58 protein-coding genes and 1 other RNA gene (2 of these 59 running past the window's edge) are annotated in these 55,136 nt (G+C 64.9%); 39 read left to right on the top strand and 20 right to left on the bottom strand.

Annotation, left to right across the window (positions count from 1 at the left end; translation table 11 throughout):
- Positions 1-883 carry the 5' portion of an Asp-tRNA(Asn)/Glu-tRNA(Gln) amidotransferase subunit GatA gene (gene gatA, locus KPL81_RS10655; protein WP_219791954.1) on the bottom strand. The gene continues 578 nt to the left of window position 1, outside the view, so only the first 883 of its 1,461 coding nucleotides appear in the window; its start codon is at positions 881-883; the stop codon falls past the left edge of the window.
- A 72-nt stretch (positions 884-955) separates the two neighbouring features.
- Positions 956-1,243, bottom strand: a complete 288-nt coding sequence (gatC, locus tag KPL81_RS10650) for an Asp-tRNA(Asn)/Glu-tRNA(Gln) amidotransferase subunit GatC (protein ID WP_219791953.1) — start codon at positions 1,241-1,243, stop codon at positions 956-958.
- 180 nt (positions 1,244-1,423) lie between these two features.
- On the opposite strand from gatC, the gene KPL81_RS10645 reads away from it, so the two are divergent.
- From KPL81_RS10645 to tldD, 7 genes are all read left to right on the top strand, one after another.
- Complete coding sequence (locus KPL81_RS10645; protein WP_104201758.1) at positions 1,424-2,461, top strand: rod shape-determining protein; 1,038 nt, start codon at positions 1,424-1,426, stop codon at positions 2,459-2,461.
- A 131-nt stretch (positions 2,462-2,592) separates the two neighbouring features.
- On the top strand, positions 2,593-3,468 hold the full coding sequence (gene mreC / locus KPL81_RS10640) for a rod shape-determining protein MreC (protein ID WP_209473050.1): 876 nt from the start codon (positions 2,593-2,595) through the stop codon (positions 3,466-3,468).
- Complete coding sequence (gene mreD, locus KPL81_RS10635; protein WP_219791952.1) at positions 3,468-3,959, top strand: rod shape-determining protein MreD; 492 nt, start codon at positions 3,468-3,470, stop codon at positions 3,957-3,959. The genes mreC and mreD overlap by 1 nt, the downstream gene beginning before the upstream one ends.
- A 12-nt stretch (positions 3,960-3,971) precedes the next feature.
- The gene (locus KPL81_RS10630) at positions 3,972-4,568 is read left to right on the top strand and encodes a Maf family protein (protein ID WP_219791951.1); all 597 of its coding nucleotides are present in this window, start codon (positions 3,972-3,974) and stop codon (positions 4,566-4,568) included.
- Between the two features lie 53 nt (positions 4,569-4,621).
- On the top strand, positions 4,622-6,085 hold the full coding sequence (rng, locus tag KPL81_RS10625) for a ribonuclease G (RefSeq protein ID WP_209473044.1): 1,464 nt from the start codon (positions 4,622-4,624) through the stop codon (positions 6,083-6,085).
- 7 nt (positions 6,086-6,092) lie between these two features.
- Positions 6,093-9,926, top strand: a complete 3,834-nt coding sequence (locus KPL81_RS10620; protein WP_219791949.1) for a YhdP family phospholipid transporter — start codon at positions 6,093-6,095, stop codon at positions 9,924-9,926.
- Positions 9,923-11,377 carry a metalloprotease TldD gene (tldD, locus tag KPL81_RS10615; protein WP_219791947.1) on the top strand — a complete coding sequence of 485 codons (1,455 nt, stop codon included), beginning with the start codon at positions 9,923-9,925 and terminating at the stop codon, positions 11,375-11,377. Before KPL81_RS10620 ends, tldD begins: the two co-directional genes overlap by 4 nt.
- Here tldD and yjgA read toward each other — a convergent pair whose 3' ends face one another.
- Complete coding sequence (gene yjgA, locus KPL81_RS10610) at positions 11,378-11,884, bottom strand: ribosome biogenesis factor YjgA (RefSeq protein ID WP_219791945.1); 507 nt, start codon at positions 11,882-11,884, stop codon at positions 11,378-11,380.
- Positions 11,885-12,028: 144 nt separating this feature from the next.
- Between yjgA and pmbA the strand changes: the two genes are divergently transcribed.
- A complete protein-coding gene (gene pmbA / locus KPL81_RS10605) occupies positions 12,029-13,369 on the top strand; it encodes a metalloprotease PmbA (protein ID WP_219791943.1) in 1,341 nt (446 codons plus the stop codon).
- Between the two features lie 67 nt (positions 13,370-13,436).
- On the opposite strand, the gene KPL81_RS10600 is transcribed toward pmbA, so the two are convergent.
- The 11 genes from KPL81_RS10600 to KPL81_RS10550 all read right to left on the bottom strand — a co-directional run bounded on the left by KPL81_RS10600 (position 13,437) and on the right by KPL81_RS10550 (position 21,621).
- Entirely contained in the window at positions 13,437-13,706 is a 270-nt protein-coding gene (locus KPL81_RS10600) for an HPr family phosphocarrier protein (RefSeq protein WP_219791942.1), read from the bottom strand.
- A gap of 2 nt (positions 13,707-13,708) precedes the next feature.
- The gene (gene rapZ, locus KPL81_RS10595) at positions 13,709-14,629 is read right to left on the bottom strand and encodes an RNase adapter RapZ (protein WP_209473032.1); all 921 of its coding nucleotides are present in this window, start codon (positions 14,627-14,629) and stop codon (positions 13,709-13,711) included.
- Between the two features lie 46 nt (positions 14,630-14,675).
- The gene (ptsN, locus tag KPL81_RS10590) at positions 14,676-15,146 is read right to left on the bottom strand and encodes a PTS IIA-like nitrogen regulatory protein PtsN (protein ID WP_209473030.1); all 471 of its coding nucleotides are present in this window, start codon (positions 15,144-15,146) and stop codon (positions 14,676-14,678) included.
- Positions 15,147-15,152: 6 nt separating this feature from the next.
- The gene (hpf, locus tag KPL81_RS10585) at positions 15,153-15,461 is read right to left on the bottom strand and encodes a ribosome hibernation-promoting factor, HPF/YfiA family (protein ID WP_167111169.1); all 309 of its coding nucleotides are present in this window, start codon (positions 15,459-15,461) and stop codon (positions 15,153-15,155) included.
- A 108-nt stretch (positions 15,462-15,569) separates the two neighbouring features.
- Entirely contained in the window at positions 15,570-16,991 is a 1,422-nt protein-coding gene (locus tag KPL81_RS10580) for an RNA polymerase factor sigma-54 (protein WP_219791940.1), read from the bottom strand.
- Between the two features lie 156 nt (positions 16,992-17,147).
- Positions 17,148-17,873 (bottom strand): LPS export ABC transporter ATP-binding protein, encoded by a 726-nt coding sequence (gene lptB / locus KPL81_RS10575; protein ID WP_209478649.1) that lies wholly within the window; start codon positions 17,871-17,873, stop codon positions 17,148-17,150.
- A gap of 7 nt (positions 17,874-17,880) precedes the next feature.
- Complete coding sequence (lptA, locus tag KPL81_RS10570; protein ID WP_419974881.1) at positions 17,881-18,420, bottom strand: lipopolysaccharide transport periplasmic protein LptA; 540 nt, start codon at positions 18,418-18,420, stop codon at positions 17,881-17,883.
- Positions 18,417-19,037: an LPS export ABC transporter periplasmic protein LptC gene (gene lptC / locus KPL81_RS10565; RefSeq protein WP_209473026.1), complete on the bottom strand. Its 621-nt coding sequence runs from the start codon at positions 19,035-19,037 to the stop codon at positions 18,417-18,419. The genes lptA and lptC overlap by 4 nt, the downstream gene beginning before the upstream one ends.
- Before the next feature lie 11 nt (positions 19,038-19,048).
- Positions 19,049-19,606: a KdsC family phosphatase gene (locus KPL81_RS10560; protein WP_219791938.1), complete on the bottom strand. Its 558-nt coding sequence runs from the start codon at positions 19,604-19,606 to the stop codon at positions 19,049-19,051.
- A 24-nt stretch (positions 19,607-19,630) separates the two neighbouring features.
- Positions 19,631-20,644, bottom strand: a complete 1,014-nt coding sequence (locus tag KPL81_RS10555) for a KpsF/GutQ family sugar-phosphate isomerase (RefSeq protein WP_240549166.1) — start codon at positions 20,642-20,644, stop codon at positions 19,631-19,633.
- A 32-nt stretch (positions 20,645-20,676) separates the two neighbouring features.
- A complete protein-coding gene (locus KPL81_RS10550) occupies positions 20,677-21,621 on the bottom strand; it encodes a calcium/sodium antiporter (protein ID WP_219791936.1) in 945 nt (314 codons plus the stop codon).
- 140 nt (positions 21,622-21,761) lie between these two features.
- On the opposite strand from KPL81_RS10550, the gene KPL81_RS10545 reads away from it, so the two are divergent.
- From KPL81_RS10545 to hisD, 9 genes are all read left to right on the top strand, one after another.
- The gene (locus tag KPL81_RS10545) at positions 21,762-22,574 is read left to right on the top strand and encodes an ABC transporter ATP-binding protein (RefSeq protein WP_219791934.1); all 813 of its coding nucleotides are present in this window, start codon (positions 21,762-21,764) and stop codon (positions 22,572-22,574) included.
- On the top strand, positions 22,571-23,353 hold the full coding sequence (gene mlaE / locus KPL81_RS10540) for a lipid asymmetry maintenance ABC transporter permease subunit MlaE (protein ID WP_219791932.1): 783 nt from the start codon (positions 22,571-22,573) through the stop codon (positions 23,351-23,353). The genes KPL81_RS10545 and mlaE overlap by 4 nt, the downstream gene beginning before the upstream one ends.
- A gap of 37 nt (positions 23,354-23,390) precedes the next feature.
- Complete coding sequence (mlaD, locus tag KPL81_RS10535; protein WP_209473015.1) at positions 23,391-23,855, top strand: outer membrane lipid asymmetry maintenance protein MlaD; 465 nt, start codon at positions 23,391-23,393, stop codon at positions 23,853-23,855.
- A 26-nt stretch (positions 23,856-23,881) separates the two neighbouring features.
- On the top strand, positions 23,882-24,544 hold the full coding sequence (locus KPL81_RS10530; protein WP_209473013.1) for an MlaC/ttg2D family ABC transporter substrate-binding protein: 663 nt from the start codon (positions 23,882-23,884) through the stop codon (positions 24,542-24,544).
- A complete protein-coding gene (locus tag KPL81_RS10525) occupies positions 24,541-24,873 on the top strand; it encodes an STAS domain-containing protein (protein ID WP_209473011.1) in 333 nt (110 codons plus the stop codon). The genes KPL81_RS10530 and KPL81_RS10525 overlap by 4 nt, the downstream gene beginning before the upstream one ends.
- 137 nt (positions 24,874-25,010) lie before the next feature.
- Positions 25,011-25,280 carry a BolA family protein gene (locus tag KPL81_RS10520; protein WP_209473008.1) on the top strand — a complete coding sequence of 90 codons (270 nt, stop codon included), beginning with the start codon at positions 25,011-25,013 and terminating at the stop codon, positions 25,278-25,280.
- 13 nt (positions 25,281-25,293) lie between these two features.
- Complete coding sequence (murA, locus tag KPL81_RS10515) at positions 25,294-26,556, top strand: UDP-N-acetylglucosamine 1-carboxyvinyltransferase (protein WP_219791931.1); 1,263 nt, start codon at positions 25,294-25,296, stop codon at positions 26,554-26,556.
- Between the two features lie 41 nt (positions 26,557-26,597).
- Positions 26,598-27,260 (top strand): ATP phosphoribosyltransferase, encoded by a 663-nt coding sequence (hisG, locus tag KPL81_RS10510; protein ID WP_219791929.1) that lies wholly within the window; start codon positions 26,598-26,600, stop codon positions 27,258-27,260.
- Positions 27,261-27,315: 55 nt separating this feature from the next.
- Positions 27,316-28,638 carry a histidinol dehydrogenase gene (hisD, locus tag KPL81_RS10505; protein ID WP_219791927.1) on the top strand — a complete coding sequence of 441 codons (1,323 nt, stop codon included), beginning with the start codon at positions 27,316-27,318 and terminating at the stop codon, positions 28,636-28,638.
- A gap of 11 nt (positions 28,639-28,649) precedes the next feature.
- On the opposite strand, the gene KPL81_RS10500 is transcribed toward hisD, so the two are convergent.
- A complete protein-coding gene (locus tag KPL81_RS10500) occupies positions 28,650-29,858 on the bottom strand; it encodes a Do family serine endopeptidase (protein WP_219791925.1) in 1,209 nt (402 codons plus the stop codon).
- A 100-nt stretch (positions 29,859-29,958) separates the two neighbouring features.
- On the opposite strand from KPL81_RS10500, the gene KPL81_RS10495 reads away from it, so the two are divergent.
- Positions 29,959-30,720, top strand: a complete 762-nt coding sequence (locus KPL81_RS10495; protein ID WP_219791923.1) for a Nif3-like dinuclear metal center hexameric protein — start codon at positions 29,959-29,961, stop codon at positions 30,718-30,720.
- Positions 30,721-30,742: 22 nt separating this feature from the next.
- Here KPL81_RS10495 and KPL81_RS10490 read toward each other — a convergent pair whose 3' ends face one another.
- Positions 30,743-31,192, bottom strand: a complete 450-nt coding sequence (locus KPL81_RS10490) for a Z-ring associated ZapG family protein (RefSeq protein WP_219791921.1) — start codon at positions 31,190-31,192, stop codon at positions 30,743-30,745.
- Positions 31,193-31,399: 207 nt separating this feature from the next.
- On the opposite strand from KPL81_RS10490, the gene zapE reads away from it, so the two are divergent.
- The 8 genes from zapE to KPL81_RS10450 all read left to right on the top strand — a co-directional run bounded on the left by zapE (position 31,400) and on the right by KPL81_RS10450 (position 37,729).
- Positions 31,400-32,578: a cell division protein ZapE gene (gene zapE / locus KPL81_RS10485; RefSeq protein ID WP_219791919.1), complete on the top strand. Its 1,179-nt coding sequence runs from the start codon at positions 31,400-31,402 to the stop codon at positions 32,576-32,578.
- Positions 32,579-32,748: 170 nt separating this feature from the next.
- A complete protein-coding gene (rplM, locus tag KPL81_RS10480; RefSeq protein ID WP_209472992.1) occupies positions 32,749-33,177 on the top strand; it encodes a 50S ribosomal protein L13 in 429 nt (142 codons plus the stop codon).
- A gap of 13 nt (positions 33,178-33,190) precedes the next feature.
- Complete coding sequence (rpsI, locus tag KPL81_RS10475; RefSeq protein WP_149326461.1) at positions 33,191-33,580, top strand: 30S ribosomal protein S9; 390 nt, start codon at positions 33,191-33,193, stop codon at positions 33,578-33,580.
- Between the two features lie 210 nt (positions 33,581-33,790).
- Complete coding sequence (gene petA, locus KPL81_RS10470) at positions 33,791-34,390, top strand: ubiquinol-cytochrome c reductase iron-sulfur subunit (protein WP_209472990.1); 600 nt, start codon at positions 33,791-33,793, stop codon at positions 34,388-34,390.
- Positions 34,390-35,649, top strand: a complete 1,260-nt coding sequence (locus KPL81_RS10465; protein ID WP_209472988.1) for a cytochrome b — start codon at positions 34,390-34,392, stop codon at positions 35,647-35,649. Before petA ends, KPL81_RS10465 begins: the two co-directional genes overlap by 1 nt.
- Positions 35,649-36,416, top strand: a complete 768-nt coding sequence (locus KPL81_RS10460) for a cytochrome c1 (RefSeq protein WP_219791917.1) — start codon at positions 35,649-35,651, stop codon at positions 36,414-36,416. The genes KPL81_RS10465 and KPL81_RS10460 overlap by 1 nt, the downstream gene beginning before the upstream one ends.
- Before the next feature lie 148 nt (positions 36,417-36,564).
- The gene (gene sspA, locus KPL81_RS10455; RefSeq protein WP_209472984.1) at positions 36,565-37,191 is read left to right on the top strand and encodes a stringent starvation protein SspA; all 627 of its coding nucleotides are present in this window, start codon (positions 36,565-36,567) and stop codon (positions 37,189-37,191) included.
- A 49-nt stretch (positions 37,192-37,240) separates the two neighbouring features.
- Positions 37,241-37,729 (top strand): ClpXP protease specificity-enhancing factor, encoded by a 489-nt coding sequence (locus KPL81_RS10450; protein WP_219791915.1) that lies wholly within the window; start codon positions 37,241-37,243, stop codon positions 37,727-37,729.
- A gap of 76 nt (positions 37,730-37,805) precedes the next feature.
- Here the strand turns inward: KPL81_RS10450 and KPL81_RS10445 are convergent, their stop codons facing one another.
- Genes KPL81_RS10445 through KPL81_RS10430 form a run of 4 tightly spaced genes read right to left on the bottom strand, consistent with a single transcriptional unit; the run spans position 37,806 to position 41,128 of the window.
- Complete coding sequence (locus tag KPL81_RS10445) at positions 37,806-38,384, bottom strand: BON domain-containing protein (protein ID WP_219791913.1); 579 nt, start codon at positions 38,382-38,384, stop codon at positions 37,806-37,808.
- Positions 38,385-38,389: 5 nt separating this feature from the next.
- On the bottom strand, positions 38,390-38,983 hold the full coding sequence (locus KPL81_RS10440) for a phosphoheptose isomerase (protein ID WP_159553038.1): 594 nt from the start codon (positions 38,981-38,983) through the stop codon (positions 38,390-38,392).
- Between the two features lie 38 nt (positions 38,984-39,021).
- Positions 39,022-39,390 (bottom strand): YraN family protein, encoded by a 369-nt coding sequence (locus tag KPL81_RS10435; RefSeq protein ID WP_209472977.1) that lies wholly within the window; start codon positions 39,388-39,390, stop codon positions 39,022-39,024.
- Positions 39,374-41,128: a penicillin-binding protein activator gene (locus KPL81_RS10430; RefSeq protein ID WP_219791911.1), complete on the bottom strand. Its 1,755-nt coding sequence runs from the start codon at positions 41,126-41,128 to the stop codon at positions 39,374-39,376. Before KPL81_RS10430 ends, KPL81_RS10435 begins: the two co-directional genes overlap by 17 nt.
- Before the next feature lie 103 nt (positions 41,129-41,231).
- On the opposite strand from KPL81_RS10430, the gene rsmI reads away from it, so the two are divergent.
- The 13 genes from rsmI to KPL81_RS10365 form a co-directional block, all read left to right on the top strand.
- On the top strand, positions 41,232-42,089 hold the full coding sequence (gene rsmI / locus KPL81_RS10425) for a 16S rRNA (cytidine(1402)-2'-O)-methyltransferase (RefSeq protein WP_219791909.1): 858 nt from the start codon (positions 41,232-41,234) through the stop codon (positions 42,087-42,089).
- 52 nt (positions 42,090-42,141) lie between these two features.
- Positions 42,142-42,506: RNase P RNA component class A (gene rnpB, locus KPL81_RS10420), an RNA gene on the top strand.
- Between the two features lie 65 nt (positions 42,507-42,571).
- On the top strand, positions 42,572-43,528 hold the full coding sequence (gene rsmH, locus KPL81_RS10415; protein ID WP_219791907.1) for a 16S rRNA (cytosine(1402)-N(4))-methyltransferase RsmH: 957 nt from the start codon (positions 42,572-42,574) through the stop codon (positions 43,526-43,528).
- Positions 43,529-43,536: 8 nt separating this feature from the next.
- Positions 43,537-43,866: a cell division protein FtsL gene (gene ftsL / locus KPL81_RS10410; protein WP_209472968.1), complete on the top strand. Its 330-nt coding sequence runs from the start codon at positions 43,537-43,539 to the stop codon at positions 43,864-43,866.
- Positions 43,863-45,572: a peptidoglycan D,D-transpeptidase FtsI family protein gene (locus tag KPL81_RS10405; protein ID WP_209472966.1), complete on the top strand. Its 1,710-nt coding sequence runs from the start codon at positions 43,863-43,865 to the stop codon at positions 45,570-45,572. The genes ftsL and KPL81_RS10405 overlap by 4 nt, the downstream gene beginning before the upstream one ends.
- A gap of 31 nt (positions 45,573-45,603) precedes the next feature.
- Positions 45,604-47,112, top strand: coding sequence for a UDP-N-acetylmuramoyl-L-alanyl-D-glutamate--2,6-diaminopimelate ligase (locus KPL81_RS10400; RefSeq protein ID WP_219791905.1), 1,509 nt, complete (start codon positions 45,604-45,606; stop codon positions 47,110-47,112).
- The gene (locus KPL81_RS10395; RefSeq protein WP_219791903.1) at positions 47,109-48,476 is read left to right on the top strand and encodes a UDP-N-acetylmuramoyl-tripeptide--D-alanyl-D-alanine ligase; all 1,368 of its coding nucleotides are present in this window, start codon (positions 47,109-47,111) and stop codon (positions 48,474-48,476) included. Before KPL81_RS10400 ends, KPL81_RS10395 begins: the two co-directional genes overlap by 4 nt.
- Positions 48,477-48,485: 9 nt before the next feature.
- Complete coding sequence (mraY, locus tag KPL81_RS10390; RefSeq protein WP_219791901.1) at positions 48,486-49,568, top strand: phospho-N-acetylmuramoyl-pentapeptide-transferase; 1,083 nt, start codon at positions 48,486-48,488, stop codon at positions 49,566-49,568.
- Positions 49,569-49,606: 38 nt separating this feature from the next.
- A complete protein-coding gene (gene murD / locus KPL81_RS10385) occupies positions 49,607-50,986 on the top strand; it encodes a UDP-N-acetylmuramoyl-L-alanine--D-glutamate ligase (protein WP_219791899.1) in 1,380 nt (459 codons plus the stop codon).
- A complete protein-coding gene (gene ftsW / locus KPL81_RS10380) occupies positions 50,979-52,235 on the top strand; it encodes a putative lipid II flippase FtsW (RefSeq protein ID WP_219791897.1) in 1,257 nt (418 codons plus the stop codon). Before murD ends, ftsW begins: the two co-directional genes overlap by 8 nt.
- Positions 52,232-53,320, top strand: a complete 1,089-nt coding sequence (gene murG, locus KPL81_RS10375; RefSeq protein ID WP_219791895.1) for an undecaprenyldiphospho-muramoylpentapeptide beta-N-acetylglucosaminyltransferase — start codon at positions 52,232-52,234, stop codon at positions 53,318-53,320. The genes ftsW and murG overlap by 4 nt, the downstream gene beginning before the upstream one ends.
- A gap of 58 nt (positions 53,321-53,378) precedes the next feature.
- Entirely contained in the window at positions 53,379-54,791 is a 1,413-nt protein-coding gene (gene murC / locus KPL81_RS10370; RefSeq protein ID WP_219792204.1) for a UDP-N-acetylmuramate--L-alanine ligase, read from the top strand.
- On the top strand, positions 54,788-55,136 hold the 5' end (the start) of the coding sequence (locus KPL81_RS10365) for a D-alanine--D-alanine ligase (RefSeq protein ID WP_219791894.1). It continues 581 nt past the right edge of the window; 349 of the gene's 930 nt are visible here — the first part of the coding sequence; its start codon is at positions 54,788-54,790; its stop codon lies off the right edge, out of view. The genes murC and KPL81_RS10365 overlap by 4 nt, the downstream gene beginning before the upstream one ends.

Raw genomic sequence — 55,136 nt, 5'->3', positions numbered from 1 at the left:
TCACCTCGCGCACGCTGGCGCCGAGCGACTCGAAGACCTTGATTGCCTCGCGGATCGCTGCTTCCACCTGGGGGTCGAGGCCGTCGCCGAAGTACTCTCGCGGCAGGCCGATCTTGAGACCGGCGAGAGGCGTGTCGAGCTCCTCGGTATAATCCGGCACACCGCGTGCCACGCAAGTGGAGTCGCGCAGGTCGTGGCCGGCCATCGCCCCCAGCAACAGGGCGCAGTCCTCGGCGGAGCGGGCCATGGGGCCGGCCTGGTCGAGGCTCGAGGCGTAGGCGATCATGCCGTAGCGCGACACCCGCCCATAGGTGGGCTTGAGTCCGGTGATGCCGCAGAAGGCGGCGGGCTGGCGGATCGAGCCGCCGGTGTCGGTGCCGATGGCGGCCGGCACCAGGCCGGAGGCCACCGCCGCCGCGCTGCCGCCGGAGGAGCCGCCGGGCACGGCATCGAGATCCCAGGGGTTCTTCACCGCACCGTAGTGGCTGTTTTCGTTGGAGGAGCCCATGGCGAACTCGTCCATGTTGGTCTTGCCCAGGCTGACGGTACCGGCGGCCTCCAGCTTCTCGACAATGGTGGCGTCGTAGGGCGAGATGAAGTTGTCGAGCATTCGCGAACCGGCGGTGGTCTTGACGCCCTGGGTGCAGAAGATGTCCTTCAGCGCCAGGGGCAGGCCGGTCAGCGGCCCTGCCTCGCCCGCGGCACGCGCCTTGTCGGCGGCTTCGGCGGCGGCCAGGGCCTGATCGTAGGTGACGGTAATGAAGCTGTTGAGCTTGCCGTCGAGGCGGTCGATGCGGCCCAGCAGGTGTTGTGTCAGTTCGCGGCTGGAGAACTCGCCGGCTTCGAGCGAACGGGTCAGTTCGGCAAGGGTCTTGTCATGCATGCGGCATGGCTCCATGAAGGCGTGCCGTGATAGAGAAAGCGGATCCTGCGATGACCGGCGGCCGGTCAAGGCTCATTCGACGACTCGAGGAACGAGGTAGAGCCCGTTTTCCACGGCCGGAGCGCAGCGCTGGAAGCGAGCGCGCTGGTCGCTCTCGGTGACTTCGTCGGCGCGCAGGCGCTGGGTGACGTCGAGCGGGTGCGCCAGTGGCGCGACGCCTTCGGTGTCGAGTCCCTGGAGCAGGTCGACCATCTCGAGAATGCGGCCTAGGTCGTCCACGTAGCGGGCGGCTTCGTTGTCGGTCAGGCCGAGGCGGGCCAGGTGGGCGGCCCGCTGCACGTCTGCGTGTTCAAGCGCCATGAGCTGAGTGTCCTCGCACGGATAGGAGTGTTATACACAGCAGGAAAAGGTACCATATCCGACGCGTGGCGGGCACTCTTACTCGCACCTGCGGCGGCGCCATGTCGCTTGCTGCACGGGGGCCGCGATGATACCGTTTGCCTCCGCACTGGTCCCGGTCTGCACTAGGTAACGACGTCCATGTTCAAACGTTTGAGGGGGCTGTTCTCCAGCGATCTTTCCATCGATCTGGGTACGGCCAATACGCTGATTTATGTCCGCGGTCGCGGTATCGTGCTCGACGAGCCGTCGGTAGTGGCCATTCGCCAGTCCGGCAACATGCGCAGCGTGGCCGCGGTTGGCGCCGATGCCAAGCGCATGCTGGGCCGTACGCCGGGCAATATCACCGCCATTCGGCCGATGAAGGACGGCGTGATCGCCGACTTCACCGTGACCGAACAGATGCTGCAGCACTTCATCCGCAAGGTGCACCAAAGCACCTTTCTGACACCCAGTCCGCGGGTATTGGTCTGCGTACCCTGCATGTCGACCCAGGTCGAGCGTCGGGCGATCAAGGAGTCTGCCGAGGGGGCCGGTGCCCGCGAAGTGTTCCTGATCGAGGAGCCCATGGCCGCCGCCATCGGCGCCGGCCTGCCGGTGGACGACGCCCAGGGCTCGATGGTAGTGGACATCGGTGGCGGAACCACCGAGATCGCCATCATCTCGCTCAACGGGGTGGTCTACTCCGAGTCGATCCGGGTCGGTGGCGACCGCTTCGATGAGGCCATCTCCGCCTATGTGCGGCGTCACTATGGCAGCCTGATCGGCGAAGCCACTGCCGAGCGCATCAAGGAGGAGATCGGCTGTGCCTATCCCGGCGGCGAGCTGCGTGAGATCGACGTACGCGGCCGCAACCTGGCCGAGGGCATTCCGCGCAGCTTTACCCTGAACTCCCACGAAATCCTCGACGCGCTGCAGGAGACGCTCTCCTCGATCGTCGCCGCGGTCAAGAGCGCGCTGGAGCAGTCGCCGCCGGAGCTCGCTTCGGACATTGCCGAGCGTGGACTGGTGCTGACCGGCGGTGGCGCTCTGTTGCGCGATCTCGACAAGCTGATCGCCGAGGAGACCGGGCTTCCGGTCATCGTCGCCGAAGATCCGTTGACCTGCGTGGCGCGTGGTGGGGGCAAGGCGCTCGAAATGATCGACCGCCACACTTTCGAGCTGCTCTCGAGCGACTGACGCCGGCGCAAGACCGATTGACAGTGCGAATCGACGTATGAACAGGCGCGGCCAGCCGATATGCCGCGCCCGGTGCGGGGGGGACGTCTATTAAACCGCTGTTCTCGCACGGTTCTGTGCCTGGCTACCGCATGCTGGCGTGTGCGGTGGCCGCTTCTGTGTTGATGTTCGTCGATCATCGTTTTACCCGTATGGAAGAGGTCCGTGCGCAGCTCACCACCGTCGTGGCGCCGATCCAGTGGCTGGTGGCCGTACCCAGTGACATCCTGGCCTGGGGGTCGCTGGCGCTATCTGATCAGCGTGGACTGGTAGAAGAGAACCGCCGTCTGCGTGAACAGATCCTGCACCTGTCGCATCGGGTGCAGCACATGTCGAGCCTGACGGCGGAGAACGTTCGCCTGCGCGAGCTGTTGGGGGCCGCGGCGCGTACGGAGGCGGAGTACATTACTGCTGAGCTGCTCTCCCTGGACGCCGATCCGTTCACCCACCAGATGGTCATCGACCGCGGTCGCCGCAACGGGGTCTACGTGGGGCAGCCGGTGCTGGACGCCTCGGGGTTGGTGGGACAGGTAACGGCCGTTTCGGCGTACTCCAGCCGGGTGCTGATGGTCGCCGATGCCAGCCATGCGCTGCCGATCCAGGTCAATCGCAACGGGCTGCGCTTCGTGCTCCAGGGTAGCGGTCAGTACGATGCCCTGCGGGTGGTGCACGTACCCGATACGGCCGACATTCGCCAAGGGGACCTGCTGGTGACATCCGGTCTTGCGGGTCGCTTTCCATCGGGCTATCCAGTGGCAAGAGTCACCGAGGTGGTACATGACCCCGGGCAGCCCTTTGCCCGGGTAACGGCCGAGCCCGTGGCGCGTCTGCAACGCTCGCGCCACTTTCTGTTGATTTTCCCGCCAGCGCCTCCTCCGGTCCCGGAGGATGAGATGTGGGACCGCGAACTGCCCGAGGAGGCCGAGGTGGATGCTTCGCTCGGTCCCGCCACGGAGGAGCAGGAGTGATGCCAAGCGGACCCCGTACCCCTCTGGCCTGGGTGTGGTTCACCCTGCTGCTGGCGCTTTGCCTGCAGGTGATGCCGCTGGCCGAGGGGTGGCAGATCTGGCGCCCTGACTGGCTCGGCCTTATGCTGATCTATTGGTGCATGGCTACGCCCGACCGGGTCGGCGTCTTTCATGGTTTCGTGCTCGGCATCCTGCTCGATCTCATCGAGGGGGCGCCGCTGGGCCAGAACGCCTTGACCCTTTCCCTGCTGGCGTTCCTCTCGGCGCTGGTCTACCCGCGTTTTCGAACCTACTCCCTGGTACAGCAGGCACTGTTGATCCTGGTGCTGCTGGGGCTGGTACAGCTGGTAGAACAGTGGCTGCGCACCCTGTTCGGTCCTTTTTCGATGCATCTTGCCTTCCTGTTGCCATCCTTGATCGGCGCAGCGCTGTGGCCCTGGCTGGTCACCATGTTCCAGGCACTGGAGCGTCGCCTGCTGAGTCACGATTGAAGGAACGACCCTATGACCGAGACGTCGAGTCCTGCCGTGCTGTGTCTGGCGTCGGCTTCGCCGCGGCGGCGCGAGCTGCTCGCCAGCATCGGGGTGGTGGCGGAGGTGAAGCCCGTCGATATTGACGAGACGCCTCTAGCCGAAGAGAGCCCCGAGGCGTACGTCGTACGACTGGCGCGCGAGAAGGCCTCGGCCGGAGGACGGCTCACGAGGCTGCCGACACTGGGCTCGGACACCGCGGTGGTGTGTGAAGGCCGGATTCTCGGTAAGCCTACCGATCGGACTGAGGCCGCGGAGATGTTGCACCTGCTGTCGGGGCGCGCACACCAAGTCCTCACTGCCGTGGCCGTGACGGGGCCTGCCGGATTGCTCGACGTCTGCGTGACGACGCGGGTCCAGATGCGCCGGATCGAAGAGAGGGAGGTGGCGGCCTACTGGGCCACCGGCGAGCCGGTCGACAAGGCGGGCGGCTATGCCATCCAGGGGTTGGCGGCGATCTTCATCGAACGCATCGAGGGCAGCCACTCTGCCGTGGTGGGGTTGCCGCTGTACGAGACGGCGCAACTGCTGGGTCGGCAGGGCGTCCGGTTATGGAATGGTGCTGTCTAGTCGCATCACTATGTCATAATGCGGCGAAGACTGAACTGGACAAGGATTTCCGCATGAGCGGCGAAGTACTGATCAACCTGACGCCGATGGAAACCCGCGTGGCGGTAGTGGAAAACGGCGTGCTGCAGGAGGCGCTGATCGAGCGAACGCGCCGGCGCGGCATCGTCGGCAATATCTACAAAGGCCGCGTGGTACGGGTGCTTCCCGGCATGCAGGCGGCCTTCGTCGATATCGGCCTCGACCGGGCGGCGTTCATCCATGCCCACGAGGTGATGCCTCCGGGTACCCCGCCCGAGGAGCAGGCCTCCATCGGCCAGCTGCTGCACGAAGGCCAGGCCCTGGTCGTGCAGGTCACCAAGGACCCCATCGGTACCAAGGGGGCGCGTCTCACCACTCATCTGTCGGTGCCGTCGCGTTATCTGGTCTACATGCCCGACTCTCCCCATCATGGTGTCTCCCAGCGCATCGAGGACGAGCGTGAGCGCGAGCGCCTGCGTGAACTGCTCGAGCTCTGCCAGGCCGAGCAGGAGATCGAGATCACCGGTGGCTTCATCGTGCGCACGGCGGCAGAGAACGTGGGCAAGGACGAGCTCTTTGCCGACATGCACTTTCTGCTTCGACTGTGGCGCAAGGTCAGCGAACGCAAGGTGACGGCGCCGGCACCCAGCGTGATCTACGACGACCTGCCGCTGTTCATCCGTACGTTGCGCGACCTGATGCGCGACGAGATCGAGAAGGTGCGTATCGACTCGCGGGAGAACTACGTCAAGCTGCTCGAGTTTGCCGAAGAGTTCATGCCGGATTCCTCGGCACGCATCGAGTACTACCCCGGCGAGAGACCCATCTTCGATCTCTACAGCGTCGAGGACGAGATCCAGAAAGCGCTGGGGCGCAAGGTGCAGCTCAAGTCCGGTGGTTACCTGGTGATCGATCCCACCGAGGCGATGACCACCATCGACGTCAACACCGGCGGCTATGTGGGGCATCGCAACCTCGAGGAGACCATCTTCAAGACCAACCTCGAGGCGGCCAACGCCATTGCTCGCCAGCTACGACTGCGCAACCTGGGCGGCATCATCATCATCGACTTCATCGACATGGAGGACCCCGAGCACCAGCGCCAAGTGCTGCGAGTGCTCGAGAAGGCGCTGGAGCGCGACCATGCCAAGACCAAGTGCACCGGCGTCACCGAACTGGGGCTGGTGCAGCTGACCCGTAAGCGTACCCGCGAAAGCCTGGAACAGACGCTGTGCGAATCGTGCCCCACCTGCAGCGGGCGCGGCACCCTGAAGACCGCCGAGACGGTGTGCTACGAAATCTTTCGCGAGATCCTGCGCGAGGAACGCGCCTATAACGCCGAGACCTACATGGTGCTGGCCTCCCAGCCGGTAGTGGATCGGCTGCTCGACGAGGAGTCTGCGGCGGTCGCCGATCTGGAAGCCTTCATCGGCAAGACCATCCGCTTCCAGGTCGAGACCCACTACTCCCAGGAGCAGTACGACATCGTGCTGATGTGAGCGTCCGATGCCACCTTCTCGCCGGATAGGACGCTGGACCCTTACCCTTCTGGCCGTGCTGCTGTCGCTGGTTGCGCTGCTGTTGCTGGTGCTGCGACTGGCGCTGTCCCAGGTCGATCAAATGGCACCACGCGTCGAGCGCCTGCTCGAGGCGCGCACGGGCGCGGCGGTCCAACTGCGTGACTTCAATGCCAGGCTGGCACGGCTCGATCCGGTGATCGAGGGGGGAGGCTTGTCGCTCAGCACCCAGGAGGGGAGCGCCGGTCTGCCTCTGCTCGAAATCGAGTACGCCCGGCTGTGGCTCGACAGCTCTGCCAGCCTGCGTACCGGCGTGCCGGTGATCGCCGATGCTCGCATGCGCGGGATGACCCTGCATCTCTATCAGGATGAGCAGGGCGGCTGGCACTGGCCGGATCCGGCGCAAATCCCACCTGAACTGCTCGAAGGCGAATTCGACCTCGAACAGCTCGATTTCTGGGTCGGGCTGTTGCTGCGCCAGCGCGCCTGGGTGGAAGACGTACGGCTGGTGCTGCATGGTCGCGAGCGCCGGGTCGACATGCTGGCGCCACGCTTGCTGCTCACCGGCGATGAGCGGCGTGCCCATCTCGAGGGTGAAGTGCACCTGGAGGGGCAGGAGGAGGCTACGCTGCAGGGCGCGCTGGAGGTTTTCCCCGGACCTACCGGCTTTCGTGATTTCAGCGCTGCCCTTCAGGCCACGATGAAGCTCGGCACGCTGGTCGATCTGGTCGAGGTTTTCACTCCCGAAGACCCCCTGCGTCTCGAGGACGCCAGCGGTGACGTCACCCTGTGGGGACGCTGGCACCTCGGGGAGCTTGCCGATGCGCGAATCGACGTCGACGTGCCGCGACTGGCACTGCGTCGCGATAACGAACCCATCGTGCTGGAACCGTTCAAGGCGCGCGGCCAGTGGCTGCGCAACGAGGAAGGCTGGGAGGCGTGGCTGCAGGGCGATGCCGCAGCAGCCGACTGGGCCGAGCCGCGTGAGCTCGAGCGCGAGCGGGAACCGGCACTGCCGCATTTCTGGCATGTACGTAGCGACGCCGAAGGCTGGTGGCTGACCACCAGCCGCTTCGAACTGGCATCGCTGGCCGCGTGGCGCGAGCGCATCCTGCTGCCCGAAGCGCTGGTGCGCACCATCGATGCCCTGGACCCTCGTGGCCTGGTGTCGGGGCTCGGCGTCGGGCGACGCAACGGGCGTTGGGTAGCCCAGGCGGCGGTGCACCAGGTCGAGGTGGAGCCATGGAACGATGCGCCGGGGGGCGGTCCGCTCGATGCCTGGGTCGAGGCGCGTGACCTCTCGGGAAGTGTCGAGTTCGTCGGCGTCGGTGAGCCGACGTTCAAGGTGCCGCGGCTCTATGAAGCGCCGATGGAGCTCTCTCATGCCAGCGGTGAGGTGCGGTGGACTTACGAGGGACCACGTACTTTCGTCAGCGGTCGCAACCTCAAGGCAGGGTGGCAGGGGGCCGAGGTGGAGGGCAGTTTTGGCTTGGCGCTCGGTGGCGGCGTGCAGGGGGGGCTGGGTCTCGATCTACGATTTCGCGATGCGGATGCGCTGGAGCGACCACTGGAGAACTGGTTACCCGGCGACGTGTTAGACGATGAGCTGTATGCATGGTTGTCCGCGGGCGTGGCTGGACGCGTGCCGTCGGGCGAACTCAAGCTGCACCTGCCGCTGCACCAAGGTGGAAGCGACGTTGAGCCCCGCTTGCAACTCGACCTGGAGATCGAGGAAGGGCGGCTGTCGTTCGATCCGCAATGGCCGGCGATCGAATCGCTCGACGGGCGGCTGCGGGCTGGCATCGGCACCCTCGAGGCTGAGGTGCGGCATGCCGAAAGTCTGGGGGTCCAGGGCCGCGATGGAAGTGTCACCATCGAGGACGAGGTGCTGCGCGTCACAGGAGCGTTGGCAGCCGATGGCCAAGCGTTGCACCGCTACCTGTTGGCGTTGCCCGTCGACGGTATGGAGCAGGTCGAGAATTGGCGCGCTGAAGGGAGTGTCAGCGGCGAGATCGAATTGGCCACGCAGCTCGGTGAGGAGGACGACTTCCAGCTCGATCTCGACACTCAGGTGGATATGGAGCGGCTTGTCTACCTGCCACTGGGCATTCCTGTCGAGAACGTACAGGGCCCGTTGGCGTGGCGCCAGCGCAATGACGAAGGGGGGCTTGAGGGGCAGTTGGAAGCACGCCTCTTCGGTGGGCCGCTCAATGCCGACCTCGACACTCTCGCCGGCCATGTGGATTTCGACGGTTCCGCTGAGATCGAAAGCGTGCTGCAGCGTTTCGATGTCGGCCATCTTGGTGCCAGCGTGTCGGGCCGTCTGCCCTGGCGTGGTCGGTTTTCGCTGGGGGAGGTGGGCAACACCTTTCGCTTCGACAGCAGCCTGGAAGGAGTCGCCATCGACCTGCCCGAGCCGCTGGGCAAGGCAGCGGGCGAGGCGCGCCCGCTGTGGGCCTCGGCTGACCTCGACCAGCAGCGGGTCGAGGCCGAGATGGGGGGCGAGGCTCGCCTGCGCTGGCGAGGCTTGCCGTGGTCCAGTCACGGGCAGGGGCAGTTCTGGCTGGGACGATTGCCGGATGCCCCGGCGTGGCCCGAGCAGGAGGGCTGGTCGGGTACGCTCTATCTCCCCCGGCTCGATCTTGTAGCTTGGGGCGAGGCATTGTCGCCGCTGTTGGTGGAGGAAGCTTCTGGAGACAGCACCCCCCCTGCGTACCTGCAGAGTCTGCGGGTGGAAACCGCCTGTCTCGTCGGCCCCGAGGCCTGCCTGGGAGCCATCTACGCCGAAGCGCGCCCACACGTCGGCGGCGGCTGGCGTGTCGGCTTGCGCGGCGACCTGCTCGAAGGGAGTCTCGATTACCGACCGAGCCTAGCCGATCCGCTGGATATCGCGCTCGAAAGGCTGACCCTGGATGGCCTGCTTACGGCGGCCGGTGGGCAGGGCGCCGGAACATTGCTCGAAGAGCTCGATGTGCCGCCTGACCCGGCTCCGCTGCCCGGCTGGCTCACCGAACTGCCCGATGGACGTCTACGAATCGCCGACATCCTTTACCAGGGACGGCAGCTCGGCCCGCTGACCGCTCACTGGGAGGGCGGGCCGCAGCGGTTGCGGGTGGCCCCGCTGGGACTGACCCTGGGGCAGATATCGGCGCGGGGGGAGGTCGTCTGGGAGTCGGCCGGAGCCGGCGACAGCCTGACCCGTTCGCGGGTCGATCTCGATGGGCGTGACCTGGGCACGGCCCTGGAACGGCTCGGCCAGCCGATCTCGATTCACAGCAACGAGACCCGAGTGCGTAGCCAGCTGGCCTGGCCGGGAGCTCCCTGGAAATTCGCCCTGGCACGCTCACGCGGCAGCATCGAAGTCGAGTTGCGCGATGGCCGTTTTGCCAACCTCGAGTCACCCACGGCACGGCTGGTGGGCTTGCTCAACATCGACAACCTGGTGCGCCGGCTGCGCATGGATTTTTCCGACGTGACCGGCCAAGGCACGGCTTTCGATCGTGTGAATGGGGCTGCTACCCTGTATGAGGGCGTGCTGGAAACCAACGGCCCGGTCACGATAGACGGCCCGGCGACCTCCTTCACCCTGGATGGCACCGTCGACCTCGTCCAGCGGGAACTGGATCAGCGCCTGGGGGTGACGGTACCCGTCAGCAGTAGCCTGCCGCTGGCCGCGGTGATCGCCGGTGCGCCAGTGGTGGGTGGGGCGCTGTTCCTGGCCGATCGCCTGTTCGGGCGCGCCATCGATCGAGTCACCCGAATTCACTATCGCGTGCGGGGTCCGTGGATCTCGCCGGAAATCACTCTGGAAACCGCCGAATGACCACCTCTTCCTCTCTCTTACTCGATACCGCTGCCGAGATCCTGCTGCATCCCGGCGGGCTGGACATCGATGCGCTCGATGCCGGCCTAGGGCACGTGTTGACCTCCGGCGTGGACTATGCCGACCTCTATTTCCAGAGGAGCTGGCATGAGAGCTGGGTCCTCGAGGACGGTGAGGTCAAGGAGGCCGGCTACAACATCGACGGCGGCGTCGGCGTGCGCGCCATGGCCGGTGAAAAAACCGGATTCGCCTACTCCAACCAGATCACCGTCGATGCCTTGGCCGAGACCGGACGCACGGCATCGGGCATCGTGCGTAGCGGTGCCACACTGCCGGTCGGTACGCGCGTGGTGAGCCAGGCAGCATCGCGCTATGCCGCGATCGATCCCTTGTCGGGCCTGTCGGCCGAGGACAAGATTGCTCTGCTCAAGCAGGCCGACCGTGTGGCGCGAGCCGCCGATCCGGCAGTCAGTCAGGTCAGTGCCTCCCTGACCGGCGTGCACGAGGTCGTGCTGGTGCGCGCCAGCGATGGCACCCTGGCGGCCGATGTGCGCCCGCTGGTACGGTTCAACGTCAGCGTGATCGCAGTCAAGAACGGTAGGCGCGAGCGTGGCAGCGCCGGCGGTGGCGGCCGCTATGCCATGTCACGGCTACGTGACGACAACGTCGCCGAACGTTTCGCCAAGGAGGCAGTGCGTCAGGCCTTGGTCAATCTGGAGGCCGTCGATGCGCCGGCAGGCCAGATGCCGGTGGTGCTCGGGCCCGGCTGGCCCGGCATCCTGCTTCACGAGGCCGTGGGCCACGGGTTGGAGGGCGACTTCAATCGCAAGGGCAGTTCGGCGTTTGCCGGATGCATGGGCCAACGCGTGGCGGCTCCCGGAGTTACCGTGGTGGACGATGCCACCCTGGCCGATCGTCGCGGTTCCATGAGCGTGGACGACGAAGGTACGCCGGGGCAGTACACTCCGCTGATCGAGGACGGCATTCTCACCGGCTACATGCAAGACAAGCTCAATGCCAGGCTGATGGGCATGCAGCCCACCGGCAACGCCCGACGCGAGTCGTTCGCCCACATGCCGATGCCGCGCATGACCAATACCTACATGCTGGCTGGCCAGGACGATCCGGCCGATATCCTCGCCAGCGTCAAGCGTGGTATCTACGCGGTCAGCTTCGGCGGTGGCCAGGTGGACATCACCTCGGGCAAGTTCGTGTTCTCGGCCAGCGAGGCCTACCTGATAGAGGATGGACGGATCACCACGCCAGTGAAGGGGGCCACCCTAATCGGCAACGGGCCCGAGGCGATGGGCCGGGTGTCAATGATCGGTCACGACCTGGAGCTTGATACCGGCATCGGCGTCTGCGGCAAGGAGGGACAGGGCGTTCCGGTAGGAGTTGGCCAGCCGACGCTCAAGCTGGATGAGCTCACCGTCGGCGGCACTGCCTCTTGATCAAATGCCGGCCGTATCCCGGATCAGCTTGAACAGCTTGCGGGCGTTGGCCGGGGGCTTGCCGCGTTCGCGCTCGCTCCTGGCGTTGCGAATCAGCTGGCGAAGAGCCTGGCGATCGACATCGGGGTAATCGGCGATGAAGGCTTCAACGGCTTCGTCGCCGTCATCGATCAGCCGGTCGCGCCACTTCTCGAGGCGGTGGAAGGCGAGATCGCGACGACGATTTTCCTGCTCGATTTCGTCGAATACGGCCTGGATTGCCTCGAGGTCTTCGCGCCGCATCAGCTTGCCGACGTACTGCATGTGGCGCCGCCGCCCTTCGTGGGAGCGGATGCGGGACGTTTCTTCGACGGCCGCCAGCATGTCTTCCGAGAGCGGAAAGCGGGCGCGCTCGGCGGGTGTCATGGCGATGATCTGTTCGCCCAGGGCCTGCAGTGCATGCATTTCGCGCTTGAGCTGGGACTTGCTCGGACGTTCGTCGAAGGAGGAGGGAGTATCCTGGGTCATGCCGCGTCCAACTAGTGAGAGTTCGGGAATAGCCTGGCCAGTTAAGCGACCAAGCTCGAATGATGGCAGTATATCAGTCCGTCGCCGGGCGGCGGGAAATGACACGTGGGAAGCCGGCGCGTCCGGTCAGCGAAGGAGAGACACATGAGCAAGGCTTTCGATGCCTCCGTCCAGCAGGCGCTGCTGGAATCCCGGGCCGAGCAGGCTCTGCGGCTGGCGAAGCACCTGGGGGCGGATGCCTGCGAAGTGGGAGCCAGCGTCGATCAGGGAATCGGCATCAGCGTGCGTGAAGGAGAGGTGGAGTCCGTCGAACTCTCACGCGACCAGGGAATCGCCGTGACGGTCTACCTGCGTGGGCACAAGGGCAGCGCCTCCTCCACCGACGCCGGTGATGCTTCGATACGCGAGGTCGTCGAGAAGGCCGTGGCCATCGCCCTCTACACCGGGGAGGATCCCGCGGCCGGGCTGGCTGATCCCGAGTTGATGGCCACCGAGCTGCCGGATCTCGACGTGCACCATCCCTGGCCGCTTTCCACCGAGCAGGCCATCGATCTGGCGCTGGCCTGCGAGGCGGCCGGGCGCGGCGAACCCGGTATCCGTCAGTCGGAAGGGGCTTCGCTCTCCAGCGGCGAAGGGGTGAGGGTCTATGCCAATAGTCACGGCTTCATGGGCAGTCAGCGCGGCAGCCGCCATTCGCTCTCCTGCATGCTGATCGCCGAAGACGAACACGGCATGCAGCGTGACTACGACTACACCAGCGCACGTGATCCCAAGGAACTGCTGTCTGCCGAGGTGGTGGGCAGGCGGGCAGCCGAGCGCACCCTGAGCCGGCTTGGTGCGCAGCGCCCCGCTACCGGGCGCCTGCCGGTACTGTTCGATGCCACCGTGGCCAGTGGCCTCGTCGGGCACCTGATGAGCGCCATCGCCGGCGGTTCGCTCTATCGCCAGGCCTCCTTCCTGTGCGACCGGCTGGGCGAGCCGCTGTTTCTCGACTGGTTCACCCTGGGCGAGCATCCCATGGAGCGTGGTGCCATGGCCAGTTCGGCCTTCGACAACGACGGTGTGCAGACGCGCAACAATGTCTTCATCGAGCAGGGCCGCCTTGCCAGCTACATGCTGTCGGCCTACAGCGCACGGCGCCTCGGCATGCAGACCACGGGCAATGCCGGTGGCGCTCGCAACCTGCGCATCTCGGCACCGCTCGAGACGCGCCAGGCGCTGCTCGCGCGCATGGGGCGCGGGGTGCTGGTCACCGAGCTGATGGGGCAAGGCGTCAATGGAGTCACCGGTGACTACTCGCGTGGTGCAGCCGGCTTCTGGGTGGAGAATGGCGAAATCCAGTACCCGGTAGAGGAGTTCACCATCGCCGGCAACCTCGAGGCAATGTTCAAGGGGTTGCAGGCCGTCGGCAGCGATATCGACACCCGCGGCAGCATTCACACCGGCAGCTGGCTGATCGACGAGATGACCGTGGCGGGTAGCTGAAGCGGATTTACGCTTTACCGCAAAGCTCGCGGGAATGAGCGAGCGATGGTCAGGCCAGGCGAAGCCCCTAACTATCCTCTTCGAAGCGGGCCTCGAAGAGAGCCTCGATGGCCTCCAGCACCGCTTCGGCGTCGTCACCCTCGGCACTGATTTCCAGCTCGGTGCCGCAGGGGGCGCCCAGCATCAACAGCGCCATGATGTTGCTGGCGTCGGCCTGCTGCGGCCCTCGGTTGACGAGCACGCGCGCATCGAAAGGCTGACAGCACTGCACCAGCTTGGTGGCAGCGCGGGCATGAAGACCGCGTTTGTTGGTCAGGGTCAGCTTGCGGCAGGGCACACTCAGGTTTCCTTGCTGTCTGATGTCTCTGCGGTCTTTCCACGGGCGGGAGTGACCGGTGTATGAATGCCGAGTTCGCGGTGGCGAAGGCGTACGTCCGGCTGCTGTTGCGCGAGGTGATGCGCGAGACGCTCGGCGAGATAGACCGAGCGGTGCTGGCCGCCGGTGCAGCCGATGGCAACGGTCAAATAGCTGCGGTGGGTGTCGCGATAGGCCGGCAACCAGCGTTCGATCCAGGCGATGATGTCGTCGAGCATCTGCTGTACCAGCGGGTACTGCTCAAGAAACTCCACGATGCTGGGTTCCCGGCCAGTAGCGGAGCGCAGGCGCGGATCCCAGTAGGGGTTGGGCAGGCAGCGTGCATCGAAAACGATATCGGCATCGAGCGGCACGCCACCCTTGAAGCCGAACGACTCCACCGTCAGGGTCAGCTGGTCGGCGCGATGGCTGGCGACTTGCTCGGTGATGCGCCCGCGTAGGTCATGCACCGACAGCCGTGAGGTGTCGATGATCAGATCCGCCAGGTTGCGAATGTCGCTGAGGGTCGCGTCTTCCGACTCGATGGCTTCGTTCAGGGTCATGTCCCGACCGCGGGTCAGGGGGTGGCGGCGCCGGGTGGCAGAGTAGCGTTCGAGCAGGATGCGGGCGTCGGTCGTCAGGTAGACGATCTGGCAGTCGACCTGATTGGTACGCAGCTCTTCAAGCAGACGCGGGAAGCGTTCAAGGGCATGAGGCAGGTTGCGAGCATCGATGCTCACCGCAATCGAAGTCTGGATCGTGGGTGAGTTGCGTAGCTCATCCACCAAGGAGCCGAGCAGCATCGCCGGGAGATTATCGATGGCGTAGTAGCCGATGTCCTCGAGCGCCTGCAGTGCGATCGACTTGCCGGAGCCGGAGCGGCCGCTGATGATCACAAGCTGCATGAGGGGTCTCCTGATCAGGGCTGGCCGATACGGTGAATTGTTCAATTCAGCCCGAGGACTGTCGTCGAATCGCTTCGATAAGGCGCTCGTGGAGTTCGCGCTGGCTAGCGCATTTTCGCAGCTGGGCGCGCGTCTCGGCATCGTTCATCACGCCGGCTACCTGGCTCAGCAGCGACAGGTGCGTATCGTCGGCCTCTTCGGGGACCAGCAGCACGAACACCAGGTCGACCGGCTCGCCGTCGATGGCATCGAAGTCGATCGGCTCGGCCAGCTTGAGAAATGCCGCCACCGGGCTGTGACAGTGCGGACTTCGTGCATGGGGGATGGCCACGCCATTGCCGATGCCGGTGCTGCCCAGCCTCTCGCGACCGACCAGCCTGCCGAAGACCTCCTGACTGTCGAGGCTCGGAGTGTTCTGCGCAATGAAGGTGCTGAAGAATTCCAGCACCCTCTTCTTGCTGCCTCCCGGAACGTCGAACAGCGCTCGCTCCGGGGGCAGGATGGTTTCCAGTGTCATGGCAACTCAGCGAATGCCGGCGCCCTGGGCGCGAGCCTGGGCTTTTTCCTTGTGTTTGACCAGTTGACGATCGAGCTTGTCGGTCAGCGCATCGATGGCGGCGTACATGTCTTGATCGGAGGCTTCGGCGTGAAGGTCGGCGCCGGCGGCATGCAGCGTGCAGGCGGCCTGCTGACGCTCCTTCTCGATCGAGAGCGTGACCTGCACGTTGGTGATGTTGTCGTAGTGTCGCTGGACGCGGTTCAGCTTCTCGCTCACGTAGTCACGCAGTGAATCGGTCAGCTCAACATGATGGCCGGTGATGTTGACTTGCATGACAAGCTCCTTCGTCCTTCGGGTGGTAGCTCGATTGTAACCCTTTTTACTGCCCTGCATACCCCTTCGAACGGCGGGTTTGCCGGGGATCAGCATTGCGTCGCGGTATCAGCGAAAACGCTTGCGTTCGCTCGAGGAGGGGATGCCCAGGGCTTCGCGATATTTGGCCACCGTGCGGCGAGCGACCTGGATGCCATCATCGCCCAGCAGCTCCACCAAGCGGCTATCGGAGAGCGGCTTGCGCGGCGGTTCGTCGGCGATCAGCTTGCGGATGCGGGCGCGAATCGCCGTGCTGGAATGCACGTCACCGTCACCGTTTCCGCCGACATGGCTGGAGAAGAAGTACTTCAGTTCGAAAACCCCGCGGGGGGTGTGGATGAACTTCTGCGTCGTCACCCGCGAAATGGTCGACTCATGCATCTCGACGGCCTGGGCGATGTCGGCCAGTACCAGGGGCTTCATGCCTTCCTCGCCCTGCTCGAGAAACTCGATCTGGCGTGCCATGATCTCGCGCCCCACCCGCAGCAGGGTGTCGTTGCGGCTGGCAAGGCTTTTCATCAGCCAGCGCGCTTCCTGCAGGTGATCCTTGAGAAACTGGTTGTCCTGACTCTTGTCCGCGCGCCGTACCAGGGCGACGTAGTCGGGCTGGATGCGCAGACGTGGCAGTGCCTCGGCGTTGAGCTCCACGCGCCAGCCGGATTCGTCATGGTAAGCAACCAGGTCCGGGGTGACGTAGCTGCTGCCGACCTCGGCATAGGCGCTGCCTGGCCGGGGGTCCAGCGAGCGAACCAGGGCGATGACCTGATCCAGCGATTCGTCGTCCAGCCCTAGGCGGCGCTTCAGCAGGCGACGATCGTCGGCGGCCAGGGCCTCGAGGAACTGGCGTACCAGGCGGCGGGTCTGGGGCAGCAGCGGCGTGTCATCGGGCATCGCGGCCAACTGCAGCATCAGGCACTCGCGCAGGTCGCGGGCGAACACGCCGGTCGGTTCGAACTGTTGCAGGCGCAGCAGGACCTGCTCGACTTCCCGGGTCGGCAGGCCCTCCAGGCCTTGCCGGCGCAGGCCGTCGCGAATCTCCTCCAGCGGTTGCGCCAGATAGCCGGTGGCATCGACGGCATCGATCAGGCTCTCGGCAATAAGGCGCTGGCGATCGCTCAGATCGGTCATTGCCAATTGCCAGATCAAATGGCCGGTCAGGGTCTGCGCCGAGGCCTGGCGCTCGAAGTCGGGGCCTTCGCCGGTAGCGCCACCGGAACTCGTGCCGTGATCGGGGTAGGTATCCGACCAGTCGCTGTCGGTGGAGAGTTCGCTGGGTATCTCGCTGGCCCAGTCATCGCTTGGGGTATCGCTGACGGCCTGCTCGCCGAAGCCGTCGTCGAGTTCCAGCATGGGGTTGGATTCCAGTGCCTGCTGGATCTCCTGGCGCAGGTCGAGCGTCGAAAGCTGCAGCAGGGCTATCGCCTGCTGCAGCTGGGGAGTCATGGTCAGCTGGGTGCCGACACGCAGTTGCAGGGAAGCTTTCATGGCCATGAGGGGTAGGCGCTCATCTGCCGGAAAAGCTCTACCCTAGACGGGAAGGTCGCGACTTGCAAGAGTTGACTGCAATATGTATGCCAGTAAGGGTTTTTATCCCTGATTAGAATGTTTTAATGCAGTCCGGGGGCTTGCATAATGCGATGGAGTGAGCTACAGACGAAAGTCCTCGCCGAGGTAAACCTCGCGGACCCGTCGGTTGGCCAGAATGGCCTCGGCATCGCCTTCGGCGATGATCTGGCCGTCGCCGACGATATAGGCCGAGTCGCAGATGTCCAGCGTTTCGCGTACGTTGTGATCAGTGATCAATACGCCGATATCGCGCGCCTTGAGTTGGCGAATGATGCCCTTGATTTCCCCTACCGAGATCGGATCGACCCCGGCAAAGGGCTCATCGAGCAGAATGAAGGCCGGCTCGGTGGCCAGTGCCCGGGCGATCTCGACGCGTCGCCGCTCACCACCGGACAGGCTCATGCCGAGGTTGTCGCGGATGTGGGTGACGTGGAAGTCCTCCAGCAGCTGCTCGAGCCTCGCCTGTCGCCCACGACGGTCTAGATCCCGTCGTGTCTCCAGGATGGCCATGATGTTATCGGCCACCGACAGTTTGCGAAAGATCGAGGCTTCCTGGGGCAGGTAGCCGATACCGGCACGAGCGCGCTCGTGCATGGCGCTGTGGGAGAGGTCCAGGTCGTCGATATAGACGTCGCCGGCATCGGCCTTTATCAGCCCGACGATCATGTAGAACGAGGTGGTCTTGCCGGCCCCATTGGGTCCGAGCAGGCCCACCACGCAGCCCTGCTCGATCGAGATGCTGATGTCGTGCACCACGCGTCGGCGCTTGTAGCTCTTGGCCAAATGCCGGGCATGTAGGGTCTTCATCGACATCTCAGCGCTCCGGCTGCAGCGTCATGCGTATGCGCTGGCTGCCTTCGACGCCCTCGCTCTGGGCGCGGGCCTGAACGACACGGCGATCGAGGAAATATTCCAGATAGCCACCTTCGAAGGTGTCGCCGCCCTGATGCAGTTCGGCGCGGTCGATCAGTTCCACTCGCCGTTCGGCGACATGGTAGATGATCTTGCGCCCCCAGCCGCGAACGACCGGTTGCTCCGGATCGGGCTGCTGCTCGATGTAGGCGCGTTCACCGTAGGCTGTGGCGCGCGAGAGCTCGCCGGCTTCATTGCGCTGGAACTCGACTCGGTCACCGGTCAGCTGCATGCTGCCCTGACGAATATCGACATCACCGGTGTAAACCGCCGTGCCGGCCTGGTCGTCGAGCTCGAGTCGATCGGCCGCGACCTCGATGGGCTGTTCGGCGTCGCGCTGCTGTGCCACGACCGAATCCATGCCCGCCAGGCTGAGCAGCGCCGCACCAGCCAGCATCAGGATGAGAGGCCGGCATAGGGTCGGGAGCCTGTATCGCGTCATGGCGTGAAATCCTCTAGGTTGACGGCGTCGGCCTGGTCCGTCTGGGTGCCTTCGGGCACATGGTGGCCGCGCACATTGTCGGTCAAACGTGCCCGATTGTCATGGATCCAGGCGTCGAAACGTTCGCCGCGCATACGCTGTGGTGGCTGCTGCAGCAGGGCAGGCGTGTCGCTCCAGGCGTGGCCCGTGTCGGCGTCGAAGTGCAGGGTCTCGGTGTCGAGCTGCCAGCGTTCCTCGGGGGCAAGCAGGCGGGCGTCGCCGGTGAGCGTCAGCGGATTGCCGCCCGGGCCGAGGCGGCCTTCCGTGCCGCTTGCCACCCACAGTCGGCCCTCGCGGTCTATCAGATGGGCCTCTGGCTCGACGGCTCGGGTGACGTCGTCATGGGGGGTATGGACGAGTCGTGGGCTCTCCAGGCGCTGGTGAGCGCGGCCGGTAGCATCGAAGCGGGTCAACTGGGCCTGCTCCAGGAAATAGTCGGGCTCGCCCGCCTCGTCGCTGGGCACCGGCCCGGGTGCCGGGGCCTGCCAGGGATCCAGCCAGGCGATCAGGCCGCCGAGCAGTAGAAGCAGCAGGAACAGCCAGGCACGGAACGAGGGGCGCGGTAGCCGGCGCAGCATACCCGTTGGCCTCAACGCTTGCCGTGGAGGTAGGTGTCGACCAGCGCGTCACGATGCCCCTGCGCTTCGAGCAGCAGGTCGCAAATCTCGCGCACCGCGCCATGCCCGCCGCTGCGTTCGGTAACGTAGTCGGCCATATCGCGTATATAGACCGGCGTGTTGGGGACGGTGATGCCAACCCCGGCGCGCTGGATGGCGGCCAGGTCGGGCAGGTCGTCACCGCAGTAGGCCACCTGTTCGAGCTCGATACCCTTGCGCGTGCACAGCTCGCGCAGGGTTGCAAGCTTGTCCTCGCAGCTCTGGTAGACATGGTCGATGCCCAGGGCAGCGGCGCGGTGACTGACCATCGGCGACTCGCGTCCGGTCAGGAAGGCCACCTGCAGGCCGGCGCGACGCAGCAGCTTGAGGCCCAGGCCGTCCTGGGTGTGAAACGCCTTGATCTCTACGCCGTCGGCCTGGAAGTAGAGGCGGCCGTCGGTGAGTACGCCATCCACGTCCAGCGCCAGCAGGCGAATCCTGCGCAGACGATCGACGAGGTGCGGGTCGAGGGTGGAGCTGGCCAGAGCCATGGGCTCTCCTTGGTCAGGGTAATGTCAGATCACGCCGCTTCGCAGCAGGTCGTGCATGTGCAGGGCGCCGATCGGGTGGCCTGCTTCGTCAACGACGGCAAGCGCCGTTATCAGGTTGTCCTCCATCATGCGCACCGCTTCGGCGGCCAGCACATCGGGGGCGATGCGCTTGCCGGGACGGGTCATGACGTCGTCCACCGTCAACTGGCTGAGGTCTTGGTGTTGGTCGAGCGTGCGACGCAGGTCGCCATCGGTATAGACACCGATCAGGCGATTCTGCTCGTCGACGACACAGGTGAAACCGAGCCCTTGACGGGTAATCTCGAGCAGGGCGTCACGCAAGGGGCTGCCCAGGGGCACGCTGGGCAATCGCTCGCCCTGATGCATCAAATCGCTGACACGCAGCAGTAGGCGCTTGCCCAGGCTGCCGCCGGGGTGCGACAGGGCAAAGTCTTCGGCGGTGAAGCCGCGCGCCTCGAGCAGGGCCACGGCCAGTGCATCGCCCAGTGCCAGGGCGGCGGTGGTCGAGGCCGTAGGAGCCAGGTCCAGCGGGCACGCCTCGCGCTCGACGCCGGCATCGAGATGCGCATCGGCATGGCGGGCTAGGGTCGATTCGGGGCGGCCGGTCATGCTGATCAGCGGGGTGCCGATACGCTTGAGCAGCGGCAGCAGTGCGGTGACTTCGGCGGTCTCGCCGGAGTTCGACAGGGCCAGTACCACATCGCCCGGCGTGATCATGCCCAGATCGCCATGGCTGGCCTCGCCGGGGTGCACGAAGAAGGCCGGCGTGCCCGTGCTGGCGAGCGTGGCGGCGATCTTGCCGGCAACGTGCCCCGACTTGCCCATGCCGGTCACCACCACTCGCCCCTGGCAGGCGAGCATCAGCTCGCAGGCGCGGTCGAAATGGCTGTCGAGCCTCCCCTTGAGGGCCGCGATGGCCTGCTCCTCGATCCTGAGGGTGCGGCGTGCGCTTTCCCTCAGCGTCGAGGTGGCTGGGGTGGCGCTGCCGGGGGGCGCGGTGGATTCGTCTGAGTTCATGACGATGATTGTTGCCCGATGCGAGGTTTCACTCAAGTGGCACGACCGCTGATACCGAGCCACGCCAGGTAGGCGGCATAGGAGAGCAGCAGGGCGACACCAATGGGACGGCCTAGGCGGCCCTGGCGTTGCCACAGCAACAGTGCGGCCAGAGCCAGCGTTAGCAGCAGCATGACACGATAGTCGCGTCCCGCGGCATCCGGGTCGGGGGCGCCGGGGGCGATGAGCGCTGGTATCGGCAGCACGGTCAGCAGATTGAACAGGTTGGAGCCGATAACGTTGCCGATGGCCAGGTCGTGGTGACGTTTCACGGCACTGGCCACGCAGGCAGCCAGCTCCGGCAGGCTGGTGCCCACGGCCACCACGGTCAGGCCGATGACCAGCTCGCTGATGCCGAGACCGCGCGCGAGTTCGCTGGCACCCCACACCAGGGCGCGGGAGCTCAGTGACAGCAGCAGTAAGGTAATGACCAGCCAGGAGAGCGCGCTCTTCACCGTCATGTCGGGGATCTCGCTGATCGGGCTGGTGTCGGGGGTGTCGGCGCGAATCAGCCACCACACGCTGAACACCATCATGATCAACAGGATCAAGCCGTCGAAGTGCCCCAGTATGCCGTTGCCCAGCGCATAGCCGGTGATTCCGGTTGCGCCGAGCAGTAGCGGGAGCTCCCGGCGCACCAGGGAAAAGGGGACCGGGATGGGGCGTGCCAGTGCCGTGGCGCCCAGCACCAGCCCGATGTTGGCGATGTTGGAGCCCAGGGCATTGCCGATGGCCAGATTCGGTAGACCGTCGAGCGCGGCGAACAGCGCGACCACCATCTCGGGAGCCGAGGTGCCCAGCGCCACGACGGTCATGCCGATCAGCATCGCGCTCAGGCCGGTACGGCTGGCGGTGGCTGCCGCGGCATTGACGAAACGGTCGGCGCTCCAGGTGAGTACGGCAAGGCCGAGGACGACGGTGACGAGGGGAATCCACATGGCAAACGAGTCAGGGAGACGAGTGAGGCCGCACATTAGACGTCTTCACTGGTTTGGGTGCAAGTCGCGCACCCGGTGGGCTGGCGTCGGGTAGATGAGTTAGGATACGATGTTCGATAATTTTCCCAGGACCGTGCGGCATGATCGATTCCCCCTTCGTGGAGGTGGAGGACCTGCGTTTCTCGCGTGGCGAGAAGACCATCTTCAGCGGTGTCGAGCTGCGGATTCCCCGCGGCCGGATCACGGCCATCCTGGGTCCCAGCGGTACCGGCAAGACGACGCTGCTCAAGCTGATCGGCGGACAGTTACTGCCCGATGCCGGCAGGGTGCTGATCGCCGGGCAGGATGTGCACGCCTTGTCGCGCAAGGCCTTGTTTTCCTTGCGCCGGCGAATGGGCATGCTGTTCCAGAGTGGGGCGCTGTTCTCCGATCTCAGCGTATTCGAGAATGTCGCGTTTCCGCTGCGTGTACATACCGACCTGCCGCAGACCATGATTCGCGACCTGGTGCTGATGAAGCTTCAGGCGGTGGGATTGCGAGGGGCACGCGAGCTGATGCCGGCTGAATTGTCCGGCGGCATGGCGCGGCGTGTCGCGCTGGCACGGGCGATCGCGCTGGATCCCGACCTGGTGCTCTACGACGAGCCGTTCGTGGGTCAGGACCCGATCTCCAAGGGGGTGCTGGTGCAGTTGATCAAGAAGCTCAACGAGGCGCTGGGCCTGACCTCAATCGTGGTGTCGCACGATATCCAGGAGACACTGTCGATTGCGGACTATGTCTACGTCATCGCCGATGGCCGGGTCATGGCGCATGGCACGCCCGGAAGCCTCGATATCGACGACGACCCGCGGGTCAGCCAGTTCGTGCATGGCGAGCCGGATGGCCCCGTGCCCTTTCACTATCCGGCGCCGGACTATTTCCGCGATATCCTCAACCTGGAGGGGCGGCCATGATCGGCCGCATCGTGCGCCTCGGGCGCAGTGGTTGCGATGTGCTCGAGGCGCTGGGGAGGGCGAGTCTGTTTCTCGCCCAGTCGGCCGTTGGCATTCCCTCCCGCGAGGGTTGCTACCTGTGGCTGCGACAGATGCACTTCGTCGGTGTTCTGTCGCTGGCGATCGTGCTGGTGTCGGGGCTGTTCATCGGCATGGTGCTGGCGCTGCAGGGCTACACGATTCTGGTCGATTTCGGCGCCGAGCAAGCGCTTGGGCAGATGGTGTCGCTGTCGCTTTTGCGTGAGCTGTCCCCGGTGGTGGCGGCGCTGCTGTTTGCCGGACGTGCTGGCTCGGCGCTTACCGCCGAGATCGGCCTGATGAAGGCTACAGAACAGCTCACCAGCATGGAGATGATCGGTGTCGATCCGCTGCGCAGGATAGTGGCACCGAGGCTGTGGGCCGGTTTCGTCGCGCTGCCGATGCTGACGATCGGCTTCAGTGTGATCGGTATCTACGGCGGCTATCTGGTCGGCGTCGAGTGGCTGGGCGTGTTCGAGGGCTCCTATTGGAGCAGCATGCAGGCCAATGTCGACTTCTTCGACGACGTCGGCAACGGCATGGTCAAGAGTCTGGTGTTCGCGCTGGTAGTGACCTGGATCGCGGTGTACCAGGGCTACGACCTGGTGCCGACGTCGGAGGGAATATCACGTGCTACCACGCGTACGGTGGTCTATGCCTCGCTGGCGGTGCTGGGCCTGGATTTCGTGTTGACTGCGGTCATGTTCGGAGGATTTTCCTGATGGTGGTACGGGGTACAGCGCGACAGGGAGAAGCAGGATGAAGCGCAGCAAGACGATGGAGCTGGGCGTCGGCCTGTTCATGCTGGCCGGCATCCTGGGGCTGCTATTCCTGGGGCTGCGCGTCAGCGGTTTGACCTTCACGGCACCGAGCGACACGTTTCAGCTCGAGGCCAACTTCGCCAACATTGGCAGCCTCAAGCCACGTGCCCGGGTCACCATGTCGGGCGTCACGGTGGGGCGTGTCACCGCCATAGAGCTCGATACCGAGTGGTACGATGCCCGGGTCATCCTCGAGCTCGACGCAGAACTCGAAGGTCAGCTTCCCCGTGACACCACGGCATCCATCCTGACCGCCGGCCTGCTGGGCGAACAGTATATCGGGCTCAGTGTCGGCGGAGATCCCGAGATGCTTGCGGCTGGCGATACCATCCGCGATACCCAGTCGGCAATCGTGCTGGAGGAACTGATCCAGCAGTTCGTGTCCAACATGGTCAATGACTGATCCCTTTTTTCTTGCGAGGTCGACTGATGAGCCAGATGACACTCTCCTTCGCCCTGTTGCGTCGTTTCCTCCTGGGGCTGTGCCTGACGCTTGCCAGCCTGTCGGCTGCCGCGGCGCCCGAGCGTGCTCCCGAGCAGGTGATCCGTGACAGTATCGATGAGCTGATGGGGCAGATCGATGGGCGCAAGGATTACTATGCCAACCACCTGGACGAGCTCGAGGCACTGGTCGACGCCAGTCTCGACGACATCGCCGACTTCCGCTACATCGGCGCCAGCGTGATGGGACGCTACTTCCAGAATGCCACCCCGCAGCAGCGCTCGCGATTCGTCAACGTCTTCCGCCAGACGCTGATCGACACCTATACCAGAGGGTTGGTGACCTTCGATTATCGCGAGCTGCGAGTGCTGGACAGCCAGAGCCCTCCGCGCTACGAGGATCAGGCATCCGTGGCCATGGAGGTGGTGGCCATGGACGGAACCGCCTATCCGGTCAGCTACACGCTGCGCCAGAGCGACGGTCAGTGGAAGGTGGTCAACGTGATCGTCAACGGCATCAACCTGGGGCTGACCTTCCGCAACCAGTTCGATCAGGCGATGCGTGACCACGGGCGTGATTACGATGCGGTGATCGCCAGCTGGTCGCCCGAGATTGCTGCCGAGGAGCTCGAGGAGGGCGGGGGAGCATGAGCCGCTTGCTCGAGCGTGCCGGTGTGCGGCTGGAGGCTGGCCTCGAGGGGTTGGCTGTGAGCGGCGATGTCGATTTCGGAATCGCCGCGCCGCTGGCCGAGGCGGGTAGTGACTGGCTCGCCGAGCAGTCTGCCGGTGCCCGGGTGGTACTCGACCTGGAGGGGGTCGAGCAAGTAAGTAGTGCTGCGCTCAGCGTGCTGCTCGAGTGGGCGCGCCAGGCGCGTGCGGCTGACGTCGAGATTCGCCAAGTCAGGCTCTCGGCGCCGCTGGCCCGGCTGACCCGGGTGGCGGGGCTCGACGAACTCCTGCCGCTGGCGGGGGAAGCCTGATTCACAGCCGGAAAAGCCCGGCGCCGGCATCGCCAAGCGCGATGCTTTTCTTTACCATGTAGGAACTCTCGTTTCTGGCAACGGCTCGCGATGGTGTCGCGTGCCGCTCCATTCGTCCCACAGGAGTTCCGTTTTTCATGCAACCCAGTGACGTCAAGGCGCTGCTCGAGGCGCGCCTCGAGGATTGCGATTTCTACATCCAGGGCGAAGGCTGCAACTTCCAGGTCATCGCCGTGGGCGAAGTCTTCGACGGACTGCCGCCGGTCAAACGACAGCAGCTGATCTATGGCGCTCTTTCGGAGGAGATCGCCTCGGGTGCACTGCATGCCGTGAGCATCAAGACCTTCACCCCGGCGCAGTGGGCTAGTGCGCCGGAGAACGCGACTTCACCTGGCCAGGGCGCCTGACGGTCGAACACTCATGGACAAGTTGATCATTACCGGCAACGGACCCGTCGACGGCGAGGTCTGGGCCAGCGGTGCCAAGAACGCGGCACTGCCCATTCTGTGTGCCACCCTGCTGGCCGAGGAGCCGGTGACCATCGGCAACCTGCCGCACCTTCAGGACATAACCACCACGCTGGAGCTGCTGGGACGCATGGGCGTCGAGCCGGTGATGGGTGAGAAGATGACCATCCAGCTCGATGGCTCCCAGGTGCGTGACTGTCATGCACCCTACGAGCTGGTCAAGAAGATGCGAGCTTCGATCCTGGTGCTCGGCCCCTTGCTGGCACATTTCGGCCATGCCGACGTGTCGCTTCCCGGCGGCTGTGCCATTGGCTCGCGGCCGGTGGATCTTCACATTCGCGGCCTCGAAGCCATGGGGGCGGATATCCATGTCGAGGGCGGCTACATCCGCGCTCGCGTCGACGGCCGGCTCAAGGGGGCCACCATCTTCTTCGATACCGTTACCGTCACCGGTACCGAGAACCTGCTGATGGCGGCCACCCTGGCGGAAGGCACCACGGTGCTGGAAAACGCCGCGCGAGAGCCCGAGGTAGTGGATCTGGCCGAGTGTCTGATCAAGATGGGCGCAAAGATCCGCGGTCATGGCAGCAACAACATCATCATCGAAGGCGTCGAGCGGCTGCACGGCGCCTATCATGACGTGATGCCGGACCGCATCGAGACCGGCACCTTTCTGGTGGCCGCGGCGCTTTCGCGAGGTCGGGTGCGAGTACGCAATACCCGTGCCGACATTCTCGAGGCGGTACTGGCCAAGCTCGAGGAGGCCGGTGCCAAGGTGACCGTCGGTGACGGTTGGATCGAACTCGACATGGAGGGGCGGCGAGCACGCCCGGTCAACATTCGCACCGCACCTTACCCGGGGTTCCCCACTGACATGCAGGCACAGTTCGTGGCCCTCAACGCTGTGGCGGACGGTACCTCTCATGTGGTCGAAACCATTTTCGAGAACCGCTTCATGCACGTGCAGGAGCTTAACCGCATGGGGGCCCAGGTGGCGCTGGAGGGAAACACCGCCATGATTACCGGGGTCGAGCGGCTTTCCGGCGCACCGGTGATGGCAACCGATCTACGCGCCTCGGCCTCGTTGGTCATTGCGGCCATGATGGCCCAGGGCGAGACCCTGGTCGATCGCATCTATCACATCGATCGCGGCTACGAGTGCATCGAAGAGAAGCTGCAACTGCTGGGGGCCCGGATTCGCCGCGTTCCCGGCTGAGCGCTAAGCGATCCCTGCGGTTTCCGACCATAGGCGAGACCATGAGCAAGCAACTGATTCTGGCCCTGTCGAAGGGCCGTATTCTCGACGAGACCCTGCCGCTGCTGGCGGAAGCCGGTATCGTTCCGGCCGAGGACCTGGGCAAGAGCCGCAAGCTGCTCTTCGACACCAATCTCGACGACGTCAAGCTGGTAGTGATTCGCGCTACCGACGTGCCGACCTACGTGCAGCTGGGTGCGGCCGATCTGGGCGTGGCAGGCAAGGACGTGCTGCTCGAACACGGCGCGTCGGGGCTCTACGAGCCGCTGGATCTCGAAATCGCCAAGTGCAAGCTGATGACGGCGGGCATCGATGGCGCCAAGCCGGCTCGTGCAAGACGCCGGGTCGCTACCAAGTTCGTCGACGTGGCGCGTCGCTACTATGCCGAGCAGGGCATTCAGGCCGAGGTGATCAAGCTCTACGGGGCCATGGAGCTGGCGCCGCTGATGAACCTGGCCGACGAGATCGTCGACATCGTCGATACCGGCAACACCCTGCGCGCCAATGGCATGTCGCCGCGAGAGCTGATCGCCTCGATCAGTACGCGCCTGGTGGTCAACAAGGCGGCCATGACCATGAAGCACGAGCGCCTCAAGCCGCTGATCGCACGCCTGGCCGAGGCGGTGGAGCGCCGGCGGGTGGGTGCCGAGGCAGCGGCGCGATAGCCACCTGTGCCTGGCATCAGCAACGAGACCATATCATCTGGAGGCGTAGGCGACCATGAGCGAAACCCTTGTCGAATCCGTCGACATTGCCCGGCTGGCGACCGCGGATGCCGATTTCGAGAGGCGGCTGGACGCGCTGCTGGCCTGGGAAGGCGTGTCGGACGCCGAGGTCCAGGGGCGCGTGGCGGAGATCATCGCGGCGGTTCGTGAACGGGGCGATGCAGCCCTCATCGATTACACTCAGCGCTTCGACCGGCTGACGGTCGCGGGCATGAACGAGCTGACGCTGGGTGCGGCTCGTCTCGAGCAGGCCTATCGGGAACTGCCCGACGCCCAGCGCGATGCCCTGGCCCGGGCTGCCGAACGTATCCGGCTCTATCACGAGCGTCAAAAGCCGACGTCTTGGTCCTACACCGAGGAGGACGGCAGCATCCTCGGCCAGCAGGTGACTCCGCTGGACCGGGCTGGCATCTACGTGCCGGGCGGCAAGGCGGCCTATCCCTCCTCGGTACTGATGAATGCCATTCCGGCCCATGTGGCGGGTGTGCGTGAGATCGTCATGGTCGTGCCGACTCCCGATGGCGTGCTCAACGAGCTGGTGCTGGCGGCGGCCCACCTAGCCGGCGTCGATCATGTCTTCACCATCGGCGGTGCCCAGGCGGTAGCCGCTCTGGCCTACGGCACCGAGAGCGTGCCCAGGGTCGACAAGATCGTCGGGCCCGGCAACATCTATGTCGCCACTGCCAAGCGTGCCGTATTCGGACAGGTAGGCATCGACATGATCGCCGGGCCTTCTGAAATCCTGGTGGTTTCCGATGGCGGAACCGATCCGGAGTGGCTGGCCATGGATCTGTTTTCCCAGGCCGAGCACGATGAAGATGCGCAGGCGCTGCTGGTCAGCTGGGACGAGCGTCACCTGGCTGAGGTCGAAGCGGCCATCGCTCGCCTGCTCCCGACCTTGGAGCGCGAAGCGATCGTGCGCCAGTCGCTGGCGCGCCGTGGGGCGCTGATTCGCTGTCGTGATCGCAACGAGGCCGTGGGCCTGATCAACCGCATTGCGCCGGAGCACCTCGAACTCTCTGTGGCCGATCCGGAGGCACTGCTGCCCGAGGTGCGGCATGCCGGCGCCATCTTCATGGGGCGCTATACGGCCGAAGCGCTGGGCGACTACTGTGCCGGTCCCAACCACGTGCTGCCGACTTCCGGCACGGCGCGTTTCTCCTCACCGCTGGGCGTCTACGACTTCCAGAAGCGCTCCTCGATCATCAACTGCTCCGAGGAGGGAGCGTCGCAGTTGGGCAGGGTAGCCTCGGTGCTGGCGCGCGGCGAGTCGCTGACGGCTCATGCCCGTTCCGCCGAGTATCGCATCAAGGAGTAACATCAGACGCCTCAGCGGTCGGGGCGACGGCTCGGTGGCAGCGGGCGCTCCCCGACCTCCAGCTCCACGGTAAAGGTCTCGCCGCTGCGTACCAGCGTCAAGGGGAGCGTGGCGCCCGGCTCGATGGCGGCGATGTCGCTCATGGCGGCACGGGCATCGAGAATGGGACGTCCGTCGACCTCGAGCAGCACGTCACCCGGGCGCAGGCCAGCCTGGGCGGCGGGGCCATCCGGTACCACGGCGGAGATGACCACGCCGCGAGGTGCCTGGAGGCCGAAGGAGGCCGCCAGATCCTGCGTCATCTCCTGCGCTTCGATACCCAGCCAGCCGCGAATCACGCGCCCTTGAGTCACCAGGTCCTCCAGAATGGAGCGCGCCAGGCGCATAGGAATGGCGAAGCCGACCCCCTGGGATCCGCCCGAGCGAGAGAATATGGCAGTGTTGATTCCTACCAGGGAGCCTTCGGCATTGATCAAGGCACCCCCGGAGTTGCCGGGGTTGATGGCGGCATCGGTCTGGATGAAGTCCTCGTAGGCGCTCAAGCCTAGGTGGCTGCGCCCCGTGGCGCTGATGATGCCCATGGTGACGGTCTGGCCCACCCCGAAGGGGTTGCCGATGGCCATGGCGACGTCACCCACCGCCACGTCCTCGGTATCGGCGAGATGAATCACTGGTAGTCGATCCAGGTTAATCTGCAGCACGGCCAGGTCGCTTTCCGGGTCGGTGCCGATCACTTCTGCCAATGTCTCTCTGCCGTCGCGTAAGGCCACCTGGATCTCGTCGGCGCCATCAATGACGTGATGGTTGGTCAGCACGTAGCCATCGTCGCTGACGATGACGCCCGAGCCCAGGCTCGACAGCAGGCGTTGCTGGGTCGGCAGGTCGTCGGCAAAGAACTGGCGGAAGAACGGGTCCGACATCAGCGGATGCTCCTCGCGCTCAACGACCCTCGACGAGTAGATGTTGACGACTGCCGGGGCGGCCTTCTCGACCGCAGTAGAGTAGCTGACCGGGCCCTGCTGGCGCGCCAGCGGAGGGGCCTGCTGGAGTTCGGGGGAGGGGCGTGTCACCGGCTGCAGCTCGGTTGTCGGCGCGGACTGAGTGGTGGGGTCCGGTGCCGAGGGGGTGCGCAGCAGTTGCGGAAAGGTATTCAGCAAGACGATGGCCAACAGCACGCCGATGAGGACGGGCAAGGCATAGGCTAACAATGAACGACGCATGCGGCGTTTCCTGGTCGGCGGGCAATCGATGGCAGCCCGCTCAGTCGTTACAATGGAGCGGATTGTAACATCGACAGCGAAGCGCTGTCCGGAGGCACGGATGATTTTGCGAACCGAGCTGGTACGAGCCTGCGATACGCTGCTCGACGCCCCCGCGTTCAAGGACTATACCGTCAACGGCCTGCAGGTGGCGGGGCGTGACGAGGTGCGGCGCGTGATGAGCGGCGTGACGGCTTGCCAGGCGTTACTTGACGAGGCGGCGGCGTGGAAGGCGGACCTGCTGCTTGTTCACCACGGCTACTTCTGGAAAAACGAACCGGTAGCGATCACCGGGATCAAGCAGCGGCGCATTCGTACCCTGCTGCTCAACGACATCAATCTGCTGGCGTACCACTTGCCGCTCGACGCACACGCCGAATTCGGCAACAACGCCGAGCTTGGCCGTCGGCTCGGGTTTCGCGTGGAGGGGTGTGCCGATGGTGTGCTGGGTCAAGGGCTGGTATGGCTTGGCGGTTTGCCCGAGGCGATGGCGCCCGGGGCCCTGGCACGCCATGTCGGTGAGCGCCTGGGCAGGGAGCCGTTGCTCGTCGAGGCGCCCGGCAAGGCGCTGGTGCGGCGTGTTGCCTGGTGCACCGGCGGGGCTCAAGACATGATCACCCAGGCCTGGGAGGCCGGTGCCGAGGCCTTCATCTCGGGTGAGATCTCCGAGCGCACTACGCATCTGGCGCGTGAGCTCGGTATCCATTATCTGGCGGCCGGGCACCATGCCACCGAGCGCTACGGCGTGCAGGCGCTGGGGGAATGGCTCGAGCGGGAGTTCGGCGTCGAGCATCGCTTTGTCGATATCGACAACCCGGCCTGATAATTGGCCCGATGGTGGGCCGTCAATAGCGCGGCGGCTGAGGGGCCTCGCTCTTGTCGTCGCTGGATTTTAGGCCGAAGTCTTCCGACAGGGTGCCGCCGGAGCCATCTGCATAGTCGCGAGGTGTCGGGATTTCGTCGTCGCCCCCGGTCAGGGCTGGCTGGTCGGCTGCCTTCAGCTGACGGTCGCGACGGGGTTCACAGTGCAGGGTGCTGGCATCCTCGGTGAGGCGATGTTCGAGAGTACGCATCTCGCGCTGGATGTTGTTCACCATCATGCCCACCTGGGAGAAGTGCTCGTTCATGCCCTCCCGCATCACGCCGAGTTCGCGCTCGCGCTCGGCCATCTGGCGACGCAGTTTCTGCATCTGCGTGGCCGAGGTGCCGAGCGCGCGATAGCCGAGGGCGCCGAGGCCAAGGCCGACCAGCAGGCTGACGATTGCCACGATCCAGTTCACATTGCCGTAATCCACGTAGTTCTCCCTGATGCTGATACACGCCGGTGCTTGTGCCGCTGCCCGGTTCGAGCCATGTCTGGCGGCCCATTATAGAAGCGTTGGCAGTCGGCGGGTCAACGCTCGACATATCGGCAGTCGCCTTTTTCCTGCGCGCGGCGCTCCGGATGCGTATAATGTTGGCCCTGCAACGATGCGAGCCATGATCAAGCAAGGAAACTCCCCATGTGCGCGACCGTGACGTCTGCGGGTTCCTCTTCGGCGGCTACGCCGATGGCACGTTACCGGGCCGATCTCGAGCGTGACGATTTTCATTACGACCCCGCCCAGGAGCAGGCCGTGGAGCACCTCCAGCGCCTCTACGACCAGCTCGTGGCGTCCCCGAGGACCGAGCCCCGGGCCGTGACCACGGGGCGGGGCCTCAAATCCCGGGTGGCCGGGCTGTTCGGCAAGCGCGACAAAGGGCCGGAGGAGCCGGTATTGCCTGTGATCCAGGGGCTCTATTTCTGGGGTGGCGTGGGCCGTGGCAAGACCTACCTCGTCGATACCTTTCACGAATCCCTGCCGTTTCCCGACAAGATGCGCACCCACTTTCACCGCTTCATGCAGCGTGTGCACAACGAACTGGAGCACTACAAGGGCGAGAAGAACCCACTGACGCTGATCGCCGGCAAGTTCGCCGCCGAAGCGAGGGTGATCTGCTTCGACGAGTTCTTCGTCAAGGACATCACCGATGCCATGATCCTCGCCAATCTGCTCGAAGCGCTGTTCGAGCGCGGCGTGGTGCTGGTAACCACGTCCAACATCGTGCCTGACGAGCTTTACAAGGATGGCTTGCAGCGCGCCCGTTTCCTACCCGCCATCGAGCTGATCAAACGACACTGTCACGTGGTCAACGTCGATTCGGGGATCGATTATCGCCTGCGTGCCCTGCAGCGTGCCGAGATATTCCACGCCCCGCTCGATGGCGCGGCGGAGCGTGAGCTGTTGCGCAGCTTTCGTGAAATCGCCCGACATGAAGGCGAGGTCGACGTGCCGGTCGAGATCAATCACCGCTTGCTCAAGGCGCGCCGGCTGCATGATGACGTGGTGTGGTTCGAGTTCCGCGAGCTGTGCGATGGGCCGCGTAGCCAGAACGATTACATCGAGCTGGCCCGCGAGTTCCATACCGTGCTGGTCTCCAACGTGACCTGCATGGGGGCGGCCACCGACGACCAGGCGCGTCGCTTCATCAACATGGTCGACGAGTTCTATGATCGCGGCGTCAAGCTGCTGATGTCGGCCGAGGCGCCAGCAGAGTCGCTGTATGCCGATGGCCGCCTCGCGTTCGAGTTTCAGCGTACCCTGTCGCGGCTGCAGGAGATGCAGTCTCACGAGTACCTCGGGCTGCCGCACAAGCCTTGATGGCAAGTCAGATAGGGCTTTAACCCGAGCGTGCTATTCATGTAGAATACGCGCTCCTCGACCGTTGCCGCCGCTCGTTGGCGCGGCAACCAAGAAAAATAGGGATGATCCTGATGGCGCCACGGCGCACGGGGTCCAATGCACTTGATAGATCTTGTGGTGATTTCTCCATGAAAACGTTCACTGCTAAGCCGCAGAGCGTGCAGCGCGACTGGTATGTCGTCGACGCGGCAGACAAGACGCTCGGTCGTCTGGCCACCGAAATCGCGCGCCGCCTGCGTGGCAAGCACAAGCCCGAGTTCACCCCTCACATCGATACCGGCGACTATATCGTCGTGATCAATGCCGAGAAGGTTCGGGTCACCGGCAACAAGGCCAAGGCCAAGACCTACTATCGCCATACCGGCTACCCGGGCGGTCTTCGCTCCATGAATTTCGAGAAGATGATCGCGCATGCACCCGAGCGCGTGATCGAGTCTGCCGTCAAGGGCATGCTGCCGAAGGGGCCGCTGGGGCGCGCCATGTACTCCAAGCTCAAGGTCTACGCCGGCGCCGAGCATCCGCACGCCGCCCAGCAGCCGCAAGAACTGAACATCTGAGGGGATCATCACCATGGCACAGCAGTATTACGGTACCGGGCGCCGCAAGACATCGACAGCCCGTGTTTTCCTCAAGCCGGGCACCGGCAAGATTACCGTCAACAACCGTGACCTGGATCAGTATTTTGGTCGCGTTACCGGCCGCATGGTGGTTCGCCAGCCGCTCGAACTGACCGAGACGACTGGTCAGTTCGACGTCTATGTCACCGTCAAGGGCGGTGGTGGTTCCGCTCAGGCGGGTGCCATTCGTCACGGTATTACCCGTGCTCTGATGGAGTACAACGAGGACTTCCGCCCGGCGCTGCGCGCCGCTGGCTACGTCACTCGCGATGCGCGCCAGGTGGAGCGCAAGAAGGTCGGCCTGCGCAAGGCGCGTCGCCGTCCGCAGTTCTCCAAGCGCTGATTGCGCTCAGGCGGGGCAAAAAACCCGGGCATTTGCCCGGGTTTTTTATTTGAATTTCAATAAATTGGGCGTCATGTGCCACCTTGGTCAGGACTGTTTCGTCTTGTGCCTGGCGGTGCGATTCCTTAATATATGGCGGATTTGGTATCCGTGGTCGCGGAACTCATTCCGTGCGGGATCAACGGGTAAGCTGATGGGAGAAACCAGAAAATGGCAGACAACGGCGTGAACAAAGGGCGGCGCCGTCTTCTCCTCGGGGCTACCACCGTCGTAGGGGCGGTGGGGGCCGTGGGAGTGGCAGTTCCCTTTGTGGCTTCGTGGCAGCCGAGTGCCAAGGCGAGAGCGGCGGGCGCGCCCGTTCAGGCGGACGTGTCGAAGCTCGAGCCCGGGCAGCGCATGACCGTCGAATGGCGTGGTCGTCCGGTGTGGATCATCAATCGCACTCCGGAAATGATCGAGCGGATCGAGGGCTTCGATCCCTCCCGTCTGGCCGACCCCGAGTCCGAAGAGCCGCAGCAGCCGAGCTATGTGTCCGGCCCGCTGCGTTCCATCAAGCCCGAGATCGGCGTCATTATCGGGATCTGCACTCATCTGGGTTGCTCGCCGCTCTACCGGCCGGAACCCAATGCCGAGGGCGTGGGGACGGACGACTGGCCGGGTGGTTTTTTCTGTCCCTGTCACGGTTCTCGCTTCGATCTGGCTGGCCGCGTTTTCCGCAACGTGCCGGCCCCGACCAACCTTGAGGTCCCGCCGTACCGCTTCGATAGCGACAGCGTGATCGTCGTCGGTGAAGATGAGGAGAGTGCCTGATGGGTAACCCGAACCGTGTCAAGGCAGAAAGCGGGTTCATGCGCTGGGTGGATGACCGCTTCCCCGCCACGCAGATGTGGCAGGATCACCTGTCGAAGTATTACGCGCCCAAGAACTTCAACGTCTGGTATTTCTTCGGTTCTCTCGCCTTGTTGGTGCTGGTCAACCAGATCCTTACCGGCGTTTGGCTGACCATGAGCTACAATCCCTCCGCCGAGGGTGCTTTCGCTTCCGTCGAATACATCATGCGCGACGTGGAGTGGGGCTGGTTGATTCGCTACATGCACTCCACCGGTGCGTCCGCCTTCTTCGTGGTGGTCTACCTGCACATGTTCCGTGGCCTGCTCTACGGCTCCTACAAAGCGCCCCGCGAGCTGGTCTGGATCTTCGGCATGGCCATCTACCTGGCGCTGATGGCCGAGGCCTTCATGGGTTACCTGCTGCCGTGGGGGCAGATGTCCTACTGGGGTGCCCAGGTGATCATTTCCCTGTTTTCGGCAATCCCCGGCATCGGCCCGGACCTGGCCCAGTGGGTGCGTGGCGACTACCTGATTTCCGGGATCACGCTCAACCGTTTCTTCGCCCTGCACGTGGTGGCATTACCCATCGTGATCCTGGCGTTGGTCGTGCTTCACCTCATTGCACTGCATGAGGTCGGCTCCAACAACCCGGACGGCATCGACATCAAGGCCAAGAAGGACGAGACCGGCAAGCCGATCGACGGTATCCCCTTCCACCCGTATTATACCGTCAAGGACGTGTTCGGGGTGGCGGTGTTCCTGTTCGTGTTCTGCGTGGTGTTGTTCTATTTCCCCGAGGGCGGCGGCTACTTCCTCGAGAAGCCCAACTTCGAGCCGGCCAACCCACTGAAGACACCGGACCACATCGCGCCGGTATGGTATTTCACGCCCTTCTACGCCATCTTGCGGGCCATCACTTTCTCGATCTTCGGGCTGGATGCCAAGTTCCTCGGCGTCGTATTCATGGGGGCTGCCATCGCGGTGCTGTTCGTAATGCCCTGGCTTGACCGCAGCCCGGTGAATTCCATGCGGTACAAGGGCTGGATCTCCAAGGTGATGTTGACGCTGTTCGTCATCAGCTTCGTGATCCTCGGTGTGCTGGGCGTGCTGCCGGCAACCGACGGTCGTACCCTGCTGGCGCAGGTCTGTACGGCGATCTACTTTGCCTTCTTCCTGCTGATGCCGTTCTACACGCGCATGGAGAAGACCAAACCCGTACCGGAGAGGGTGACTGGCTAATGAAAAAGCAACTGTTCGCACTGCTCTTCGCGCTGGTGCCGTTCACTGCGATGGCTGCGGGTGGCGAGAGCGTGCCTTACTCGATGACGCCGGATCTGCACGACAAGGCGTCGCTGCAGCGGGGCATGAAGCTCTTCGTCAACTATTGCATGGGGTGCCACTCGCTCGAGCATCAGCGCTTCGCTCGTGCCGCCGAGGATCTCGACATTCCCCAGGAGCTCGTCGAGGAAAACCTGATCTTCTCGTCTGATTTGGCGTTCAACGACCAGATGCATAACGCCATGAGCACCGATGACGGAGAGAGCTGGTTCGGTGCACCGCCCCCTGATCTGACCCTCGAGGCACGTCTGCGCGGCACCGATTGGATCTACTCCTATCTGCTGACCTTCTATCGCGACCCCGAGCGTCCCAACGGGGTCAACAACGAAGTGTTCGACCTGGTGGCCATGCCCAACGTGCTGGAGCCGCTGCAGGGCGTGCAGGAAAAGGTGTGTGCCGAGACGGATCGTCCGGTCCACGGTGCGGAGCTCGACCCGCTGACCGGCAAGTATCAGTCCTGCGAGGTGCTGCAAGTGACACAGCCCGGCGCCATGGAGCCGGACGAGTTCGAGGAAGCGGTCTACGATCTGACCAACTTCCTGGCCTACGTGGGCGAGCCGACCAAGCTGCACGCCCAGGCGCTGGGGCCGAAGGTGTTAATCTTCATCTTCATCTTCGGTGTGCTGGCGTACCTGCTGAAGCGCGAGTATTGGCGCGACATTCACTGATTCGTTCGAATCGGGGTTGTGCCGTAGGGGGCGTATGGCCATCGTGCCATGCGCCCCCTGCGTATTGTTCCAAGTCGAGAGCATGGGTCACCTAGCAGTTGGAGGTGCGTGCTATCATGCTGGTTCGAATTGATGCGAGGATTGTTACATGGGTGTAGTGGCCAAGCGGTCGTCGATGATCTTCTACTCGGGAGGCGATGATCATTTCAGTCATCGCGTACGCATCGTGCTCGCCGAAAAGGGCGTGGCGGTGGATATCGTCGAGGTCAATGGCGACCAGCGTCCCGAGGAACTTGCCGACCTGAACCCCTACAACAGCGTGCCGACCCTGGTCGATCGCGATCTGGCGCTATATGAGTCCAAGGTCATGATGGAATACCTGGACGAGCGCTTTCCCCATCCGCCCTTGTTGCCGGTGTATCCCGTTGCGCGTGCGCAAAGCCGACTGTGGATGCATCGCATCGAGCGTGAGTGGTGTCCTCTCGTCGAGCAGATCGAGAGTGGGGGCAAGAAGGACGTGGAAAAGGCACGCAAGGAGTTGCGTGAGAGCCTGGTTGGTATCTCGCCGATTTTCGAGGATGTGCCGTTCTTCATGAGCGAAGAGTTTTCGCTGGTGGACTGCTGCATCGCGCCGATCCTCTGGCGGCTCCCGGTGCTGGGCATCGAGCTTCCCGAGAAACAGGTCAAGCCGCTCGTTGCCTACATGGAGCGCCTGTTCGAGCGGGACTCCTTCGTGTCGTCGCTGAGCGAGAACGAGCGCGAGATGCGCGCCTGAACCTGGCGTCGGGATTTCCCGATGTCGATAGACTGGAGGGTAGAACGCCATGTTGTCGAGCCGTCCCTACCTGGCCCGAGGCCTCTACGAGTGGCTACTGGACAATGACCAGACTCCCTACGTCGTGGTAGATGCCGAGCAACCAGGCGTCAGCGTGCCGCGTCAGTTCGTGCAGAACGGCCAGATCGTGCTGAACATCGGGCCTGCCGCCGTGCGGGACCTGCATATCGAGAATGATGCCATCAGCTTCGGTGCTCGCTTTGGCGGGCAGCCGATGCAGGTCGTCGTGCCCATGCCGGCCTTGGTGGCCATCTATGCCAAGGAGAACGGTGTAGGCATGGTCTTTGGTCATGAGCCTATCATGCCGGCTCCTCGGCAGGAGGAAGATGGCGCCTCGGACAAGCCCGGGCTCAGCGGCGTGGATGGCGGTGAAGCAGAGCGGGAAGAGGGCGATGCGCAGTCGCAGCACGGCAAGCCGACATCCGGTGAAAAAGCCGCTTCATCCCGTAAGCGCCCTTCGCTGCGCGTAATCAAATAGCTGACGGCTGGCAAGTCTTGGTTCGAACGCAGAACGGCAGGCCTTGGCCTGCCGTTCTGCGTTCATGCGTACGGGCTCAGTCGAGGTAATCGAAGACCTTGACGATACGCTGGATGCCGCCGACGTCGGCAACGGCGTTGACGATGCGATCTGCTTCGGCCTGTGTGACCATGCCCATGATATAGACCGTGGCGTTCTCGGTGATGAAGCGTAGCCGGCCGGTATCGATGCTTTCGTCGGCCGCCAGGGTAGTGCGGATGCGGGTGTTGGTCCAGGTATCCGAAAGGCGCTGGCTTGCCGGCAGGTTGGCGGCGACGGACAGCTCGTTGTGCACATCGCGAACGTTTCGGACTTCCAGTGCCACTTCGCTGGCCTTCTGCTTCAGCTCTTCACTGGGCACCTGGCCGGTGAGGAGGACGATACCGTTGTAGCTGTCGACGTTGATGCGGGCATCGCCGAGACGCGCATCGCTGCGGCGCATGTTGTGCGCAATCTTGGTTTCGATGCTTTCGTCTTCCACCTGGGCGCCCAGCGTGCGCCTGCCGTAGTTCTCGTCGATGGTGCCGGGGTTGGTGACGCCGGTGACCGCTGTACAGCCGCCGAGGGCCAGGACCAGGGAGGCCAGAAGAGTGATGAATAGTCTGGTTGAGGTCATTGGAGTTACTCGCTGCTGCCGAAGAGTTGTTCATCGATAAGGTCGCACAGGCAGTGGATCACCAGCAGGTGAACCTCCTGAATGCGAGCCGTGGAGGTCGCGGGGACGCGGATCTCACAGTCGTCCTGGCCGAGCAGTGACGCCATGTCGCCGCCGTCGCGGCCGGTCAGGGCGACCACGGCCATGTCGCGGTCATGGGCGGCCTGAATCGCCTGGATGACGTTGCCCGAGTTGCCGCTGGTCGAGATGGCCAGCAGGATGTCGCCGGGCTGACCAAGCGCCCTGATCTGCTTGGAGAAAACCTCGCTGTAGCTGTAATCGTTGGCAATCGAGGTCAGCGTCGAGGTGTCGGTAGTCAGTGCCAACGCTGGTAGGCTGGGGCGCTCCCGCTCAAAGCGGTTGAGCAGTTCGGAAGAGAAATGCTGGCTGTCGCCTGCACTTCCGCCGTTGCCACAGGCCAGTATCTTGCCCTCGTTGACCAGGCACTGGACCATCATCTGGCTGGCGACCTCGATGAAGGGGGGCAGTACCTCGCTGGCGTAGGTCTTGGTGTCGATACTGGCATTGAAATGGCCGAGTATGCGTTGCTGAAAATCCATTCTGTCGAGTCCTGTCGCGGAACGAACGATAGCGCCGGTCAGAACGCGTCGAAGGCGCCCTGTACCCATTCGAAGTCGAGCGCGGGCGGGGAGCCGGTCACGGCCAGCACGTCGAAACGGCAGGGACATGATAGCCGGTTACGCGCCAGATAAAAACGCGCCGCATGGACCAGCCGGCGCTGCTTGGCCGGCGTCACGGTCTCGAGTGGATGACCGTGACGCGCGTCGGCACGATGGCGTACCTCGACGAAGATCAGCGTCTCGCCGTCGCCCATCACCAGATCGAGTTCGCCACCCTTGAACTGCTGGTTGCTGGCGATGAGCGTGAGGCCGCGCGCCGTGAGCCACTCCGCGGCCAGGCGTTCGATACGGGCGCCGCGGGCGCGGGCGTCAGTTGAGTCGACCATCGTCGAGAATATCCAGGCTCAGGATGGGCTGCGGCACGCCGTTCTCGAAGCGCGCCCACGGCAGACGCCGCTCGATGCGACCGTCGCGGCCAGGTACCAGCAGGCCGGTGGCACCGAACAGTTCGCTCTCGGGCAGCAACTGGAACTGCGGCAGGCGTCGTGCCAATTCATAGGCATCGACGCCCATGGCCATCAGTCGGAAGGTGGAGGGGTCGGCAGCCTGCTGCAGCTCTTCGAAGCTGGCAAGGTAAGGGAGTGCTTCCACCCCACCAACGGCGGCGTCCGGGATCTGCCAGGGGATGTCGACGAAGTTGACCTCGTCGAGATCATGGTCGAGCAGTGGCTGTGGACGCCCCTCGTAGAGGTGCGAAGTTGCATAGATGGGAAGGTCAGCAGCGCCGTAGTAGTCGAGCGTAGGCGGCACCTGGCGGGCATAGCTGGGCAGCGCCAGCAGGAACAGCATGTCGGGGCGGCCATCGCTGAGCACTCGGCGGGTGCTCTCTGTGGCCGAGCCGCGTGGATCGTAGGTAACGACGTTGGTGATGGTGCCGTCGCGGTCGCGCCACTCACTCTCGAAAGCGCGACCGACCCTTGCGCCCCACTCGTTGTTCGGCACCAGCAGAGCGCTGCGTCGATGACCATCTTCGCGAGCGCGTCGCGCCACTTGGCGCGCCTCGTCCTCGGCGGACAGGCCGTATTGGAACAGTCCCTCGGCCCGATTCTCCGGGCCGGCGCCGTAGTTCAGCGCCAGTGTGGGCAGGGGAACGCTGTCCCGAGTTTCGAGTTCACTGACCTGCTCCTTGTCGAGCGGACCAATGACCACCTGGGCGCCACGGTTGCGCGCCTCGGCATAGAGGGCATCAAGGTCGCCATGGCTGGCGTCGAGGAAGGTGAGCCGCACGCCGCCATTGCGCTCCGCGCTGTTCAGGTGATGGACCCGAATGCCGGTGCGAATCGATTCGGCGACGCTGCTCAGGGGGCCATGGTCGGGCAGGAAGACGGCGATGTGGCGAACCTCCTTGCCGCGCAATTCGCGCAGTGCCAGCAATTCAGCGGGTACGCTGCGTGCCGCTGGATGCTGAGGGTGGCGTTCACGCCAGGACGCCAGGCGGGCGAACAGGCGCTCGATATCGCCGTCGCTCTCGCGTACCAGGCCGGCGAGTGCCAGCCAGCCCAGGGTGAGTTCATCGGCACCCTCGCGCAGGCTGGCCAGCCCGCTGTCCTCGAGGCGGGAAAGCGCGGTCCAGATGGGGTCGTTGAGGGCTTCTCGGTCGGTTTGTGCCTGCACGTCCATCAGCATGGCGGCGGCCGCGCGATACTCGTCGATCTGCAACAGGGCGCGCCCCATGCGCTCGCGCAGGATCAGGCCGGCGTCGCGTGGGATGTCGATCTCGTCGAGCAGCTGACCGGCCTGGACCACGGCCCAGGGGGCATCGAGTTCAGCGCCGAGCTCAGATAGCAGCATGGCCCAATGCAAACGGTACTCGGCAGGCAATCGTGCATCGTCGATCTCGCGGGCAATCTCCAGTGCCTGGGTGCGCTGGCCGCGGCGTGCTAGGATATCCGCCGCCTCGAGCCGGCTGAGCGCGGCCTGGTCGGGTGCTTGCTGCTCGGCCTGCTCGAGCAATGCGCGGGGGTCGTCGTCGGCCACGCGTTCGACGAGGCCGGAGGGCGCACAGCCAGCCACCAGGAGAGCGAGAAGCATGGTGGCCAGCAGGCCGCGGAGCATTTTGCACATGAATCCTTTCCTTAGTCTGCAGGCTCAGAGAGGCGCAGGCCTGTCTCCGGGCTCGACACCCATCACGTTCGGCCAAGCCCGACACTCTCCCTGAGGAATCGCCATGTCTGACGTTGATCTGGGCACATTGTACGTGGTCGCCACGCCGATTGGGAATCTGGAGGATCTGAGCCCGAGGGCGGCGAGGCTGTTGGGCGATGTGTCGCTGATCGCCGCCGAGGATACCCGCCATAGCGCACGGTTGCTGCGCCACCTCGGACTCACGGTTCCCATGCTCTCGCTGCATGAGCACAACGAGTCGGCCAGGATCGAGCAGCTCGACGAGCGGCTGATACGTGGCGAGAGCATTGCACTGATCAGCGATGCAGGTACGCCGCTGATCAGCGATCCTGGCTTCGTGCTGGTGCGTGAGCTGCGCGCACGCGGGCGTCGCATCGTGCCGGTTCCGGGGCCCTGCGCTCTGGTGGCTGCGCTCAGCGCGGCCGGCCTGCCGACCGACCGCTTTCTGTTTCAAGGATTTCTCCCGGCCAGAACGGGGCCTCGGCGTCAGCGGCTCGAACGCCTCGCTGCCAACCAGGAAACACTGGTGTTCTATGAATCACCCCACCGTATCCGTGACACCCTCAAGGACATCGAGGCGGTATTGGGTGAGCGGCACCTGGTCCTGGCCAGGGAGCTGACCAAGTCGTTCGAGACATTTCTCGACGGCAGTGCCGCGGTGCTGCTGGCTTGCATGGAGAGCGATCCCGACCAGGCCCGTGGCGAGTTCGTGATCATGGTGGCCGGCGCCGAGGAGCGGGTTGAAGCGGATGCTGCCAGCCTGGAGGCGGATGCGCTGCTCGCGGCGCTGCTCGCAGAGGGCGTAGGGGTCAAGCAGGCGGCTGCGGTGGCCGCGCGTCTGCTGGGTGGCGCGAAGAAGGCGTGGTATGAGCGGACCCAAGCGCTCAAGGAGGCGCGCTGACGGCCGGTGAAAGGCATTGAGAGGCATCGGGCGCGCTGGTATTCTTGCGCTCGGAGTCGGCCAGACAGTCGCCGCCGGCCGTGCTTTCGAGCGCTGCCGGGGGAGGAAAGTCCGGGCTCCATAGGGCAGGGTGCCAGGTAACGCCTGGGCGGCGCGAGCCGACGGAAAGTGCAGCAGAGAGCAGACCGCCTACGTCTCCCACAGGAGGCCGGCAAGGGTGAAAGGGTGCGGTAAGAGCGCACCGCGCGCCTGGCAACAGTGCGTGGCAAGGTAAACCCCACCCGGAGCAAGACCAAATAGGAACCCAATGGCGTGGCCCGCGTCGGGTTCGGGTAGGTTGCTGGAGAGCCGCGGTGACGCGGCCCCTAGATGAATGACTGTCCACGACAGAACCCGGCTTATCGGCCGACTCCCCCGAATCGAACCCTCCGCTACCGGTTGTGGCCGGTACTTTCAGCCAGCTCAAGAGATCAGGAAAGTGCATGCAGCTATCCGCCGCTGAATCGAGCCGACATGGCTTTCGTCATGCCAGCGTGCTGCTGGACGGCGCCGTGGATGCGCTCATTCACGACCCCAGCGGGGCCTACCTTGACGGCACCTTCGGTCGTGGCGGCCACTCTCGCGCCATCCTTGAGCGATTGAGCCCCGAAGGGCGTCTGCTCGCCATCGATCGCGATCCCCAGGCCATTGCCGAGGCGCGGACGCTGGACGACCCGCGCTTCTCCATCGAGCGGGGCGAGTTCTCCCGTCTCGGCGAGGTTGCTCGACATCACGACCTTCACGGAAGGCTGGCCGGCGTGCTGCTGGACATCGGCGTCTCGTCACCGCAGTTGGATGACCCCGAGCGGGGCTTCAGCTTCCTGCGTGACGGGCCGCTCGACATGCGCATGGACCCGACTCAGGGCGAGAGCGCCGCCGAGTGGCTGGCGCGAGCTCGTGAGAGCGATATCGCCGGGGTATTCAAGACCTATGGCGAGGAGCGCTTCGCCAAACGGCTGGCGCGGGCCATCGTGACGCGTCGTGCCGAAAGGCCGTTCCTGCGCACCGGTGATCTTGCCGAGGTGCTCAAGGCGGCCCACCCTGCCTGGGAGAAGGGCAAGCATCCCGCAACACGCGCCTTCCAGGCGCTGCGTATCCACATCAACGGCGAACTCGAGCAGCTGGACGCGGCCCTGGCTGCAGCGCTCGAGGCGCTGGCTCCTGGTGGTCATCTGGTGGTGATCAGCTTCCATTCGCTGGAGGATCGCCGAGTCAAACGTTTCATTCGCGAGCATGTGCGTGGCGATAGCGACTTGCCGCGCGGCATGCCGGTGCGGGAGTCCCAGCTTGCCAAGCGCCTGGAGATGCTGGGCAAGGCTCAGCGGCCCACGCCGGAGGAAGTCGACGCCAACCCCCGTGCGCGTAGTGCGGTGATGCGTGCAGCGCGCAAGCTGACTTGAGGAGTGGCATGGCGCAAGGACGATTGTCTTTCCGGAATCTGCGCGCCGCCAGGCGTCCGGCCTGGCTGCCGAGCTGGCCGCTGCTGCTGGTTCTGGGCCTGCTGCTGGCTTGCCTGGTCACTGCCATGGCCGTGATCAATGCCAGCCACCAGACCCGCATGCAGTATGTACGGCTGCAGCAACTGGAGCGTGAGCGCGACCAGCTGCAGACGGAGTGGGGACAGCTGCTGCTGGAAGAGAGCGCCTGGTCGTCACCGGCACGTATCGAGCGCCTGGCCGTCGAGCGGCTCGAGATGCGCCTCCCCAGCGTCGACGAAGTCGAGGTCATCCGGCCATGAGCACTGACGTACGCAGTGGCGTGACGCCGCGCCGCCGGCCTCCCATGGCGCCGATGGGCGGGTTGCGCTATGGCGTGGTGCTGGGAGCGGTGATCCTCGGCTTGTTGCTGCTGGCCGGCCGTATCGTGACCCTGCATGTCTTCGATCGTCCTTTTCTTCAGGGCCAGGGTGATGCACGTATCCTGCGCACGGAGTCGCTGACGGCCCACCGCGGCATGATCACCGATCGTAACGGCGAGCCGCTGGCCGTCTCCACGCCGGTCGTGACGTTGTGGGCCAATCCTCAGGAAGTGCCTGACGATCGCATCCGGCGGCTGATGCTGGCGCAGGCGCTGGGCATGCCGCTGGATGATCTTGATGCCAGGCTGGAGCGTTTCGGGGAGCGTGAATTCATGTACCTGCGCCGCCAGCTGACACCGGTGGCTGCCCAGCGGGTTCTCGACCTGCGTGTGCCGGGGGTCTACGCCCAGCATGAGTACAAGCGCTACTACCCGGCCGGCGAGGTGACCGCCCAGTTGCTGGGCGTTACCAATGTGGATGACATGGGGCAGGAGGGTGTGGAGCTGGCCTACCAGCCCTATCTGGCCGGTACGCCGGGTCAGCGCCGGGTGGTCAAGGACCGGCGTGGCCGCCTGGTGCGGGACCTTGAGGTCCTGCGTGAGGCGCAGCCGGGTGGTGAGTTGACATTGGCCATCGATCAGCGTCTGCAGTACATGGCGTACCGCGAGCTCAAGGCAGCGGTTGCCGAACATGAGGCCGATGGCGGCGTGGTCGTCATGATGGATGCTCGTACCGGCGAGGTGTTGGCCATGGCCAACCAGCCCTCCTACAACCCCAACAATCGTGCCGGCATCGACCCGCGCGGCCTGCGCAACCAGGCGATCGTCGACGTCTTCGAGCCGGGGTCGGTGATGAAACCGCTGGCCATGGCGGCGATCATGGAGAGTGGCCGCTTCGATAGCGACGTGGTGGTCGATACCTCCCCGGGCTGGATGCGCATCGATCGCTTCACCATCCACGATGTTCGCAACTACGGCAAGCTCGATCTGGCCGGCATCCTCGAGAAATCCTCCAACATCGGCATGTCCAAGCTGGTGCTGGAGCTCGACGACCCGCTGGTGCCGGACCTCTACCGGCGGCTCGGCTTCGGGCAGAGCACCGAGACCGGCTTTCCCGGAGAGGCCGTGGGCCACCTGCCGGCCCCGGTACGCTGGTCGCGCAGCCAGTGGGCGGCGCTGTCGTATGGCTATGGCCTGTCGGTTTCCGCCCTGCAGCTGGCGAGCGCCTACACCGCCCTGGCCAATGGCGGCGTGCGCATGGCTCCTTCGCTGCTCAAGCTTGATGAGGTCCCGCAGGGGACGCCGACCATCGATCCCGAGATCGCGCATGAGCTGCTGCGCATCATGGAGGAGTCCGTGCAACCGACCACCGGCGGCAGGCGGGCGGCGGTACCAGGCTACCGGGTGGCCGGCAAGACCGGTACAGTACGCAAGACATCGGGGCGCGGCTACGAGGAGAACGCCTATCGCAGTCTGTTCGCCGGTATCGCTCCCGTCTCCGATCCGCGTATCGTCACCATCGTCATGATCGACAATCCCCAGGCGGGAGAGTACTACGGTGGTGCCGTGGCGGCGCCGGTGTTCTCACGTGTCACCGGTAGCGCCCTGCGGCTACTCGATGTGCCGCCAGATCAGCGTGCAAGATGAGTCCTGCCGTTTCCATGACAAAGGTGTGTCGATGCAGGTAAATACCCTCCGTCTCCAGGCGGCGCTGCGGCGCTGCTGGCCCGGCCTGACGATGCCGGAATTTGCCGACGCGACTCCGCTTCGCCTGGTGCTCGACAGCCGGCGGGTCGCCCCGGGCGACATTTTCATCGCCGTGCCCGGGGTGGCCGGCGACGGCCGCTCCCATCTGGCCGAGGCGCTGGCGTCGGGAGCCGCTCAGGTGCTCTACCACCTCGAGCCGGACGAGACGCTGCCCGACGCGGCACGGGATCAGCCGGTCCTCGGCCTGCCGTTCCTGCGTCAGCGCCTGGGTGAGCTGGGGCGCTTGCTTTTCGAGGTGCCCGAAGCGCTGACGTTGATCGGCGTGACCGGGACCAATGGTAAGAGCTCCGTTACCCATTACATTGCCGAGTTGAGCGGGGCGCTGGGGCGCCCGGCGGGTCTCATCGGGACGCTCGGGGTGGGACGGCCCGGGCAGCTCGAGGATGCGGGGCTGACCACGCCGGGTCCACTGACGCTGCAGGCAGCGCTCGGCGAAATGGCCTCGGGCGGCATCGACCGGGTGGCCATGGAGGTCTCCTCCCATGCCCTGGAGCAGGGGCGCCTCGACGGCTGTCGAGTCACCGCGGCGGTATTCACCAATCTCAGTCGTGATCACCTGGACTATCACGGCAGCATGGCGGCCTACGCCGCCGCCAAGGCGAGACTGTTCCGCCGTTCCGAGCTGGCGCTTGCGGTGGTCAACGCCGATGACCCCCTGGCCCGTCTGATGCTGGCAGGTTTGCCGGAAGGGGTGCGAGTGCTGGCGGTCGGCGACGATACGGCGGCGACGCTACGGGTGATCGACTGGCGGCCCAGCCGTGACGGCCAATTGGCTCTGGTGGCGACGCCGCAGGGAGAGCGTTCGCTTGAGCTGCCGCTGATGGGCCGGTTCAACCTCGACAATGTCCTGCTCGCCATCGCCACCCTGCATGGTCTGGGCGAATCGCTCGATGCGCTGTTCGAGGCAGCCCCGCGATTGACTCCCGTACCGGGGCGCATGCAGCGGGTGAAGCGACAAGGCCGGCCGGCCGTGATCGTCGACTACGCACATACTCCCGAGGCGCTGGAGAATGCGCTGGTGGCGCTGCGCGACCATCTCCCCGGCGAGGGTCGATTATGGTGCCTGTTTGGCTGTGGCGGCGACCGTGACAGCGGCAAGCGTCCGCAGATGGCGGCGGTTGCCGAGCATCATGCCGACAGGCTGGTAATCACCGACGACAATCCCAGAAGCGAGGATCCGGCGCGAATACGTGAGCAGATCCTCGCCGGGGTATCGGACGAGGCCAGACCGCGCACCGAGAGCATTGCGGGGCGCAGCGAGGCCATTTCCCGCACCCTGGACCAGGCCGGCGACGACGATGTGGTGCTGATCGCCGGCAAGGGGCACGAGCCTTACCAGGAGATCGCCGGGGTGCGCCACGCCTTCAGCGATCTCGCCGAAGCAGAGGCCGCCCTGGTGCGCCGTGAGGTAAGACAATGAAGGGAGCCGGTCTGCAGAGCCTGAGCGCCGTTGCCGAGGCGCTGGGCGTGATCGGGCCCGGCCATGACGTGGCCTTGGGGGATATTGTCAGTGACACCCGTCGGCTAACGCCAGGCAGCCTGTTCGTGGCCCTGCGCGGGGTGCGCTTCGACGCGCACGACTTCATCGCCCAGGCACGCGAGGCGGGCGCCGGTGCCGCCTTGGTCGAGCGCCGCGTCGATGACCCGCTGCCGCAGCTGGTAGTGCCGGATACTCGCCTGGCGCTGGGGCTGCTCGGGCGTGCCCGGCGCCGTGCCTGGGGTGGTCCGCTGGTGGCGGTGACGGGCAATAGCGGCAAGACCAGTGTCAAGGAGCTGTTGGCCCAATTGTTCGGCCAGCGCGGCAAGACCCTGGCCACGCAGGGCAATCTCAACAACGATATCGGCGCACCCTTGACCCTGCTGGGACTCACCGACGAGCACCGTCAGGCAGTGGTCGAGCTGGGGGCCAATCACCTTGGCGAGATTGCCTGGACCGCCGGCCTGGCCGAACCGCAGGTGGCCATCATCACGAATGTGACCGGCGCCCATGTCGGTGAATTCGGCGGCATGGGCCAGATCGCCCAGGCCAAGTCCGAGATCCTAAGCGGTCTTGGTCACGACGGGGTGGCGGTGCTCAACCGCGACGACGCTTATTTCCCCCTCTGGGCCCAACTGGCCGCCCCACGGGAAGTGCTGGACTTCGGTTTTGCCGAGGCGAGCCGCGTACGGGCCACCGAGCTGGCCTGTGACGTCATGGGGCGCTATGCTTTCACGCTTGTCGTGGAGGGTCGACGAGTAGGGCGGGTGCAGCTTGCTCTGCTCGGACGCCATAGCGTCGCCAATGCCCTCGCAGCCGCGGCGGGAGCGCTGGCGCTGGGGCTGGAGAGCGAGCGAGTGCTGGCCGGTCTGGCGGCGGCGATGCCGATGCCGGGGCGGCTGAGCCCGCTGGCGGGCATTCGCGAGTGCCGTCTGCTGGACGATAGTTACAATGCCAATCCGGGGGCGGTCAAGGCCGTGCTAGGGCTTCTGGCCGAATTGCCTGGTCCCAGGTGGTGCCTGCTGGGTGCCATGGGCGAGCTGGGAACGGAGTCGGACCGGCTGCACGCGGAAGTTGGCCGCCACGCCAGGGAGATGGGAATCGACGTGCTGATGACCTGTGGCGATCCGGCACTCCCCGCGAGCCAGGCTTTCGGCGATGGTGGGTATCATTTCAACGATCATGCGGCGCTGACGCGCTACGTCCTGGACCATCTACCCCCAAATGCCAGCGTGCTGATCAAGGGGTCTCGCAGTGCCGGCATGGAGCGGGTAGTGGCGGCGCTACGAGCTGACGCATCAAGGTGAACGCAACTCATGCTGCTTTTTCTGGCTGAATTCCTGGCGCAGTACCAGAGCGCCTTCAACGTATTCAACTATCTGACCCTGCGCATGATCCTGGGCACCATGACGGCCCTGCTGTTATGCCTGTGGTTGGGGCCCTGGATGATCCGCCGCCTCGTCGAGCGGCAGATCGGCCAGGCGGTTCGCGACGACGGCCCGCAGTCGCACTTGTCCAAGGCCGGTACGCCGACCATGGGCGGCGCCATGATACTGATGTCGATTGCCGTCGGCACTCTGTTGTGGGCCGACCTGAGCAACCGCTTCGTGTGGATCGTGCTGGTGGTAACGCTGGGGTTCGGGGCAATCGGCTGGGTCGACGACTACCGCAAGGTCGTCGAGAAGAACCCGCGTGGCCTGCCGGCGCGCTGGAAGTACTTCTGGCAGTCGGTCATCGGCCTGGGGACGGCGCTGATGCTCTACCTGACGGCTACCAGCCCGGTGGAGACCAGTCTGATCGTACCGCTGTTCAAGGATGTCGTGCTGCCGCTGGGCGTGTTCTACATCGTGCTCACCTACCTGGTCATCGTGGGCAGCTCCAATGCCGTGAACCTCACTGATGGCCTTGACGGCCTGGCCATCATGCCTACCGTCATGGTCGCCATGGGGCTGGCGGTCTTTGCCTATGCCAGCGGCAACGCCGTGTTTGCCAATTACCTGCAGATTCCCAACATTGTCGGGGCCGGTGAGCTGGCGGTGTTCTGTGCCACCATCGCCGGGGCCGGCCTCGGTTTCCTGTGGTTCAACACCTATCCGGCACAGGTTTTCATGGGCGATGTCGGTGCGCTGGCGCTGGGTGCGGCGCTGGGGGTGGTCGCCGTCATCGTGCGCCAGGAGATCGTGCTCTTCGTCATGGGGGGCATCTTCGTCATGGAGACAGTCTCGGTGATCCTGCAGGTCGGTTCCTACAAGCTGACCGGACGACGCATCTTCCGCATGGCGCCACTGCATCACCACTACGAACTCAAGGGCTGGCCGGAGCCGCGTGTCATCGTGCGCTTCTGGATCATCACCGTGGTCCTGGTATTGGTCGGCCTTGCCACGTTGAAGGTTCGCTGAGTCGGGTGGCGCCGACCCCACTGCGCGAGGAGGCTGAAATGCCCAAGGTGGCGAAGGGGGAGACATTGGTGGTCGGGCTCGGCATATCGGGTCGAGCCATCTGCCGGTACCTGGCGCGTGAGGGTATTCCGTTCATGGTCGCCGATACGCGCGAGGCACCGCCAGGCCTCGAAGATTTCCGTGTCGCACACCCTGATGTATCGCTTCACTGCGGGCCGCTCACTGCGCTCGACATGAGCGAAGCCGAAGAAGTCGTCTTGAGTCCCGGCGTCGATCCGCTCACGCCGGGACTGGCCGAGATGGCTGAGCGCCGGCGTGCCACCGGTGAGCCGCTGGTCGTCGGCGAGATCGCACTCTTCGTGCGTGCTGCGCGGGCACCCATCGCGGCCATCACCGGCTCCAATGCGAAGTCCACCGTGACCACTCTGCTCGGCGACATGGCGCAAGCCGCCGGTCGGCGCGTGGCCGTCGGCGGAAATCTGGGTACGCCGGCCCTCGACCTGTTGACCGAATCGCCCGAGGCCGAACTCTACGTCCTCGAGCTCTCCAGTTTCCAGCTCGAGACCACTCCCTGCCTGGGAGCCGAGAGCGCAGCCTTTCTCAATCTTTCCCAGGACCACCTCGACCGACATGGCGACATGGCGGGGTATCGTGCCGCCAAACTGAGAATCTTTCGCGGTGCCCGGCACGCCGTGGTCAACGCCGAGGATGCCATGACCTGGCCGCTGGAGCCGCTGCCTGCCATCGAGCGCTTCACGACACGACCTCCGCAGGCACAGGAATGGGGTATCGCAACGCACGAGGGGCGCGAGTGGCTGATGCACGGCAGCATGCCGTTGGTGGCCGCCGCCGAGTTGGGGCTGGCGGGGCGGCACAACCAGGCCAATGCCCTGGCGGCACTGGCCATGGGCAACCATCTGGGGTTTTCGCTCGCGTCCATGTGTCAGGTGCTGCGCCGGTTCAAGGGCTTGGCTCATCGCAGCGAAGTACTCGCCGATATCGATGGCGTGCGCTGGATCAACGACTCCAAGGGCACCAATGTCGGTGCGACCCTGGCCGCCCTGGCCGGCCTGGGACCGACCCTGCCGGGACGGCTGGTACTGCTGGCAGGTGGACAGGGCAAGGGTGCGAACTTCGCGCCACTGGCCGAGCCCATGGCTCGCTACGGTCGTGAGGCGATCCTGTTCGGCGCTGACGCCGACAAGCTTGCCGCCGCCTTGGAAGATAGCGTGGCCGTCAGCCGTGTCGCCGACCTCGACGCCGCCATGCAGCGTGCGCGGGCCATCGCCGAGCCGGGCGACTGCGTACTGCTGTCGCCAGCCTGTGCCAGCCTTGACCAGTTTCCCAGCTACCTGGCCCGTGGCGAGGCATTTCGGCAGCACGTCCAACGCTTCGCCGAGGAGGCCGGGCATGGCTAAGACCAAGGCGTCGTCCTCGAGCAGGTTCGCTCGCCTGCGCCGGATAAGAGTGCGGCTCTCGACGCGCGATCAACCCTTCGACGGCTGGCTGCTGTTCGCGGCGCTGGCGCTGGTGCTGACCGGCTGGGTCATGGTCACCTCGGCCTCGACCGAAGTGGCAGCCAGTCTCACCGGCAACCCCTGGTACTTCAGCCAGCGCCATGCCCTGTTCGTCGTCATGGCGCTGGTGGCGGCCGTCGCCGCGCTGCGCACGCCGCTTGCCTGGTGGCGGGCCAACGGCCCGTTGCTGCTGCTGGTCAGCATCGTGCTGCTGTTGCTGGTGCTGTTGATCGGACGCGAGGTCAACGGCAGCCGACGCTGGCTGTCGATCCCCCTGCTGCCTTTCAATTTGCAGATATCGGAAATGGCCAAGCTGTGCCTGATCGTTTATCTCGCCGGCTACCTGGAGCGGTTCCTGCCGGAGGTGCGCCGTCGTTGGGGAGCATTTCTGCGTCCGCTGATGGTGATGGGCGTGGTTGCCGTGCTGCTGATCTTCGAGCCCGACTATGGTGCGGTAGTGGTAATGACCAGCTGCGTGATGGGCATGCTGCTGATGGCGGGTGCGCCGTGGGGGCGATTCGTTTTCATTCTTATCGCCGTGGGGCTGCTGGGGTTCTATGTGGCCATCTCCGAGCCCTATCGCCTGGCGCGCCTGACCAGTTTCTCCGACCCCTGGGCCGATCAGTTCGCCAGTGGCTACCAGTTGACCCAGGCCTTGATCGCCTTCGGGCGCGGCCACTGGCTGGGGATGGGGCTTGGCAACAGCGTGCAGAAGCTGTTCTATCTGCCGGAGGCGCACACGGACTTCGTCTTTGCCGTGCTGGCCGAGGAGCTAGGTCTGTTCGGTGCCATTGGCGTGGTGGGGCTATTTGCGTTACTGATCTGGCGGGCGCTGGCGGTGGGGCGGCGTGCCGAGCTGGCAGGAATGGCCTTTGCCGCCTACGCCAGCTACGGCATCGCCATGGTGATCGGCGCCCAGGCCTTCATCAATATTGCGGTGAGTACCGGCATGCTACCGACCAAGGGACTTACCTTGCCGCTGCTCAGCTACGGCGGCTCCAGCCTGCTGGTGAGCTCCGCCATGGTGGGCCTGTTGCTTCGGGTGGACATCGACACCCGCCGGGCGCTCCGGCGTGCCAGCCCCACCGCGCCGCGTGAAACGGCAGGGCGACGCGAACCCAGGACCACTGGACAGGGAGTCATGAAGTGACGCAGTCGACAACGCGCCGGGTTCTGATCATGGCGGGAGGAACCGGCGGTCATGTCATTCCGGCATTGTCGCTGGCCCGTGGGCTCCAGGCCGAGGCGCTGGAAGTGCATTGGCTGGGGAGTCCACGAGGCATCGAGAACCGCCTGGTGCCGGCGGCCGACCTGCCGCTGCATCGCATCTCGGTGGCCGGCCTGCGCGGCAACGGTCTGGCCGGCTGGCTCAAGGCACCGTTCAATCTGACCCGTGCCGTATGGCAGGCGGTGCGCATCATCCGCCGCCTGGACCCGGTGCTGGTGGTGGGCCTCGGCGGTTTCGCCAGCGGCCCAGGCGGCCTGGCGGCCTGGTTGCTGCGCCGGCCCTTGGTCATTCACGAACAGAACGCTGTGGCAGGCATGACCAATCGTACCCTGGCGCGATTGGCGAGGCGCGTCTTCAGCGCATTCCCCCAGGCTTTCGACAGTCGGGCCGAGGTGGTCGGCAACCCGGTGCGTGCGGAAATAGCGGCTCTCGGTAGCATGCCGAGAGAGGCGTCGGCGATGCGCGGACGAAGCCTGCGGCTGCTGGTGGTCGGGGGCTCGCTGGGAGCCCTGCCGCTCAACCAGCGCCTGCCCGAAGCGCTGGCCACGCTGCCCGAAGGGCAGCGCCCGGAGGTGCGCCATCAGGCCGGCCGCGACAAGGATGCGGCCACTCGCGAGATCTATGCTGAGCATGGCATCGAGGCCGAGGTGAGCGACTTCATCGATGACATGGCCGAGGCCTATGCATGGGCCGACCTCATGGTCTGCCGCGCGGGGGCGCTGACCGTGGCCGAAGTGGCCGCCGCGGCCAAGCCGGCCTTGTTCGTGCCCTTGCCCCATGCGGTCGACGACCACCAGACCGCCAATGCCCGCGCTCTGGTAGCAGCGGGCGCGGCCCGGCTGATGCCGCAGCATGAAATGAGCGCAGCGGCGCTGGGCGAAAGCCTGGCGACACTGCTCGATCCCGATACTCTTGCCACCATGGCCCGGCAGGCGCGACGCTGCGCGCACCCCGATGCCGTCGAGCGCCTGGTGGCCGGTTGCATGGAGACAGCACTTGAGCGATAGCACCCTGAGGCCGGTCCCCGGTCAGGCCACGCTGCCACGCCATGGACGTGGCCTTGGTATGCGCCGCATTCGGCACATTCATTTCGTGGGCATCGGCGGTGCCGGTATGTGCGGTATCGCCGAAGTGCTTGCCAACCAGGGCTATCGGGTCAGCGGAAGCGACCTGAAGGCGTCGCCTGTCGTGATCCGGTTGCGCGAACACGGTATACGCGTGGCTATCGGTCACGCCGAGGAAAACGTGGCCGGCGCCGACGTGGTCGTGGTTTCCACTGCCGTAGACGCGTCGAACCCCGAGATTTGCTGGGCCCAGGAGCATCGCGTGCCGGTGGTGCGTCGCGCCGAAATGCTGGCCGAGCTGATGCGCTTTCGTCACGGCATCGCTGTGGCCGGTACCCACGGCAAGACCACGACCACCAGCCTGACGGCGACGCTGCTGGCCGAGGGAGGGCTCGATCCGACCTTCGTCATCGGCGGCAAGCTGACCAGCGCCGGAGCCAATGCACGGCTGGGCGAAGGCGATTACCTGGTGGCCGAAGCCGACGAGTCGGATGCTTCGTTCCTCCACTTGCAGCCCATGGTGTCGATCGTCACCAACATCGATGCCGACCACATGAGCACCTACGGCGGCGACTTCGAGCGGCTCAAGGGCACCTTCATCGAATTCCTGCACAACCTGCCCTTCTACGGCCTGGCTATCCTGTGCATCGACGACGATCAGGTGCGTGGCCTGCTCGATCGCGTCCATCGCCAGTTCGTGACCTACGGCTTCAGCGAAGATGCCGACTATAGGATTGCAGATTTCGCCCAGCAGGCCGGAGAGATTCACTTCACCGCCCTGCGTCCCGATGGGCTGGCTCCACTGGAAGTGCGCCTGAGCATGCCGGGGCGGCACAATGCGCTCAATGCGCTGGCAGCGATTGCCGTAGCCACCGACGCCGGCGTCGAGGACGCCGCCATCCTGCGCGGGCTAGCCAGTTTCGCCGGCGTGGGACGACGCTTCCAGGTGCACGGCCACTTCGCCCCGCCGAAAGGCAGCGGAGAGGTCATGCTGGTGGATGATTACGGACACCACCCGCGAGAAGTGGAAATGGTCATCAAGGCGGTGCGCGCCGGCTGGCCGCAGCGTCGGCTGGTAATGATCTATCAGCCCCACCGCTATACCCGCACTCGTGACCTGTACGAGGACTTCGTGCGCGTACTCGCCGGGGTCGACGTGCTGCTGCTGCTCGACGTATACAGTGCCGGCGAGGCGCCGATACCGGGCGCCGATGGCAAGACGTTGGCGGGTTCGATCCGCCAGCGTGGCACGCTCGACCCGATCTTCGTGCAGCACAAGTCGGAACTACCGACGCTGCTGACCCAGGTGCTGCGTGACGACGATATCCTGATCACTCAGGGTGCGGGGGATGTAGGCGGTATCGCCCTCGGGCTGGCCGAGAGCCGGCTGATTCTCGATGAGGTGGAGCTATGACGCAGGCGAGTGAGTTGGGGCGGGTCGTGGTGCTGTACGGCGGCAATTCTGCCGAGCGTGAAGTCTCCCTCAGAAGCGGGGCCGCAGTGCTGGCGGCGCTCGAGCGCAGCGGTGTCGACGTGATCGGCTACGATCCAGCCGACGGCGGCCTGGTCGGACTAGAGGCACTTGCCCCCGATCGTGTCTTCATCGCCCTGCATGGCCGTGGAGGCGAGGATGGTACCCTGCAGGGGGCGCTGGAGCTGCTGGGGATTCCCTATACCGGCAGCGGCGTTCTGGCTTCGGCACTGGGCATGGACAAGCAGCGCACCAAGCTCGTCTGGCAAGCCCTGGGGCTGCCAACGC

It is taken from the genome of Billgrantia antri, from assembly GCF_019430905.1.
GTDB classification, from domain to species: domain Bacteria; phylum Pseudomonadota; class Gammaproteobacteria; order Pseudomonadales; family Halomonadaceae; genus Halomonas; species Halomonas antri.
This window is presented reverse-complemented; position numbering and strand designations above follow the sequence as displayed.

Bases quoted from the DNA above. Each gene is read 5' to 3' on its own strand.
- gatC (WP_219791953.1), bottom strand. From the start codon at position 1,243: ATGGCGCTTGAACACGCAGACGTGCAGCGGGCCGCCCACCTGGCCCGC.
- KPL81_RS10645 (WP_104201758.1), top strand. From the start codon at position 1,424: ATGTTCAAACGTTTGAGGGGGCTGTTCTCCAGCGATCTTTCCATCGAT.
- mreC (WP_209473050.1), top strand. From the start codon at position 2,593: ATGCTGGCGTGTGCGGTGGCCGCTTCTGTGTTGATGTTCGTCGATCAT.
- mreD (WP_219791952.1), top strand. From the start codon at position 3,468: ATGCCAAGCGGACCCCGTACCCCTCTGGCCTGGGTGTGGTTCACCCTG.
- KPL81_RS10630 (WP_219791951.1), top strand. From the start codon at position 3,972: ATGACCGAGACGTCGAGTCCTGCCGTGCTGTGTCTGGCGTCGGCTTCG.
- rng (WP_209473044.1), top strand. From the start codon at position 4,622: ATGAGCGGCGAAGTACTGATCAACCTGACGCCGATGGAAACCCGCGTG.
- KPL81_RS10620 (WP_219791949.1), top strand. From the start codon at position 6,093: ATGCCACCTTCTCGCCGGATAGGACGCTGGACCCTTACCCTTCTGGCC.
- tldD (WP_219791947.1), top strand. From the start codon at position 9,923: ATGACCACCTCTTCCTCTCTCTTACTCGATACCGCTGCCGAGATCCTG.
- yjgA (WP_219791945.1), bottom strand. From the start codon at position 11,884: ATGACCCAGGATACTCCCTCCTCCTTCGACGAACGTCCGAGCAAGTCC.
- pmbA (WP_219791943.1), top strand. From the start codon at position 12,029: ATGAGCAAGGCTTTCGATGCCTCCGTCCAGCAGGCGCTGCTGGAATCC.
- rapZ (WP_209473032.1), bottom strand. From the start codon at position 14,629: ATGCAGCTTGTGATCATCAGCGGCCGCTCCGGCTCCGGCAAGTCGATC.
- ptsN (WP_209473030.1), bottom strand. From the start codon at position 15,146: ATGACACTGGAAACCATCCTGCCCCCGGAGCGAGCGCTGTTCGACGTT.
- hpf (WP_167111169.1), bottom strand. From the start codon at position 15,461: ATGCAAGTCAACATCACCGGCCATCATGTTGAGCTGACCGATTCACTG.
- KPL81_RS10580 (WP_219791940.1), bottom strand. From the start codon at position 16,991: ATGGCCATGAAAGCTTCCCTGCAACTGCGTGTCGGCACCCAGCTGACC.
- lptB (WP_209478649.1), bottom strand. From the start codon at position 17,873: ATGAAGACCCTACATGCCCGGCATTTGGCCAAGAGCTACAAGCGCCGA.
- lptA (WP_419974881.1), bottom strand. From the start codon at position 18,420: ATGACGCGATACAGGCTCCCGACCCTATGCCGGCCTCTCATCCTGATG.
- lptC (WP_209473026.1), bottom strand. From the start codon at position 19,037: ATGCTGCGCCGGCTACCGCGCCCCTCGTTCCGTGCCTGGCTGTTCCTG.
- KPL81_RS10560 (WP_219791938.1), bottom strand. From the start codon at position 19,606: ATGGCTCTGGCCAGCTCCACCCTCGACCCGCACCTCGTCGATCGTCTG.
- KPL81_RS10555 (WP_240549166.1), bottom strand. From the start codon at position 20,644: ATGAACTCAGACGAATCCACCGCGCCCCCCGGCAGCGCCACCCCAGCC.
- KPL81_RS10550 (WP_219791936.1), bottom strand. From the start codon at position 21,621: ATGTGGATTCCCCTCGTCACCGTCGTCCTCGGCCTTGCCGTACTCACC.
- KPL81_RS10545 (WP_219791934.1), top strand. From the start codon at position 21,762: ATGATCGATTCCCCCTTCGTGGAGGTGGAGGACCTGCGTTTCTCGCGT.
- mlaE (WP_219791932.1), top strand. From the start codon at position 22,571: ATGATCGGCCGCATCGTGCGCCTCGGGCGCAGTGGTTGCGATGTGCTC.
- mlaD (WP_209473015.1), top strand. From the start codon at position 23,391: ATGAAGCGCAGCAAGACGATGGAGCTGGGCGTCGGCCTGTTCATGCTG.
- KPL81_RS10530 (WP_209473013.1), top strand. From the start codon at position 23,882: ATGAGCCAGATGACACTCTCCTTCGCCCTGTTGCGTCGTTTCCTCCTG.
- KPL81_RS10525 (WP_209473011.1), top strand. From the start codon at position 24,541: ATGAGCCGCTTGCTCGAGCGTGCCGGTGTGCGGCTGGAGGCTGGCCTC.
- KPL81_RS10520 (WP_209473008.1), top strand. From the start codon at position 25,011: ATGCAACCCAGTGACGTCAAGGCGCTGCTCGAGGCGCGCCTCGAGGAT.
- murA (WP_219791931.1), top strand. From the start codon at position 25,294: ATGGACAAGTTGATCATTACCGGCAACGGACCCGTCGACGGCGAGGTC.
- hisG (WP_219791929.1), top strand. From the start codon at position 26,598: ATGAGCAAGCAACTGATTCTGGCCCTGTCGAAGGGCCGTATTCTCGAC.
- hisD (WP_219791927.1), top strand. From the start codon at position 27,316: ATGAGCGAAACCCTTGTCGAATCCGTCGACATTGCCCGGCTGGCGACC.
- KPL81_RS10500 (WP_219791925.1), bottom strand. From the start codon at position 29,858: ATGCGTCGTTCATTGTTAGCCTATGCCTTGCCCGTCCTCATCGGCGTG.
- KPL81_RS10495 (WP_219791923.1), top strand. From the start codon at position 29,959: ATGATTTTGCGAACCGAGCTGGTACGAGCCTGCGATACGCTGCTCGAC.
- zapE (WP_219791919.1), top strand. From the start codon at position 31,400: ATGTGCGCGACCGTGACGTCTGCGGGTTCCTCTTCGGCGGCTACGCCG.
- rplM (WP_209472992.1), top strand. From the start codon at position 32,749: ATGAAAACGTTCACTGCTAAGCCGCAGAGCGTGCAGCGCGACTGGTAT.
- rpsI (WP_149326461.1), top strand. From the start codon at position 33,191: ATGGCACAGCAGTATTACGGTACCGGGCGCCGCAAGACATCGACAGCC.
- petA (WP_209472990.1), top strand. From the start codon at position 33,791: ATGGCAGACAACGGCGTGAACAAAGGGCGGCGCCGTCTTCTCCTCGGG.
- KPL81_RS10465 (WP_209472988.1), top strand. From the start codon at position 34,390: ATGGGTAACCCGAACCGTGTCAAGGCAGAAAGCGGGTTCATGCGCTGG.
- KPL81_RS10460 (WP_219791917.1), top strand. From the start codon at position 35,649: ATGAAAAAGCAACTGTTCGCACTGCTCTTCGCGCTGGTGCCGTTCACT.
- sspA (WP_209472984.1), top strand. From the start codon at position 36,565: ATGGGTGTAGTGGCCAAGCGGTCGTCGATGATCTTCTACTCGGGAGGC.
- KPL81_RS10450 (WP_219791915.1), top strand. From the start codon at position 37,241: ATGTTGTCGAGCCGTCCCTACCTGGCCCGAGGCCTCTACGAGTGGCTA.
- KPL81_RS10445 (WP_219791913.1), bottom strand. From the start codon at position 38,384: ATGACCTCAACCAGACTATTCATCACTCTTCTGGCCTCCCTGGTCCTG.
- KPL81_RS10440 (WP_159553038.1), bottom strand. From the start codon at position 38,983: ATGGATTTTCAGCAACGCATACTCGGCCATTTCAATGCCAGTATCGAC.
- KPL81_RS10435 (WP_209472977.1), bottom strand. From the start codon at position 39,390: ATGGTCGACTCAACTGACGCCCGCGCCCGCGGCGCCCGTATCGAACGC.
- KPL81_RS10430 (WP_219791911.1), bottom strand. From the start codon at position 41,128: ATGTGCAAAATGCTCCGCGGCCTGCTGGCCACCATGCTTCTCGCTCTC.
- rsmI (WP_219791909.1), top strand. From the start codon at position 41,232: ATGTCTGACGTTGATCTGGGCACATTGTACGTGGTCGCCACGCCGATT.
- rsmH (WP_219791907.1), top strand. From the start codon at position 42,572: ATGCAGCTATCCGCCGCTGAATCGAGCCGACATGGCTTTCGTCATGCC.
- ftsL (WP_209472968.1), top strand. From the start codon at position 43,537: ATGGCGCAAGGACGATTGTCTTTCCGGAATCTGCGCGCCGCCAGGCGT.
- KPL81_RS10405 (WP_209472966.1), top strand. From the start codon at position 43,863: ATGAGCACTGACGTACGCAGTGGCGTGACGCCGCGCCGCCGGCCTCCC.
- KPL81_RS10400 (WP_219791905.1), top strand. From the start codon at position 45,604: ATGCAGGTAAATACCCTCCGTCTCCAGGCGGCGCTGCGGCGCTGCTGG.
- KPL81_RS10395 (WP_219791903.1), top strand. From the start codon at position 47,109: ATGAAGGGAGCCGGTCTGCAGAGCCTGAGCGCCGTTGCCGAGGCGCTG.
- mraY (WP_219791901.1), top strand. From the start codon at position 48,486: ATGCTGCTTTTTCTGGCTGAATTCCTGGCGCAGTACCAGAGCGCCTTC.
- murD (WP_219791899.1), top strand. From the start codon at position 49,607: ATGCCCAAGGTGGCGAAGGGGGAGACATTGGTGGTCGGGCTCGGCATA.
- ftsW (WP_219791897.1), top strand. From the start codon at position 50,979: ATGGCTAAGACCAAGGCGTCGTCCTCGAGCAGGTTCGCTCGCCTGCGC.
- murC (WP_219792204.1), top strand. From the start codon at position 53,379: ATGCGCCGCATTCGGCACATTCATTTCGTGGGCATCGGCGGTGCCGGT.